Origin of the sequence: Hyphomicrobium sp., from assembly GCF_035687085.1 — a bacterium.
GTDB lineage: Bacteria > Pseudomonadota > Alphaproteobacteria > Rhizobiales > Hyphomicrobiaceae > Hyphomicrobium_B.
On the sequence record NZ_DASRYS010000017.1, the window covers coordinates 1 to 55866 of the forward strand.

Here is a 55866-nt window from a genome sequence, read left to right on the forward strand (position 1 = left end):
GGCCGGCTTGGCGACATAGGTAGACATTATGTTGAAGCTCCTTGGCGGATGGCTGCGCACGCTTCAATCGTCCACTGCGCGCTGCATTCCGAGAAGCCGCGTGCATACTCGAAATCACCGCAGCGTTGCAAGGAGAATTTACTGGCAGGAGAAAGGCCTAGCAATATCAATAGCTTACTTTAAACGGTAAAATAATACCGCAATGTGGTATTTTGTTACCGCCGGAAAGGTAGCCTTCCTCGACCCCCACGCTTGTTCATTGGCGATAAATCGAGCATGCGATAGATCGAGCAGTGAGGGGCTTCCTGAGGGCATCCGCCCGAAATTCGGAACAGCCGGGGTCTTTCTCTTCTTATTGTCGTCTTAGTCGGCGTATCAGGTTCGAACGTTAACTCACGCTCGCGGGCAGCGAGCGTAAAACCGGAGCAAGATGATGGCGGTCTCTTTGGCGCGGACGGCGGCGCGCGTTCTTATCGGCGGACTTGGGCTCTGCGCGATGATCGCGATGGCTTCGGCACAGGAAGCAGCCGCACCACCAGGGACGCCAGCCGAGCAAGGCGCACCGGACGCGACTGGCGCCGACGACGTGAAGCAGATCAAGCTGACCGACGACCAGGTCACGCGCTTCATAGCCGCCCAGAACGATCTGGCGTCCATCGCATCGAAAATTCAGGCAGCCGGCGACAAGCCCGATCCGGCTCTTCAGACCGAACTCGAAGGCATCGCCACCAAGCACGGCTTCAAGAACTTCGCTGAACTCGACGACGTGGCGGCCAACATCTCGATCGTCATGGCCGGCCTCGACGCCACGACAGGCAATTTCGTCGACCCCGTCGATGCGCTAAAGAAGGAGCGCGACGACGTTCAGAAGGACGCGAGCATTCCGGAAGCGGATAAGAAGCAGCTTCTCGACGAGCTGAACGAGGCAATCAGCACGACGCCGAAGCTCCAGTATAAAGAGAACGTTGAACTGGTGAAGGCGCACCGCGCGGAGATCGAGAAGGCGCTCCAGTAGAACGCGCAAGCCTCGCAACTGAGCGGGCGCCGGGGAGTGGCAGGTTCTTCAATGCAGGATCTTTCGCCTCTGACACAGCAATCGCTCCTGAGTGAGCCGGTCGAGGCGGGCGTTGTTCGCCTGACGTTGAACCGGCCGGAGGCGCGCAATGCGCTGTCGCGTGATCTACTCAAGCAGCTGCACGAGGAGATCGAGCGGCTTGGACAGGAAAAGAACGTCGGCGCCATCGTCCTAGGTGCCGCCGGCAATGTCTTCTCGTCGGGTCACGACCTGAAGGAATTGACGGCGCACCGCGCCGATGCCGACGGCGGCGAAGCCTTCTTCCGCGAAACGATGACGGCGTGCTCGGCCATGATGCGCGCCATCGTCGCCTGTCCGAAGCCGGTCATCGCGGCCGTGGAGGGCCGCGCGACGGCGGCAGGCTGCCAACTGGTGGCGACGTGCGACTTGGCCGTCGCAGCGGACACCGCGGATTTCGCAACGCCGGGCGTGAACATCGGGCTTTTCTGCTCAACGCCGATGGTCGCGCTGTCTCGGAACGTGGCGCGCAAGCAAGCGATGGAAATGTTGCTGCTGGGAGAGCCAATTTCGGCGGCCGATGCGCTGGCCTACGGTCTCGTCAATCGCGTGGTTTCGCGGGGCGATGTCATGGCTGAAGCGCTCGGCATGGCGCGCACCATCGCCGCCAAATCCAAATCAACTGTCGCGATTGGCAAGCAGGCCTTCTACCGGCAAGCCGAGATGCCGCTCGAAGAGGCCTACGCTTATGCCAGCGAGGTGATGGTGAAAAATATGATGGCCGCCGATGCCAACGAGGGCATCTGTGCGTTCATCGAGAAGCGCAAGCCCGAATGGAAGGACAAGTGAAGTGCAGCAGCGGCTCTCGCTCGTCACGCTCGGTGTCAAGAACGTCGCGAGGTCTCGCGCATTCTACGAGGCGCTGGGCTTTCGCGCATCGAGCGCAAGCCAAGACGAGGTTGCCTTCTTCGACCTCGGCGGGATCGTGCTCTCGCTCTTCGGACGCGAAGCCCTGGCGAAAGATGCTGGCGTTGAACCACGCGAGTCCGGCTTCTCCGGCGTTTCACTGGCGCACAACGTGAACTCGCAAGCAGAGGTCGATCAGGTCCTGAGCGAAGCCGTCTCGGCGGGCGGAAAACTTATCAAGCCGGGTCAGAAAGCCTTCTGGGGAGGCTATTCCGGTTACTTCGCCGATCCCGACGGTCACCTTTGGGAAATCGCCTACAATCCCTTCATGCCGCTCGACGCGAGTGGCCGCATAACGCTTCCCGAGGCCGTAGCATGAGCATCGACGGACTGAGCGACCACGACATTCGTGATATACTGAAGCGAGTGAAAACCTTCGCCGTCATCGGCGCGTCGCCGAAACCAGAACGCCCAAGCAATTATGTCTCGCGCTTCCTCATGGACGAGGGATATGCGGTCCGGCCCGTCAACCCCGGCATTGCAGGTCAATCCATTCACGACGAACCGGTCTATGCGGCGCTCGCCGACGTGCCTGCACCGATCGATGTTGTCGACGTCTTCCGCACCTCCGATGCGCTCCCCGAGATCGTCGAAGAGGCCATAGCGGCTAAGGAAAAGACGGGCGCTAGCATTATTTGGATGCAACTCGGCGTGATCAACGAGGAGGCCGCCGCGACCGCCCGCGCCGCCGGCTTCACCGTCGTCATGGACCGCTGCCCCAAAATCGAAATCGCCAGACTGATGCGAAGCTGAAAATCTCTGCAGGCCAAGCGCAGCCGCTCGTTAACCGCGTCCGCGTCATCCTGACCATCTAAATCTTTCGGCAAGTACGCCCAAGTAACGCTATCGGCAATAATGTTCGGTCTGGCTGTTCCCGCAGGAACAAGCTGGCGCCACGGAAAGATGTAAAGGGTACGAGACTTTGCCTTCTCACGGCAAATGAGGCATATGCCTTTTCGAGCTCCCGGGAGCCACGGTAACAATGAAGTCGGGTACCTTGACGTCTGTGAAACTGCCAGCTGACTGGTCGGTGGAAACCATTCTTCCGATAGAATTTAAAGGGCGGGAGCTGACGCTCGAAGCCCATGCGTATCGCGGCGCCACCGAACACGAACAGATCCTGGCTCTCGTCCACCGCGATCCTGCGAAGATCAACGGTTCCTTGCCCACGCCTGTCGTGCGCGTTCATTCCGGCTGCGTGACGGGGGACATTTTCCATTCACTGCGTTGCGATTGCTATCAGCAACTTCAGGAAGCTCTGCAGATCGTCACCGATTCAGCCTACGGCGCGATCGTTTATGTGCCCCATCACGAAGGCCGTGGCATCGGCCTCTTCAAGAAGATCCAGGCCTACGCGCTGCAGGATCAGGGCCTCGATACGGTCGAAGCCAACATCGAGGTCGGCGCACCCATCGACAGCCGCGATTACGCGCTGACCGCGCGCGTGTTGAATGATCTCGGCATGACTGAGATCAAGCTCCTGTCGAACAATCCGGCGAAGGAGCTGGCGCTCAAGGCTCTGGGGATCCGCGTCGTCGAGCGTTTGCCCATCGTCATCGTCCCGAACAAGTTCAACGAGCGCTATCTGGCGACCAAGCGCGCACGCATGGCGCACAAACTCTAGACTGCGGGCTCCCGTGGCTTCTCCGTCGTTTTCGGAACCGTGAAGCCGCCTTCCGCGACCAGACGCGAGAAAAGTCCGCCGCCCTCTGCGAGTTCGGCAAACTGGCCGCTCTCGACGATCCTTCCCTGCTCGAGCACGAAGATCTGATCGGCGTCAGCAACCGTCGATAGCCGGTGCGCGATGACGAACGTCGTGCGCCCGGCACGCAGCGTATCGAGCGCCCGCTTGATCTTGGCCTCCGTCTCTGAATCGAGCGCGCTTGTTGCTTCATCGAGGATGAGGATCGGCGCATCCTTCAAAATTGCGCGCGCAATTGCGATGCGCTGACGCTCGCCGCCCGACAAGGCCGCGCCGCGTTCGCCGATCACGAAGTCATAGCCGCCGGGCTTGCGCATGATGAAATCGTGCGCCTCCGCCAGCCGGCTGGCGTGCTCCACCTCGGCGTCCGTCGCATCCGGTTTGCCGATGCGAATGTTCTCACCGATCGACCGGTTGAAGAGGCCCGCATCTTGGAACACGACCGCAATCGAATTTCTGAGCGACTGCAGCGTGACGCCGGAAATATCCTGGCCGTCGATCAGGATGCGTCCAGACTTTGGCTTCAAGAACCTTTGCAGCAAGCCGATCGTTGTTGACTTGCCCGACCCGGTGGGCCCGACCAGCGCCGTTGTCTCGCCAGCCCGGGCGGAGAAGGAGACATCGCTAATGCCCTGCAATCCGCCTTCGTAACGGAATGTTACGTCATCGAAAGTAACGGCGCCCTCGACCGTGCGAAGCGGCTTGGCGCCCGGCGCATCGGCCGGCGCTCCGGCCTCGTCCATGAGCTTGAACAGTGCAGTAATCGTCGGCGCTTGCTGGTCGATCCGCACGGCAAACCCGGAAAGCGCATCGAGTTTCGAAATCAAAAGAGCCGCGAACGCCACGAAGCTGACGATCTGGCCGACGGTCAGTTCGCCCCGCCCGGCGAGCACCGCGCCTGCCATGAATATGATGACCATCGTGAGCGTTGCCGCCGAACGCTGCAACACGGTGAGAACGCCCCACCACGTCAGCACGGGATATTGGGCGGTAAGCAAGTCGTTGGCCAGTCCGCGAAGAGCATCCGCTTCGGCCTTGAGCCGCGCATAGCTTTGCACGACCGTCACGTTGCCGATGACATCGACGACGCGGCTCGAAAGCGCGCTCTCGTGCGCTTCAACAGCCGCTTGCCCGACGGCCGTGCGCCGCACCACGATGACGTGCATCAGGGTGTAGGCGGCAGCCAGCGTCAGCAGAATGGCGGCCATCCTGGCGTCCATCGCGAACGCCGTTGGCACCAGCAGAATGATGCCGAAGACGACGGCTAGCTGCTCGCGCATCACGCCGAGCCAAAGCCAGAACAGCGCGCTCGTTCCCGACAGGATCGTCCGGATGGTTGCGCCCGACCCACGCGAGGCGTGTGAACTTTGTGGCAGTGCAATCGTTTTCTCGAAGATGCTGGCCAGATGCGCGAGCTTCTGGCGATGCGCCAGACGGTCGGCGTTTATGCCGACAATGACACCTGCGAATATTCCGAAGAGCCCAAGAAGTGCCCATAGCCCGATGTAGAAGAATGCGCTCTCGCCTTTGCTCAGCGCGTCCACAACGCGTCCGAATAAAATAGGCTCCGCAAGTTGCGTAACCGCAATCACCACGCCGGCTGCCGCGAGGGCCATGGCGAGATACTTCTCGGGAGCAAGAAGAGCGAGCGCGCGCCTGTAGATTTCAATGAGGCCGAGCGGCTTCGTGTTCATGTTCGGATGCTATGAAAGGTTGAGAAACCGGATGCCTGTAAACGTAAAGCGAATCCCGAAACGGCCCCAGGTTCCATCAATCGGCGGCCCGGTCATTCGGGCGGCTTATATCATTCCGGGCTCTAATGACATCTAGCAAAATTGGTAATGAATCGTCCTTGCGATCGATTTTCGATCCCATCATTGCGGCGCCCTCCGATCGGCCGTATGTCGTCGCTCAGCTCGGCCAATCGTTAGACGGCCGAATAGCAACCGTTAGCGGGGACTCAGCCGGCATCAATGGCGCGGCCGCCCTCGATCATCTGCACAGGCTGCGGGCCAACGTCGATGCTGTCCTTGTCGGAATAGGAACGATCCTTGCTGACGATCCGCAGCTGACCGTTCGCCGCGTTGATGGACCGCAGCCCGTCCGCGTCATCGTCGATCCAAACGGCCGGCTTCCTGCCTCGGCGCGCTGCCTCGCGACAGGCACCAGCGATTGCCTCGTCCTGACGAGCCGGCAAGAGCCTATGCCCAAAGGTGCCGAAGGCATCCCGCTTGAAACATGCGCCCCACGAATTGAACCAGCCAGTATACTGGAAGCGCTCTTCAAGCGCGGCTTGAAGAAGATCCTGGTAGAGGGCGGAGGCACCACGATCTCGCACTTCATGAACGCCGGGCTCGTCGACAGACTGCACATCCTTCTTGCCCCCCTGATATTGGGCTCTGGCATTCCCGGTCTGTTGCTGAACCCGATCGGCAGTGTCAGTGAGGCGATCCGGCCTCAAACTTCCGTGCACGTTCTTGACGGCGGCGATGTGCTGATCGATTGTGATCTGAGGCATCAGCGGCGAGGCTAGTCCATGGATCAGCATGCCCAGTACGACGTCCAGGCGTACAAGCCCATAGCCCGCGGTCTGCACTGGTGGATCGCGTTGCTCGTCATCATCCAGTTGCCGCTTGGTCTGTACATGACCTATCGCGGTAACGAGATGCCGGGAGTCAACGAAAAGGGCGAGCCGGTCAAAGGCGTCTGGGACGCGGTGACCGGAAATCTCTACAGCTCGCATAAAATCATTGGACTGACGATTTTGCTGTTCGTCATCCTGCGGCTGCTCTACCGCTTCAGGCAGGGCGTGCCGCGCCCCGATCCCTCCGTGCCACCGGCGCTGACCGGTGCCAGCCATTTCGTGCACTGGACGCTCTACGTCTTGCTGATCGCCGTTCCGGTTCTGGGCTACACGGCGATTTCCTACGGCGACTATCTCGAGGTCTTCGGCATTCACTTGCCCGCCATCACGGTCAAGAACGAAGACAGGGCGAAGGAAATCTTCGAATGGCACGAGACGGGAGCAATTCTGCTCCTCGTGTTCGCGCTCATCCATATCGCGGCGGCTTTCTATCACCGGTTTGTGCGTAAGGATCGGGTCGTCGAGCGGATGATCCCCAAACGGTCGGTATGACGTAAAGAGTGCCGTGTCTTTACGACGGCACTGCGAAGACGTCCGTATGCCCGACGAAGGCGCCTGTCCGTGAGACGTTCACCCAGTTGACGATGACCTTCTCGTCAACGCCGCCGATTTCTGACACGGCCACCGCGTGGCCACGGATCAACTCGTGGATCAGCATGCGGTCGCCACGCTCGAGCCGCCATGGGCTCTCGCCGTCCAGAACCACGTTGCCGTTGATGCGGAACTGATCGATGAGTTCGGATGCCGCAAGTGGTCCAGCCGCGGGACCAAAACCTTTGTCGCGCATCTGGTGACGGTGAAAAGCCGCGGTGATCTGGTTGTCGGCCGGACGGTGCGGCGTCCACTTCTGCAGGCCGTTGTAAGTGAGCGTGGCGTAGAACGCAGCTTTAGCCTCGGTCACGGCTTTCGCCAGCATCCGGATGTAATCTTCCGACGTCAGGTCGAAGAAAGCCGATGCCGTCACAAGCTGCGGCTTCTCATCGAGAAGCGCCTGCGTTTCGCGTGCGAGATCGGCAACGCGAAAGCGGACAGTGATGCGCTGATTGCCCTTGATGAGAACAAGCACTTCGCCATCGGCCTCATGGCGATCGGCCCACTGGATGAGCTTTGCCTTGCCGGCTTCCAACAGCGTTGGGTCGCGATCGGCGAGTGTCCAAAACTGCCGCTGGGGCAGGAGAGGGGACGTGGCCCGGAGGTTGGCGCCGGTACCCGCACCGAGATCGAGCACGCTCAGTTCGGATCTCAGCGCGAACCGGGCAGCGACCGCACTGGCGATGTCGTGGTTGCGCGCGCGCGCATCTGCACTCTCGCGCAGGTCGAGCCATTCCGGGGAAAAATCGCTCACGGCCGCAGTCCTAAAATGACGGCAGCGATGCGCCGCGCCGTCTCGTGCCACGTCGGCAATGTCCGGCCCGCTTCCCAGGCGGCATCCGCGAGCCGGTCACGCAGCTTCTTGTCGGTCAACGCCTTCTGCAGTGCCGACGTGAGTTCGGCGACGTTGCCTGCTTCGACGTGCAGTGCCGCAGATTCCCCTGCCGTGTCGGCGGCCGCGCCACCGGCCGCGAGCACGATCGGCAAGCCGCGCGCCATCGCTTCGGCGAGAACCATTCCGTATCCTTCAAAGAGGGATGCGGAGACGAAGAGATCCGCGCAATCGTAAAATCGATCGAGCGTCGCCGGCACGACCTTGCCTGCAAGTGTGACGCGGTCCTCCAGCCCATGCCGCGCAATCGCAGCACGAACGGCATCGACGGCTTGCGGATGACGGTCGAGCGCCCCGGCGATCGTCAACCGCCAATCGAGATCTTTGAGCGGCGCCAGCGCCTCGACGAGCAGATCGTACCCTTTGCGCGGCAGCACGGCACCGACGGCAAGGATCTGCAAGGGGGCCCCCGTGCCCGTCGCCCGTTGCGCCGGATCGGTTCCGGGTTCTGCGATGGTGATCTTGTCAGCGGGGACGGCCAAGTGCTCCGTCAGGATGCGCTTGGTAGCGCGGCTCGTGACGATGACGTGGTTGGCACGCGCCAGGGCATGCTCTTCGCTGACTTTCAGCTCCACCTTACGTGCATGCGGCAGTCCCGTTTCCAGAAAAAGCGGATGATGGACGAGGCCGATGACGCGTCCGCGAAGCGCGCCGAGCAGCGCGTCAGGAAACGCGCCAAAGGCCAGACCATCGACGAGAAGCACGGAATTCGCATCCCGTTTCTCGAGCACGCGCCGCGTTTCCTCCACGTCTTTCATGTCCGGATTTGGAAACGAGCCGGGCAAGGGAAGAACGGACACGGGCACGCCGAATGCGGGCAACAGCTCGATGACACGCCGGTCATAGGCATAGCCGCCGGTCGTCGCTTTCAAATCTCCGGGAATTGCGAAGGCTGCTTCAGCCACCGATGGGCCCCTCGAAGCTGGCGCGCGCGAGATCGGTCTCCGACAGGGTCACGCGGATCTTCGCAAGCGTCTTTCCGTCCTCTCCAAGCGCACCCGACGTTGCCGCCTCGGCAATGGCATCGAAGACATACTTGCAGAGAAATTCCGTCGTCGTGAGCGTGCCCTTGAATTGCGGCAGAACGTCGAGGTTTTGGTAGGCGAGGGGCTTCAGCGTGGCGCTAAGCACGCTCAGTGCCGCCCCGATATCGACGACGACATTCTGCTCGGTCAGCTTTTCGCGGAAGAAGGCGACGTCGACGACGAAGGTGGCGCCGTGCATGTTTTGCGCCGGCCCGAAGAACGGATCGGGCAGCGAATGGGCAATCATGATGCGGTCGCGAACTTCGACGGAGTACATGGGGGATTCAACCTATGGATTAATAGCGAACGATGGGCGGCAGATCGGGCGATGCCCAGATCTGCGGTAGTTTGGACGGCAGATCGGCGAAGTCGACGGCATCGGCCACAAGACCATCTAGACGCTCGTCGTCGAGCATGGCAATCGCGCGCTCCATGCGATCCTTGTGCTTGAGCTGGTGACGATGACTGGGAGCCACGTGCCCAACCTGGGAAGAGATAATCTTGAGGCGCCGGCTATGGAACGCCCCGCCGAGATTTACCGTCACCGGGTTAACGCCATACCAGCTCATTTCGACGACGCTTGCTTCGAATGCGCACGCGTTGATCGCCGTCTCAAGCCCCGCGCTGGTCGCGCTCGCATGAAAGACGATGCGGTTGTCGGCCGGAACATTTGCCGGCGACACGAATTGGACGCCGAGCATCTCCGCGTACTTCGCCCGCGCCGGGTTGATGTCCGTGACGGTGACGTCGGTGCCCGCGATCCGGAGCGCCAGATGGGCGACAAGCAAACCCACGATGCCCGCGCCCACGATGAGAACACGATCTCCCAGCGTCGTGCCCGCATCCCAATGGGCGTTGAGCGCTGTTTCCATGTTTGCCGCAAGGACCGCGCGCCGCGAGGGCACGTTGTCCGGCAGAATTGTCAGCAGCGGTTCAGGCGCGTGAAAATAATCCTGATGCGGATGCAACACGAATACGCGCTTACCGATGTATTGATCGGACCCGGCGGTCACGCGCCCAGTCGCGGAATAGCCGTATTTGACGGGGAAGGAGAAATCTCCAGCTTGCAACGGCGCTCGCATGCGCGGCCATTCGCTTTGGGGGATCTGGCCGAGCGCAACCATGCGTTCTGTGCCGCGGCTGATCGCAGAATACTCCGCGGCGATGCGTGCTTCCCCGGGGGATGGCGGGGAGAGGCGTTCAGGCCTCACTTCCGCGACGCCAGGCTGGACGTACCAGAGGCCCCGAGCAACCACGATCTGGCCCTGGCTGCGCCTTAAGGGTTGGGGACTTGGGTCGAATCTGCTCTGCGGGTCACTCATTGTGAAGGACGGGTCCGTAATGACGATTGGTGCCGAGCACGAGCGGGTCTCGGACCTCAAAAGAATGATCGTCGTCGAGGCTAAAAGCCTTACGACTCCGGAAGGCGTGGACGCAATAGCCCGGCTGACGAAGCGGCGCCGCCTTGTCCTGTTTCTCAATGTTGCGACATGGGCTCTTATCGTAGCCGTCGCCGTGTCGATCTTCTCGACAGGCGGGTGGACACTTCTGAGCACCTGCATGACGCTGTGTTTAGCGCTGGGCGCACCATGGCCGGTTCTGGGCTTCTGGAATGCTGTCATTGGCCTTTGGCAGCTTCATGGGAAGAAGGGGAAGGCTCAGGCCGAGAAAGTCTTCCACGCCGCCGCGGGCGACACGTCGCCCCTGTCTGCCAAAACGGCGGTCCTGATGACGTTGCGCAATGAAGACCCCGCGCGCGCCTTGGCTCGGCTGAAGACGGTGAAAGCAAGTCTCGACCAGACGGGCCAGGGCAAGCACTTCACGTACTTCGTCTTGAGTGACAGCGAACAGCCGGACCTTCTCCTGAAGGAAGAGGAGGAGATTGCCGCCTGGCAGCAGTCCGATACCGATTCCGGTCGCATCATTTACCGGCGCCGGAAAGACAACTCCGGCTTCAAGGCCGGCAACATCCGGGAGTTCGCCCGGCGCTGGGGCGCCGATTACGAATTCATGCTGCCGCTCGACGCCGATAGCCTGATGACGGGCAAGGCGATCGTCGCGCTCGTACGCATCATGGAAAAGAATCCTAGGATCGGAATTCTGCAAAGCCTCGTTGTCGGAACGCCGTCTTCTTCGGCGTTCGCGCGCATGTTCCAGTTCGGCATGCGCCTCGGCATGCGAACGTACACGATGGGCCAGGCATGGTGGGTGGGCGATTGCGGCCCGTTCTGGGGGCACAACGCGCTCGTGCGTATCGAACCGTATCTGCGGCATTGCGCTGTCGACGGGTTGAGCAAAACCGGCCCCATTCTATCGCATGATCAAGTCGAAGCCGTTCTCATGCGCAAAGCGGGTTTCGAGGTTCGCGTGCTGCCCGTCGAGACGGGCTCCTACGAAGACAATCCTCCCGATGCGCTCGAGTTCATGCGCCGTGACGCGCGCTGGTGTCAGGGCAACATGCAGTACCTGCAATTGCTGGGGATGCGAGGCATCGAACCGGTCAGCCGGTTTCAGTTGTTCTGGTCGGTCCTGATGTTCATCGGCGCCCCCGCCTGGACCCTGCTCGCGGCACTACTTCCCCTGGCGATGTGGCAAGCGCAAGCCGAGACCGATTTCCCCTGGCACGCCGTCGAGATCATGTATGGAGCCCTTCTCCTCATGCATCTCGCCCCCAAGCTCGCCGGCATCATTGACGCCGTTCTGACGCCAGGTGAAGTCAGCCGCTTTGGGGGCGGGCTGAGGTTTGCATCGAGCGCGATCATCGAAATCGTGTTCTCGCTCATCCTGGGTGCGGTGGTGACGATCCGCACCTCGATCTTCATGCTCGGCCTCCTTTTTGGCAAAGGCGTCGTGTGGAACGGCCAGCGCCGCGACGGCGAGGGCGTAGCATGGAGCGACGCAGTGCGGTGGCTTTGGCCGCAATTCCTCTTTGGCCTATGGCTCTACGTTGCGATTGCGCTCGTTTCACCCGCAGCAGCACTTTGGAGCCTGCCGTTAACCGCAGGCTACGTGCTGGCAATCCCCTTCGTGGTTTTCACTGCAAGCCCCGCCGTCGGCCGCTTCTTCCGCCGCCATGGCATTGCAGGAATTCCGGAGGACTTCGCGCCGCCGGCTGAAATCCGGGCCATGCAGGCAAGGAACTAATGGGATGGTGTCCCCGGCGTTGCAAGGTGTTTTCCGGTCACTGCGCCTCTATCACGGACCTGCCGCCCCGCGCGCAGCCATGGACGCGCTTTACCGTCATTTCATCGAGCCGGGTGATCTCGTTTTTGACGTCGGCGCGCATGTCGGCGACCGGGTATCGTCGTTCCGCCGCCTCGGCGCACGCGTGGTCGCGATTGAACCCCAGCCCCTGCTCTTCTCTGCGCTCAACCACATCCATGGCCGCGATGCTCTGGTCGAGATCCTCGACCGGGCCGTGGGCGCGGAAGCCGGAACATGCCGGCTTTTCGTCAACACAGCGAACCCGACCGTTTCCACCCTCTCGCAAGACTTCGTTCGGCAGGCAGAAGACGCCAAAGGCTGGGAAGGCCAGGCCTGGAACGAGCAGATTGAAATCGAGGTCGTTACGCTCGATGGATTGATCGCGCGTTATGGTGTGCCGGCGTTCGTCAAAATCGACGTGGAAGGCTTCGAAGACGAGGTGCTGCGCGGTCTTTCCGCACCCTTGAAGGCGCTTTCCTTCGAGTGGACCACAATCGCACGCGACGTTGCCATGGCGTGTTTCGACCACCTCTCCTCGCTAGGTCCATATCGCTTCAACTTCGCGCTGGGAGAAGCACAGACATTGGCCTTCGACCACTGGCTGCCTGACAAAGAAATGGCGGGATACCTGAGCCAGCTGCCGCATGATGCGAACTCTGGCGACATTTACGCTGTGACCGGCCCGCGCTAGACCCGCATATCCGACCAATCGAATTGGAGTACCGAATGCCCTTGAACGTTCGTCTAATGGCCGCTGCGCTGTTGCTGCTGGGGTCCGCGATTGTGCCAGCACATGCTGCGTCGTTGGATGGTCTCGCCGTCGATGTCATGAACGAAAGCGAGCCGGTTCTCTGCGCCGAGAAGGACAATGTTGCCATCTCGCTCTCCAACAAGGCCGTCCGCGCATTCCGCATCGAGGCCGCGCACCCTGTCTATCTCTCGGCGAGCATGCGCGCGAACGTCGAAGCGGACTGGACGGCCTGCGATATGGCATCCGATCCGAGCTACGCCCCGCCGACGCCGCCCAAGAACGTGACGCTCTACGAAGACAACAAGCTGTGGATCGTCGGCTTTACCTATCCTTCGTTCTGGCGCCCCGCGACGGCGACGGTGCGGGTCGGGGACCGTGTCGAGAAGGGCCTTCACCTGCTTCAGGTTTGGGTGAAACGCGAAGATGGCGCCGAAGAAGTTCTCGTTCTCTACCCTCAGGACGGCTACTGGCGCGCGCGTCCATTGACGCCGTCGAACATGCGCAATACCGCCTACGGCTCTTCTTTCATCGTCGGTCCGATCGAGAATGACGGCCGTCCGATCGCCAAAATCAAGGAAGTTGTCTTCGAGCCCGAAACCCGCACGTTCCGTCTGGCCTTCGAGAAAGGCGGCGAGGCTTCGGTGCGCATGGTGAGCGTGGACGCCAACAAGCAGGCACTCGACGTCGTCTTCGATCAGGGAATAGCTGGCGGCCCGTTCGCGATGCTGCGGTCGATGTACATCACCGAGTTCAACAACGACGCAGCGCGCATCGCCGTCCGCGAGCACGGCGCCAAAGGCTGGCGCGAAGACAGCATCATGAAGTTCGACCATGCCCGCGCCTCCGACATCTGGATCGGCAGGCTCGTGCCGTCGCAGCACAACACGACCTCGCCCGACGTCGTGTTCAACAGCTTCTCTGACGGTCCAACGCCCAAGCGCCCGAAAAGCGAGCCGCCGCCGCCGTTGCCCTTGACCAAGACCGAAGCGAAGCCCGAAGCAGCACCGCAGGCGGACACGGCTCAAAAGGAAAACACAGCTCCGAAGGCCGACTAGAACGCAAGGAGCGCTACCACATAAGCTCCAGCATTGCGCCAACAGCCGGCGGCGAACCGGGTTTGAACAAATCGGACAGCTTCGCCGCCGACAGGTCTATGCCATCCACGGTCTCGTGCCGGTGAATGCCGGACGCGATAAATAGCGCGTCGCAGCCGTAGTTTTGGGCCCCTTTGAGGTCCGTTCTCAGCGCGTCGCCAATCACGAGCACCTTGCTGCGCTCGACGTTGGCGTTCCGCAGCGCCTCGGCCTTCTGGTGCGCGGTCTCATAAGTATTGAGGTGAGGTTTGCCCGCCCAGAAAACCGGGCCCCCCATGTGGAGGTAGAGATCCGCGATGGCGCCCGCGCAATACAGAAGCGTTCCGCCGACGTCTACGACGAGATCGGGATTAGCGCACACGAACGGCACGCGCCTTTCCAGAGCCCTCTCGAGCAGCGGCCGGTAGTGGTCCGGCTTCTCGTGCCGGTCGTCATTGAGGCCAGTGCAGACGATTGCCTCCGCCTCGTCCAGCGGAACGCTGCGGGCGGCAAGCGCGGAGAAGAACGCCTGATCGCGATCCTGCGGACCGATTGAGTGGATGGCCTGGAAACCGCGCGCCGCCACGTGCTGAAGAGCAAGATCGCCGGAAGATACGATGTCGTCCCAGGCGCTTTGCGGGACATGACGCGCAGCGAGCATATCGGCGACGCGCTGCTTGGGAACCGGCGCATTGGTGACGAGGATCACCGTGCCGCCGCGCGCGCGAAATTTCTCGAGCGCCTCACAAGCTCCTTCGAACGCTGTGTGCCCGTCGTGGACGACGCCCCAGACATCGCAAAAAATCACGTCGTAACGGGAGAGGAGCGGCCCGCCGTTCGTCAGGATCGAGGGAACGTTGGAGGCTTGGCCGGACGGAGAGTGTCGCAAGTTCTGTCTCGCACGAATGCTGGCGTGATGGGACACGCGGTTTTGATTGGGTTGACCGGAGCAGAAGGGATCGCCGTGAGTTAACGGCCATCGAGTTCGCAATCAAGTTCATTCGAGCGGACCTATTGCCGGTGATGAGCATCCGGCGGCCTTCAAATCCTTGAGCCCGAGCATAAGCATTAGGCCGCCATGTGACTGGCAAACTAGCCAGTAGCCGCTCGCGCCACGCAAACAGAACATGCGCAAAATTTTCATTCCATTTGTGTACGGATTGATGCGGCGACGCGATTTCCCTGAAAGACGACAATGAAGCCCGGCGGACGTTCTACGAAGCCTAATGCACCCAGAACTTACAGCTCTGGAAAGAAGCAAATTGCCCCGCCAAGAGCTCTTTTCGAGCGAGCACTCCACAGCACGGTTCACGGCCTTGCCATGTTCGACAAGGAGCGGCGGCTTGTGTTCTGCAATAATCTCTGCCGGCAGATCTTCGATCTCCCCGACACGTTGACGAGACCCGGAACCCCGTTTGCCGACCTCGTCGCCTACCATGCGTCGGTGGAAGGAGGGCTCGACGAGAAAGGCGATCTGGACCTCCAGCAAACATGGGTGAACGAACATCTCGGCGCGCTGGCTGAGGGGAAAGCTTTCTCCGAAACGCGATATCTGAAGAACGGCCGGATCATCCTTCTCACCACCCAGCCTCTACCGGACGGCGGATGGGTCGACATTCAGGAAGATATTACCGAGGGGCGGCAGGCGGAGCAGGAAGTCGCTTGGCTCGAACGCCATGATCAGCTGACCGAACTCTATAATCGTGCCTATTTCCGCGATGAGCTTCAAAGTGCTCTTGCAGGCGGCGCGAAGCTCTCCGTCCTATTGGTCGATCTCGATGACTTCAGGAGCGTGAACGATACCTTCGGCCAGCCGGTCGGCGATGCCTTGCTGAAGAGCGTGGCGAAGCGTTTATCCAAAGTTCTGAGAAAATCTGATGTCCTGGCCCGCGTCGGTGGTGACGAGTTCGCGCTGATAAGGTTCGGCGTGAACGAGCAAGAGCAGGTGGAGCGTTGGGCCCAGCGGGTACTCGCAGCCATCGCAGCCGAACAGCGGGTGCTCGGACGCAAGGTCTATGTAACCGGCAGCTTGAGCATAGCCTGCGCCCCCGAGCACGGCACGAACGCCGATGAAATTCTGAAGAACGCCGATTTTGCGCTCCACCGCGCCAAGACCTCCGGGCGCGGCGGCTACGAGATCTTCGACCCGCAGCGCGACTACGCGAGCGGACGGGCAACGAACCTCGAGGCCGATATGCGCGTCGCGGTGAAGAAGAAGCAGTTCGAGCTTCACTATCAGCCCATCGTCGATATCGCTTTGCATCGCGTCTGCAGCTTTGAGGCGCTGATACGCTGGCGCCATCCCGAACGCGGCTTGGTTCCGCCCGGCGATTTCATCCCCTTCGCCGAAGAAAGTGGCTGGATCGTCGAGATCGGCAGGTGGGCGCTCGAGCGGGCGTGCAAGGACGCAGCGCAATGGCCATCCGATATCAAGGTGACGGTCAATCTCTCTTCGGTGCAGTTTGAGCGGGGCGACCTGTATGGCGCGGTGGCCGGCGCAATTGCGCAGTCTGGCTTACCTTTTGGCCGGCTCGAACTCGAGATCACGGAATCCGTTTTACTGCGGGATCATCCCAAAACACACGATCTGCTCCACCGGCTACGCGCCCTCGGCGTGAAAATCCTGCTCGATGACTTCGGCACCGCCTACGGCTCGCTGAGCTATCTGCGCAGCTTCCCCTTCGACAAGCTCAAGATCGATCGCTCGTTCGTGCGCGACTTCGGCACGCGCAATGAGCGCGACGCGGCCGCGATCGTGCAATCCATCGCCGAACTCGCCAAAAGGCTGCGTATGGGGACGGTCGCCGAAGGTATCGAAACGGCCGAACAGCTCGCGATGGTCGCCAAAGCCGGCTGCGAAGAGGCCCAAGGCTTCTATTTCAGTCCGCCCGTTCCGGTGGGCGAGGTCGACGCCATTATCAGCCGCTGCCAGCAAATCTGCTCATCCGCCCTGCAGGCGAGTGCCTGAGCGAGCCGCGCACCCCTCTCTTCGAGCTCCCGCCGCTTTGCTGAAAGATTTAGCGACCGGCCGTCGTAACGGACCGGATCTCGCGCTAGCGTTGCGGGAGAATCAGTGGCGTTCGGCCGTGCCGGACGGATGAAAGGGGACTGCCATGCTCGTCGTCACAACGAACGACATTCCAGGGTATCGTATCGTTCGCCATCTCGGTCTCGTGCGCGGCCTGACGGTCCGCTCGCGCAGCGTCATCGGCAATATCGGCGCCGCAATCCAGATTTTCTTCGGCGGCAATATCTCGGTCTACACCCGGCTCGCCGAGCACACCCGGCAGGAAGCCTTCGATCTTCTCGTCGAGCACGCGCAAAGCATGGGGGCCAACGCCGTGGTCGCGATGCGCTACGATGCCAACGAGATCGCGGCAGCCGTGACCGAGGTTCTGGCCTATGGGTCTGCGGTGGTCATTGAGCCGATCGAGGAGAACGGTCTCGCATCGGCGTCGCCCGGCCCCTGGACGAATCCTGGCCCCTGACGCCCCTCCGGGCGGGCCCCCAACCGGCCGGAATCAAGAAATTTTCGGCGCTTTCGGTGCAAACCGTGCCGGTTCGGTAAAAAAAGGCACGAGCGGGGCTGACAAGGCCTCAAACTTCAGTTAAGGGTGCACGCCCCGAAAGAGGCTGCTCGATGTCGGGTTCTTACCCACATCGCGTTTAGGGGTGTAGCTCAATTGGTAGAGCGTCGGTCTCCAAAACCGAAGGTCGGGGGTTCGAGACCCTCCGCCCCTGCCAGCCTCACGAGGTTTGATTTGCCGACCGGCCCGGTAGAACTACCGACGGCCGGTGCGGCATGTTGTCGCTTATGCGCACGGAAAGCAGTTTAGATGGCGAAGTTGAATCCCATAACCTTTATGAAGGAAGTTCGGCAGGAAGTCGCCAAGGTGACCTGGCCGACCCGGAAAGAGGTGTGGATCACGACTTTGATGGTGCTCATCATGGTCGCGCTCGCCTCTGTTTTCTTTTTGCTCGTTGATCAGGCGTTGAGCCATATCGTCCGTTTCGTATTAGGGGTGGGCACCTGAAGATCGGCTCGCATCAACGGTTTTAGTGACGCGCCAGAGGGCCTTTAAGAATGGTTGTCGCGCAAGAACGCGAAGATAAAGCATCGGTTGCCGGTACGCGCTGGTACATCGTGCACGCATACACGAACTTCGAACGCAAGGTCGCTGACGCTATCCGCGAGCGCGCCAAGGCGGGCGGGCTAGAGGGTCTGTTCGAAGAGATCGTCGTCCCGACTGAAGAGGTCGTTGAAATCAAGCGTGGCCGGAAAATCCCGACCGAGCGCAAATTTCTGCCGGGCTATGTGCTCGTCAAAATGAAGATGACCGACGCCGCGTTCGTCATGATCAAGAACACGCCCAAGGTCACGGGATTCCTCGGCGCCGACAACAAGCCGATGCCGATCCCGGAAGCCGAGGCGATGCGGATTCTGAACCAGGTCAAGGAAGGCGTCGAGCGGCCGAAGCCGACGATCACCTTCGAGATTGGCGAGAACGTCAAGGTGGCCGACGGCCCGTTCGCCTCGTTCACCGGCATCGTCGAAGAGGTCGACGAAGAGCGTTCGCGCGTCAAGGTCGCGGTTTCGATTTTCGGGCGCCCGACGCCGGTCGAGCTCGAGTTTACGCAGGTTGAGAAGGTGCCTGGTTAACGTCGCCAGTTTGGCGATGCAGGCATAAGCAAGTTCTGGCGCAAAGCCGCCGGAGACCGCATCGGGATGAGAAATTCCGAAGCGGCGATGTGCGGGAGGGCGGGCCGTCCGAAGAGGAGGCCAGTCCGTTGGACCGCTAACCCTGAGCCCGGCCATCCGGCATGGGCTCTAACGCTGAAGGGGAACTATGGCGAAGAAAATAGACGGCTTCATCAATCTTCAAGTGCCGGCTGGGGCGGCCAATCCGTCGCCTCCGATCGGTCCCGCGCTTGGTCAGCGCGGCGTCAACATCATGGAATTCTGCAAGTCCTTCAACGCGAAAACGAAGGACCTCGAGCAGGGCACGCCCATTCCGGTGAAGATCACGGTCTACTCCGACCGCTCCTTCACGTTCGAGATGCGCCAGCCTCCGGCGACGTATCTGATCAAGAAGGCTGCTGGTCTGCGTCCGACGGGCAAGGGCGGTCAGGGCTCCAAGGAGCCGGGCCGTATCGTTGCCGGTCAGGTGACGATCGATCAGCTGCGCGAGATTGCCAAGGGCAAGCTCAAGGACATGAACACCGACGACCTCGAGGCCGCCGCCCGCACGCTTGCGGGTAGCGCGCGTTCGATGGGTCTCAAGGTGGTGGAGTAGTCCAATGGCAAAAGCTCAGATCAGCGCAGAAAAGATCAAGGAAACGCGCGAAGCCGGCGGCAAGCGCATGGCCGCCGTCAAGCAGGGTCTTCCGGCCGGTAAGGCCTACGGCATCGACGAAGCCGTGAAGATCATCAAGGAACGCGCCAAGGCGAAGTTCGATGAGACGATCGAGGTTGCTCTCAACCTCGGCGTTGACCCCAAGCACGCCGACCAGATGGTTCGCGGCGTCTGCAACTTGCCGAACGGCTCGGGCCGCACGGCACGCGTTGCCGTGTTCGCTCGCGGCGCTAAGGCTGAAGAAGCCAAGGCTGCCGGTGCCGACATCGTCGGGGCCGAAGACCTCGTCGAAATCGTCTCGAAGGGCCAGATCAACTTCGAGCGTTGCATCGCGACGCCGGACATGATGGGCCTCGTCGGCCGCCTAGGTAAGGTTCTGGGTCCTCGCGGCCTGATGCCGAACCCGCGCGTCGGCACGGTGACGATGGACGTCACGGGCGCCGTCAAGGGCGCGAAGGGCGGCTCGGTCGAGTTCCGTGTCGAGAAGGCGGGCATCGTCCACGCCGGCGTCGGCAAGGCGAGCTTCACCGAGGAAGCTCTGGTCCAGAACATCAAGGCATTCGTCGACGCGGTCATCAAGGCCAGGCCGGCGGGCTCGAAGGGCACGTACCTGAAGAAGGCTTCGCTGTCCTCGACCATGGGGCCGGGCCTGAAGCTCGATACGGCGACCGTCGCAACGGGACCTGTCGTCTAAGTTTTGAAGAATTCCGGGGCAACCCGGAAAACCCCGAACCGGGGCTTCGCGCTTCGGTTCGGCACTGTCCGAGATTGTGGGTGCGGCCCGGTTCGCCGGAACGTCTAAGTCTCTCTTCGGAGAGGGCCTGCATGAGACAGAAGTGGATCGAATTTGGGGCGAGAGCCTCGGGTTCGGTTTGAACCTTCTGGGTCAGCACCGTGCCGCTTATCACACGCGGTCCACGGGAACGAGGACAGACCAAGAGTTGCCCGATCCTGAACGGAGACGGCGGCAAAGGTGCAACCCGCGGGGCTTCGTCAATGGGGCTCCGCAGCAAGGAGACGAGACGTGGATAGAGCCGCGAAACGTGAGCTCATAGACTACCTCCACGCCGAGCTGAAAAGCACAGGTGTGGTCGTCGTCGCCCACAACACCGGCATGGTGGCCGCTCAATCCGCAGAACTCCGCAGGCGCGTTAAAGAAGCCGGCGGTTCTGTGAAGGTGGCCAAGAACAAGCTGGCGCAGCTCGCGCTCAAGGATACCGACGCCGAAAAGCTTTCAGATCTTTTGAAGGGCCCGACCGTTCTGGCCTTCTCGACGGATCCGATCGCTGCGGCCAAGGCAACCGTCGCCTATGCCAAGGGGAACGACAAGCTCGTCATCCTCGGCGGCGCGATGGGCAAAACCATCCTTGACGCGAAAGGCGTACAGGCTCTTGCCGATCTGCCGTCGCTTGATGAACTGCGCGCGAAGATCATCGGTCTCTTGAATGCTCCGGCGACGAAGATCGCCCGGACCGTCAAGGAGCCCGGTGCCAAGCTCGCACGCGTCATCCAGGCGAAGGCGTCGAAGGAAGAGGCTGCTGCTTAAGCCAACGCCCCGTTGTGGGCTCTTTGAGCCCTCGAAAACCACATGCGGCACGGCCCGAAAGGCGGGTGCTGCAATTCAACCTCTAGGTTCAAACCGTAAGGACCCTATATATGTCTAAGATCGAGAAAATTGTTGATGACCTTTCGAGCCTGACCGTGCTCGAAGCCGCTGAGCTTGCCAAGGCTCTGGAAGAGAAGTGGGGCGTGTCGGCAGCAGCAGCTGTCGCAGTTGCCGCACCTGCAGCCGGCGCTGCCGCTGCACCGGCCGAAGAGCAGACGGAGTTCACCGTCATCCTGAAGTCTGGCGGCGACAAGAAGATCAACGTCATCAAGGAAGTTCGCGCCATCACGGGTCTCGGCCTGAAGGAAGCCAAGGACCTCGTCGAGGCCGGTGGCAAGACCGTGAAGGAAGGCGTTTCGAAGGACGAAGCCCAGAAGCTCAAGAAGCAGCTTGAGGATCAGGGCGCAGTCGTCGAAGTGAAGTAATCGAGTATCGGCACCGGCTGGGTTCAACCCCGCCGGTGCCGATGCATGCTTCCCGCCCAGAGGCAGGGCGACACGAAAATTCCGCGCATTGTAGCCGGCTCCAGACGTGGAGCTTCAATGCGCAAACAAAACGGTTTTCCGGAGGGTCTGGGGTTCACGCGAGCCTCAAAACGGACCTTCCGGTGAACCGTTTCAAGAGGTCCCGGTTTTCCAGGGACCCTGAGCGCGTCGCATTTGGATCGCGGGTCTGCCCCGCAAACGAGAGCACGAAGGGACCGATATGGCTCAAACCCTCACCAGCCGCAAACGCCTCCGCAAGCAATTTGGTTCTCTCGGTGAAGTCGCGAAGATGCCGAACCTCATTGAGGTTCAGAAGGCTTCTTATGATGACTTCCTGATGGTCAAAGAGCCGCCGGGCGGACGGTCGGACGACTTCGGACTCCAGTCCGTTTTCCGCGGCGTGTTCCCGATCTCGGACTTTGCCGGCAAGGCCACGCTGGAATTCGTCAGCTACGAATTCGAACCGCCGAAGTTTGACACCGACGAGTGCATGCAGCGCGATATGACATACGCGGCGCCGCTCAAAGTCAAGCTGCGTCTGATCGTGTTCGACGTGAACGAAGAGACGGGTTCCAAGTCGATCAAGGACGTCAAGGAGCAGGACGTCTACATGGGCGACATGCCGCTCATGACCTTGAACGGCACCTTCATCATCAACGGCACCGAGCGCGTCATCGTCTCGCAGATGCACCGCTCCCCGGGCGTCTTCTTCGACCACGATCGCGGCAAGACGCACTCGTCCGGCAAGCTGTTGTTCGCGGCTCGCATCATTCCCTATCGCGGCTCGTGGCTCGATTTCGAGTTCGACGCGAAGGACAACGTCTATGTGCGCATCGACCGTCGCCGCAAGCTGCCGGTGACGACGATGCTGTATGCGCTCGGCCTCGATGACGAGGAGATCTTAGCGCACTTCTACAAGCACATCCCGATCAAGGAATCGAAGCGCGGCTGGAAGATGCCGTTCATTTCGGAGAAATTCCGCGGCGTAACTCCGCAGTCCGACATTGCCGACGCCAAGACCGGTGAAGTCATTGCGCACGCTGGTGAGAAGATCACGGCGCGGCGCGCACGCGAGATTGCCGAGAGCGGCGTCAAGGAAATCCTGATCTCCGCTGAAGATCTCGCTGGCCGCTTCATCGCCGAAGACATCGTCGATCTCGAGACGGGCAAGATCTTCGCCGAAGCCGGTGACGAGCTGGATGAGAACCTGCTGGCCGAGCTCAAGGAGCAGAAGGTCAAGGAATTCCACATCCTCGACATCGACTACGTCAACACCGGCGCGTTCATCCGCAACACGCTCAACATCGACAAGAACGCCAATCAGCAGGAAGCGCTGATGGACATCTACCGGGTCATGCGCCCGGGCGAGCCGCCGACAATCGAAGCGGCGACCGCGCTGTTCCACGGCCTGTTCTTCGATCCCGAGCGCTTCGACCTCTCGGCCGTCGGCCGCGTGAAGATGAACATGCGCCTCGAGCTCGACGCGCCCGACACGATGCGCGTGCTCCGCAAGGAAGACATCCTCGCGGTCGTGAAGACGCTTGTCGATCTGCGTGACGGCAAGGGCGAGATCGACGACATCGACCATCTCGGCAACCGCCGCGTTCGCTCCGTCGGCGAGCTGATGGAGAACCAGTATCGCGTCGGCCTGCTGCGCATGGAGCGCGCGATCAAGGAGCGTATGTCGTCGGTCGATATCGACACGGTGATGCCGCAGGACCTTATCAACGCCAAGCCGGCAGCCGCTGCAGTGCGCGAGTTCTTCGGATCCTCGCAGCTCTCGCAGTTCATGGACCAGACGAACCCGCTGTCCGAGATCACCCACAAGCGCCGTCTTTCGGCACTTGGACCGGGCGGCCTCACGCGTGAGCGCGCGGGCTTCGAAGTTCGCGACGTGCATCCGACGCACTACGGCCGTATCTGCCCGATTGAGACGCCGGAAGGCCCGAACATCGGTCTGATCAACTCGCTCGCGACCTTCGCGCGCGTGAACAAGTACGGCTTCATCGAGAGCCCGTATCGCAAGGTCGTCAACGGCCGTGTGACGGACGAGGTCGCCTATCTCTCGGCTATGGAAGAGATGCGTCACCACGTGGCGCAGGCAAACGCCGCCATCGATTCCAAGGGCAAGCTGACGGAAGATCTCGTCACCGTTCGCCACAACGGCGACGTCATGCTCGTACCGACGGACAAGGTCGACTACATCGACGTGTCGCCGAAGCAGCTCGTCTCCGTCGCGGCCGCGCTCATTCCGTTCCTCGAGAACGACGACGCCAACCGCGCGCTGATGGGCTCGAACATGCAGCGTCAGGCCGTTCCTCTGATCAAGGCGGAAGCGCCGCTGGTCGGAACCGGCATGGAAGAGCGTGTGGCGCAGGACTCGGGCGCCGCCATCGCGGCGCGCCGTACGGGCATCGTCGACCAGGTCGATGCAACCCGTATCGTTATCCGTGCAACCGAAGAGCAGGATCCCTCGAAGCCGGGCGTCGACATCTATCGTCTGCGCAAGTTCCAGCGTTCGAACCAGAACACCTGTATCAACCAGCGTCCGCTGATCAACGTCGGCGACTACGTGAAAGCAGGTGACATCATCGCTGACGGTCCGTCGACGGAGCTCGGCGAACTGGCGCTCGGCAAGAACGTGCTCGTCGCGTTCATGCCGTGGATGGGCTACAACTTCGAAGACTCGATCCTGATGAACGAACGCGTCGTCTCTGAGGACGTGTTCACCTCGATCCACATCGAGGAATTCGAGGTCATGGCGCGAGATACGAAGCTCGGGCCCGAGGAAATCACGCGCGATATCCCGAACGTTTCGGAAGAAGCGCTGAAGAACCTCGACGAAGCCGGCATCGTCTACATCGGCGCTGAAGTTCATCCGGGCGACATCCTCGTCGGCAAGATCACGCCGAAGGGCGAAAGCCCGATGACGCCGGAAGAGAAGCTGCTTCGCGCCATCTTCGGCGAGAAGGCGTCCGACGTGCGCGATACCTCGCTCCGTCTGCCGCCGGGCGTTGCCGGAACGATCGTCGAAGTCCGCGTCTTCAATCGTCACGGCGTCGAGAAAGACGAGCGTGCGATGGCGATCGAGCGCGAGGAGATCGAGCGTCTCGCAAAGGACCGCGACGACGAATTGCAGATCCTCGACCGCAACGTCTACGCACGTCTCAAAGACGCGCTGATGGGCAAGGAAGTCGCCAAGGGTCCGAAGAATGCGCGCAAGGGCACGGTGATCGACACCGCGATCCTCGACGACATTCCGCGCAGCCAGTGGTGGGAAATCGGTCTGGCCAACGAGAAGGCGCAGGCCGAAGTCGAAGCCATCCAGAAGCAGTACGAAGACGCCAAGAAGGGCTTGGGCCTCCGCTTCGCGGACAAGGTCGACAAGCTCCAGCGCGGTGACGAGCTGCCTCCGGGCGTGATGAAGATGGTCAAGGTCTTCGTCGCAGTGAAGCGCAAGATCCAGCCGGGCGATAAGATGGCCGGCCGTCACGGCAACAAGGGTGTCGTGTCGATGATCGTCCCGTCGGAAGACATGCCGTTCCTCGAGGACGGCACGCCGGTCGACGTCGTTCTGAACCCGCTCGGCGTGCCGAGCCGTATGAACGTCGGACAGATTCTCGAGACGCATCTTGGCTGGGCGTGCCGCGGTCTCGGCCGCATGATCGACGACGCCATCCATCAGTTCCACGAGAGTGGGCAGGCGAAGGCGTTGCGCGATCAGATGACCCGCGTCTACGGTCAGGACGAGATCCCGCCGGCGATGAAGGACGAAGAACTCGTCGGCCTCGCGGAAAACCTCAAGACGGGCGTTCCGATCGCCACGCCGGTGTTCGACGGCGCGCGCGAAAAGGACATCGTCGAGATGTTGCAGCTCGCGGGCTTCGATACGTCCGGCCAGTCGACGCTGTTCGACGGACGCACGGGCGAGCCCTTCGACCGCAAGGTCACGGTCGGCTACAAGTACGTTCTGAAGCTGCACCACCTTGTCGACGACAAGATCCACGCCCGTTCGATTGGGCCTTACTCGCTCGTCACCCAGCAGCCGCTGGGCGGCAAGGCGCAGTTCGGCGGTCAGCGCTTCGGCGAAATGGAGGTCTGGGCCCTGGAAGCTTACGGTGCCGCCTACACGCTGCAGGAAATGCTCACCATCAAGTCGGACGACGTCGCGGGCCGCACCAAGGTCTACGAGGCGATCGTCAGGGGTGACGACGCATTCGAAGCCGGCGTTCCGGAAAGCTTCAACGTGCTCGTGAAGGAAATGCGCGCCCTCGGCCTCAACGTCGAACTCGTCAACAGCGAGGCGCCGCCGATCATCGAAGCCGAAGCCGAGCCGGAAGAGGAAGCACCTCAGGCGCAACTGCCGCCAGCGGCCGAATAACCAACAACGCAGACGGCCTCCGCTCGCGCCCGGGCGGAGGCCTTCACGACACGACCACTAGATTCCACGGGCTGGGCTACCCCCGCCGAGCCCCCGAGGAGACAGCCGATGAACGAAATCACCAACATTTTTAAGTCGCAGGCTCCGGTGCCGGTCTTCGACCAGATCCGGATCTCGATCGCTTCCCCCGAGGACATCCTGTCCTGGTCCTATGGTGAGATCAAAAAGCCCGAAACGATCAACTATCGTACGTTCAAGCCGGAGCGCGACGGTCTGTTCTGCGCCCGCATCTTTGGACCGATCAAGGATTACGAATGCTTGTGCGGCAAGTACAAGCGCATGAAGTACAAGGGGCTGATCTGCGAAAAGTGCGGCGTCGAGGTGACGCTCGCAAAGGTTCGGCGCGAGCGCATGGGCCACATCGAGCTCGCCGCTCCCGTCGCGCACATCTGGTTCCTGAAGTCGCTGCCCTCGCGCATCGGCCTCTTGATGGACATGGCGCTCAAGGATCTCGAGCGCGTTCTCTATTTCGAGAACTACATCGTCATCGAGCCGGGCACGACGCCGTTTGCTGAGCGTCAGCTGTTGACGGAAGAGCAGTACAACCAGGCGATCGACGAGTACGGCGCTGACACCTTCACCGCCGGCATAGGCGCGGAGGCGATCCGCGAGCTTCTGTCCGCGATGGACCTGCAGAAGATCGCAGTCCAGCTCCGCCAGGAGATCGCCGAAGCCACGACTGAACTGAAGCCCAAGAAGCTCGGCAAGCGCCTTAAGGTCATCGAAGCCTTCATGGAAAGCGGCAACCGTCCGGAGTGGATGATCCTGACGCAGGTTCCGGTCATCCCGCCGGAACTGCGTCCGCTCGTTCCGCTCGATGGCGGCCGCTTCGCGACGTCCGACCTGAACGACCTCTATCGCCGCGTCATCAACCGTAACAACCGCCTGAAGCGGCTGATGGAGCTGCGCGCGCCCGACATCATCATCCGCAACGAAAAGCGGATGCTGCAGGAAGCCGTCGACGCGCTGTTCGACAACGGCCGCCGTGGCCGCGTCATCACCGGCGCCAACAAGCGTCCGCTGAAGTCGCTCGCCGACATGCTGAAGGGCAAGCAGGGCCGCTTCCGGCAGAACTTGCTCGGTAAGCGCGTCGACTACTCCGGACGTTCGGTCATCGTCGTCGGTCCCGAGCTGAAGCTGCATCAGTGCGGCCTGCCGAAGAAGATGGCGCTCGAGCTGTTCAAGCCGTTCATCTACGCGCGTCTCCAGACGCTCGGTCAGGCAGCAACCGTCAAGCAGGCGAAGAAGCTCGTCGAAAAAGAGAAGCCCGAGGTTTGGGACGTTCTCGACGAGGTCATTCGCGAGCATCCGGTGATGCTGAACCGCGCGCCGACGCTTCACCGCCTGGGCATTCAGGCGTTCGAGCCACAACTCATCGAGGGTAAGGCTATCCAGCTTCACCCGCTGGTCTGCGCCGCCTTCAACGCCGACTTCGACGGCGACCAGATGGCCGTGCACGTTCCGCTGTCGCTTGAAGCGCAGCTGGAAGCGCGCGTCCTGATGATGTCGACGAACAACATTCTGCATCCCGCGAACGGCCAGCCGATCATCGTGCCGTCGCAGGACATCGTGTTGGGTCTCTACTACCTGTCGATGATGCGCGACCACGAGCCGGGCGAAGGCATGCTGCTGGGCTCGATCAACGAGGTGCAGCACGCCCTCGAGTCGAAGGCCGTCACGCTGCACGCCAAGGTGAAGGGCCGTTTCACGACGAAGACGCCGGATGGCGAGACGATCGTGGAAATCCACGAGACGACGCCGGGCCGCATGCTCCTCGCTGAGCATCTGCCGAAGTCGGGCAACGTGAAGTTCGATCTCGTCAACCAGCTTCTGACGAAGAAGAACATCTCGGGGATGATCGACGCGGTCTACCGTAACTGCGGTCAGAAGGAGACGGTGATCTTCTGCGACCGCATCATGGCGCTCGGCTTCCATCACGCGTTCAAGGCCGGCATCTCGTTCGGCAAGGACGACATGTTGATACCCGAGACGAAGGAAAAGATCGTCGAGAAGACCAACGTCGAAGTCCGCGATTTCGAGCAGCAGTATCAGGACGGTCTGATCACGCAGCTCGAGAAGTACAACAAGGTCGTCGACGCCTGGTCGCGCTGCACGGACTTGATCGCCAAGGAAATGATGGACCGCATTTCGTCGGTCCATAAGGACGAGGCGACGGGCCGCGATAAGCCGATCAACTCGGTCTACATGATGAGCCACTCGGGTGCGCGCGGTTCGCCGGCGCAGATGAAGCAGCTCGCCGGTATGCGCGGCCTCATGACGAAGCCTTCGGGCGAAATCATCGAGACGCCGATCATCTCGAACTTCAAGGAAGGCTTGTCCGTTCTCGAGTACTTCAACTCGACGCACGGCGCCCGTAAGGGTCTGGCCGACACCGCTTTGAAGACGGCGAACTCGGGCTACCTCACGCGCCGTCTCGTCGACGTCGCGCAGGACGCCATCATCTCCGAGATCGATTGCGGAACCGACGCCGGCATCAACGTGCAGGCTGTCGTCGACGCCGGTCAGGTCATCGTGTCGCTTGCGGCACGTGTGCTTGGCCGTACGGCTCAGGAAGACATCAAGCATCCGGTCACGGGCGAAGTCATCGTTCCGAACGGCGAGCTGATCGAGGAGAAGCAGGCCGAAGCCATCGGCAAGTCCGAACTGCAGGAAGTTCGTATCCGCTCGGTGCTGACCTGCGAAACGGTCAACGGCGTGTGCGCGAAGTGCTACGGCCGCGACCTTGCTCGCGGTACGCCGGTCAACATCGGTGAAGCTGTCGGCGTCATCGCCGCGCAGTCGATCGGTGAGCCGGGCACCCAGCTGACGATGCGTACGTTCCACATCGGCGGCACGGCCAACCTCGTCGATAGCTCGTTCATCGAGTCGAACTTCAACGGTACGGTGAAGCTTAAGAACCGCGCCATCGCGAAGGACTCGAAGGGCCAGAACGTTGCGATGACCCGGATCATGTCCGTCGTCATCGTCGATCAGTCGGGCAAGGAACTCGCGACGCATAAGATCAGCTACGGTTCGCGGATGTTCGTCGACGAAGGCGATACCGTGAAGCGCGGCACTAAGATCGCATCGTGGGATCCCTATACCCGTCCGATCCTTTCGGAAGCCAACGGTACAGTCGATTTCGAAGACTTGATCGAAGGTGCATCGGTCCGCGAACAGACGGACGAGATGAAGGGCACGTCGAACCGCGTTATCGTCGATTGGCGTACGTCGCCGCGCGGCAACGAGCTGAAGCCTGCCATTGTGATCAAGGACTCGAAAGGCAAGCCGATCAAGGTCGCGCGTGGCGGCGACGCCCGCTACCTGCTCTCGGTCGAGGCTGTCCTCTCGGTCGATCGCGGCGCGGAAGTGAAGGCGGGCGACGTTCTTGCTCGTATTCCGACGGCGTCGGCGAAGTCGGGCGACATCACCGGTGGTCTGCCGCGCGTTGCGGAACTCTTCGAGGCCCGGCGTCCGAAGGATCACGCGATCCTCGCGGAAATCTCTGGCACCGTCGAGTTCGGCAAGGATTACAAGAACAAGCAGCGCATCACGATCAAGCCTGATGACGAGACGCAAGAGGCGGTCGAATACCTGATCCCGCGTGGCAAGAGCCTCGCGGTCCAGTCGGGCGATCGCGTCGAGCGTGGCGACTTCGTGTACGACGGCAATCCGGCGCCGCACGACATCTTGGCCATCAAGGGCGTCGAGGAACTCGCCAACTTCTTGATCAACGAGATCCAGGACGTCTACCGGCTGCAGGGCGTGACGATCAACGACAAGCATATCGAAGTGATCGTTCGTCAAATGCTGCAGAAGGTCGAAGTGACCGATGCGGGCGAGACCGAGCTCATCAAGGGCGAGCAGCTCGATCGTATCGAGTTCGACGAGGTCAACGCTGCGGCTCAGAAGGCCGGCAAGCGTGCGGCAGTCGCGACCCCGGTTCTGCTTGGCATCACCAAGGCATCGCTGCAGACGCGCTCGTTCATCTCGGCGGCGTCCTTCCAGGAAACCACGCGCGTGCTCACCGACGCGGCCGTCAACGGCAAGTCGGATACGCTCGAGGGTCTCAAGGAGAACGTCATCGTCGGCCGCCTCATTCCGGCGGGTACGGGTGGCATGCTGCGCCAGCTCCGCAAGGTTGCGGTGCAGCGTGATGATCTGATTGCCAAGGAGAAGGCCAAGGCGACCAACCTGCCGTCCCCTGACGCTGCTGGTGGGCCGGCTGCACGCCGCCGCCGGCGCCCGACGGAGGAGGCTGCGGAGTAATCCTCCGCGCCTTCCGAATGGCTGAGACCTATCGAAACGGCCGCTTCGCCATGAAGCGGCCGTTTCGCTTTTTTAGATTGCGAAGAACGCCGCTTTCTGATTCTTGGGGAAATTGCCCATCGGCCGGATTTCTGCGGCCGGAAAACGCGCTAAGTCTGCGAACCGACAACGGGTCGCAGCTCAACTTTGCCCCACAGCACCGGATTCCGCGAAAATAATTTCGCAACGTCTTCGAGTGCCTGTTGACCAATATGGCGGGTGTGTATATAGCTCCGCCCACTCTCACGGGTTGGTGGTAGGTCACCGGCGCTTTCAGCGCCTATTTTGGACCTAAACGCTCCCGTAATAAAGCAGAGCACATCGACGGGCCAAGATCTGCCACCTCCAAGGCGGCATGATCCTCTGGTTTTTTCCTTGCTAGGGGCGGACTTCGCGCACCTGGCAGGTTTGTTTGGCGCATTCCGCATCGGAGTGCGTCCCGAAGTCAGGATTGGGCGAATGCCGACGATACAGCAGTTGATCCGGAAGCCCCGGGTAAAGCCAGTCTACCGCGAGAAATCGCGCCACATGGAAGCTTGCCCGCAGAAGCGTGGCGTCTGCACGCGCGTCTACACGACGACGCCGAAGAAGCCGAACTCCGCTTTGCGTAAGGTCGCCAAGATCCGGCTGACCAACGGTTACGAAGTTATCGGCTACATCCCGGGCGAGGGTCACAACCTTCAGGAACACTCCGTGGTCCTGATCCGTGGCGGCCGCGTCAAGGACTTGCCGGGCGTTCGCTACCACATCATCCGTGGTGTGCTCGATACGCAGGGCGTCTCGGCTCGCCGTCAGCGCCGCTCGAAGTACGGCGCGAAGCGTCCGAAGTAATAAGTGGTCTCAGGTGGGCCGGTTCGTCCGGCCCGTAAGATTTAAGAAGAATTCGAAGCGAAGGATCAGTCAGGATGTCTCGTCGTCACGCGGCGCAAAAGCGGGAAGTGATCCCCGATCCGAAGTTCAACGATGTCGTGGTCACCAAGTTCATGAACGCGGTGATGGAGCATGGTAAGAAGTCGGTCGCTGAGCGCATGGTCTATGGTGCGTTCGAGAAGATGGAGCAGCGGGGCAAGGCAAACCCGATCGATCTCTTCCGTCAGGCACTCGATAACGTGATGCCGTCGGTAGAGGTTCGCTCGCGTCGCGTCGGCGGCGCCACCTACCAGGTGCCCGTCGAAGTTCGTAACGAGCGCCGTCAGGCACTCGCCATTCGCTGGTTGATCTCGGCCGCTCGCGCGCGCAATGAATCGACGCTGATTGACAAGCTCTCGGGCGAATTGCTCGACGCCGCCAATAATCGCGGCACGGCCGTCAAGAAGCGTGAAGACACGCATAAGATGGCGGAAGCCAACCGCGCCTTCTCGCACTACCGCTGGTAGGCTGGCGCGCTAGTTTTTTTACAAGGATTTCGAGGCAGCTATGGCCCGGCAATACCCAATCGAGGACTACCGCAATTTCGGCATCATGGCCCACATTGATGCCGGGAAGACGACGACGACTGAGCGCGTCCTCTATTTTACCGGTAAGTCCTACAAGATCGGCGAAGTCCACGACGGCGCCGCGACCATGGACTTCATGGATCAGGAAGCTGAGCGCGGCATCACGATTACGTCCGCCGCGACGACCTGCTTCTGGCCGGGCCGCGACGGCAGAAAGCGCCGCCTGAACATCATCGACACCCCAGGCCACGTCGACTTCACGATCGAAGTCGAGCGTTCGCTGCGCGTGCTCGACGGCGCTGTTTGCGTTCTCGACTCCAACCAGGGCGTCGAGCCGCAGACGGAAACCGTCTGGCGTCAGGGCGACAAGTACAACGTTCCGCGCATCATCTTCTCCAACAAGATGGATAAGACCGGCGCCGACTTCTACATGTGCCTTGCCGACATCAAGGATAAGCTTGGTGCGCGCGCTGTTCCGCTGCAGATCCCGATTGGCGCGGAAGCCGACTTCCGTGGCGTCGTAGACCTCATCCGCATGGTCGCGATCACGTGGGACGGCGACGGCAAAGACGCCGTGATGAAGGAAGGCCCGATTCCGGCCGAGCTCGCCGACAAGGCTGCCGAATATCGCGCTGCTATGATCGAAGCCGCCGTCGAAATGGACGACGCGGCCATGGAAGCCTACCTCGAAGGCAAGGAGCCGGACGAGGACACGCTGCGCAAGCTCATCCGTAAGGCGACCGTGACCCGCGCATTTTATCCGATGATGTGCGGCTCGGCGTTCAAGAACAAGGGCGTGCAGCCGTTGCTCGACGCTGTTGTCGACTTCCTGCCGTCGCCTGTTGATCGTGAAGCCTACGCCGGCATCGATCCGAAGACGGAAGCTGAAGTTCTGCGCAAGCCGTCCGACAGCGAGCCGCTGTCGATGATCGCCTTCAAGATCATGAGCTTCGAGCACGTAGGCTCGATCACGTTCTGCCGCATCTACTCGGGCAAGCTCGAGCAGGGCATGGCGCTTGCGAACACGACGCGCGACAAGAAAGAGCGCGCCGGCCGCATGTATCTGATGCATGCTGCTGACCGCGAAGAAATCAAGGAAGCCTTTGCTGGCGACATCGTCGCTCTGCAGGGCCTGAAGGATACGCGCACGGGCGAAACGCTCTGCGATCCGTCGAAGCCTGTCATTCTCGAGAAGATGGAGTTCCCGAACCCCGTCATCGAAATGAAGGTCGAGCCGAAGACGAAGGCCGACCAGGAAAAGATGGCGATCGCGCTGCACACGCTCGCGCTCGAAGATCCTTCGTTCCGCGTTTCAGTCGATCCGGAATCGGGCGAGACGATCCTGAAGGGCATGGGCGAGCTCCATCTCGACATTAAGGTCGACATCCTGAAGCGCACCTACGGCGTCGAAGCCAACACGGGCGCTCCGCAGGTTGCCTACCGTGAGACACTCGCACGCGCTGCCGATGTCGATTACACGCACAAGAAGCAGACGGGCGGTACGGGTCAATTTGCTCGCGTTAAGCTGAAGCTTGAGCCCAACGAGACGGGTAAGGGCAACGAGTTCACGACGACGATCGTCGGCGGCTCGGTGCCGAAGGAATACATCCCGGGCGTCGAAAAGGGCGTCAACTCGGTTTGGGATAGCGGCATGCTCATCGGCTTCCCGATGGTCGACATGAAGGTCAACCTTTATGACGGCGCCTTCCACGAAGTTGACTCGTCTGCCATCGCCTTCGAAATCGCCACCCGCGCGGCTATGAAGGAAGGTTGCGAGAAGGCTGGCGTGAAGCTGCTCGAGCCGATCATGGACGTTGAAGTCGTCTCGCCGCAGGACTTCGTCGGCGGCGTCATTGGCGACATCAACTCCCGGCGTGGTCAGATCCGCAGCCAGGAAATGCGTGGCAACGCCGTCGTCATTCGTGCCTACGTGCCGCTCGCAAACATGTTCGGCTACATCAACACGCTGCGCTCGATGTCGACTGGTCGCGCTCAGTACACGATGCAGTTCGCGCACTATGCGGACGTACCGCGCAACGTGGCGGACGAGGTCAAGGCCAAGTACGCCTGATAAGAAGTTGGGCTTGGCCGGCGTGGATATCCCGCCATCGAGCTCGAAGACAACGAAGCCTGAATGCCCTGATCGTATGATCATGGGACCTGATAGTAGGACTAAGGAGAGCCAACGATGGCGAAGGCAAAATTCGAGCGGACAAAGCCGCATTGCAACGTCGGTACGATCGGACACGTCGACCACGGCAAGACCACGCTGACTGCAGCTTTGACGAAGGTTTCAGCTGACCGCGGCTGGACGTCGACCTCGATTGCTTACGACGAAGTCGCCAAGGCTTCCGAAAGCCAGGGCCGCCGCGACCCGACGAAGATTCTGACGATCGCAACCTCGCACGTCGAATACGCGACGCCGAACCGTCACTACGCTCACGTCGACTGCCCCGGCCACGCCGACTACGTCAAGAACATGATCACCGGCGCGGCTCAGATGGACGGCGCGATCCTCGTCGTGTCGGCTGTTGACGGCCCGATGCCCCAGACGCGTGAGCACATCCTGCTCGCTCGCCAGGTCGGCGTGCCGAAGATCGTCGTCTTCTTGAACAAGTGCGACATCGTCGAAGACGAAGAACTCCTCGACCTCGTCGAAATGGAAGTCCGTGAACTTCTCTCGAAGTACAACTTTCCCGGCGACGACACCCCCGTCATCCGTGGCGCAGCCGTCAAGGCGCTCAACGGTGAGAAGGGCCCGCTGGCTGACGAAGCCATCATCAAGCTCTACGAGGCGATGGACACGTTCATCCCGATCCCTGAGCGTCCGAAGGATCAGCCCTTCTTGATGCCGATCGAAGACGTGTTCTCGATCTCGGGCCGCGGCACGGTCGTCACCGGCCGTATCGAGCGCGGCGTGATCAAGGTCGGCGAAGAAGTCGAGATCGTTGGTCTCCGCGACACGCAGAAGTCGGTCGTGACCGGCGTCGAAATGTTCCGCAAGCTGCTCGACTCGGGTGAAGCTGGCGACAACGTCGGCTGCCTCCTGCGCGGCATCGACAAGGAATCGGTCGAGCGTGGCCAGGTTCTCTGCAAGCCGGGCTCCGTTAAGCCGCACAAGAAGTTCGCTGCCGAAGCCTACATCCTGAACAAGGAAGAGGGTGGCCGTCACACGCCGTTCTTCACGAACTATCGTCCGCAGTTCTACTTCCGCACGACCGACGTCACGGGCACCGTTAAGCTCGCCGAAGGTACGGAAATGGTTATGCCGGGCGACAACGTTTCGGTCACCGTCGAGCTCGTCTCGCCGATCGCGATGGAAGAGAAGGTTCGCTTCGCCATCCGTGAAGGCGGCCGTACGGTCGGCGCTGGCGTGGTAACGAAGATCATCGAGTAGCAGGCATTTCAGGGGAAGCGTCCCTCAGGAAGCTTCCCCAAATCTTTTTCTGCGAGAAGTGAAAGCAAAACGCCATGCACGGCCAAAACATCCGCATCCGGCTCAAAGCCTTCGACCATCGAATACTCGATGCGTCGACCCGCGAGATCGTGAATACGGCGAAGCGTACCGGTGCTGAGGTTCGCGGTCCCATCCCGCTGCCGACGCGCATCGAGCGCTTCACGGTGAACCGTTCGCCGCACATCGACAAGAAGAGCCGCGAGCAGTTCGAGATGCGGACCCACAAGCGTTTGCTCGACATTGTCGATCCCACGCCTCAGACGGTCGATGCCCTGATGAAGCTCGATCTCGCAGCCGGCGTCGACGTCGAGATCAAACTCTAAAACCAGAACTTACGGGCCCTCTGGCGGTAACGCGAATGGCCCCAACGATAGGAAGGAATGCAGATGCGTTCCGGAGTAATAGCACAGAAGATCGGTATGACCCGGATCTTCACCGACGCGGGCGAACATGTTCCCGTAACGGTGCTGCGTCTCGAGAACCTGCAGGTTCTCGCGCACCGCACCGAGGAGAAGAACGGATATACCGCGATCCAGGTCGGTGGCGGCACGAGGAAGCCCTCGCGTCTCACGAAGTCCGAACGTGGCACTTTCGCGAAGGCTGAAGTCGAGCCGAAGCGGAAGCTGGCTGAGTTTCGTGTCAGCCCTGAGAACCTCATCGATGTTGGCGCGGAGATCACCGCAGACCACTTCGTCCCCGGCCAGTTCGTCGACGTGACGGGCACCACGCAGGGTAAGGGCTTCCAGGGCGCCATGAAGCGCTGGAACTTCGGCGGTCTGCGCGCAACCCACGGCGTTTCGGTCACGCACCGCGCCCACGGTTCGACGGGTCAGCGTCAGGATCCGGGCAAGGTGTTCAAGGGCAAGAAAATGGCCGGACACCTGGGCGACGAGCGCGTCACGACGCAGAATCTCGTCGTTGCCAAGATCGATAAGGAACGCGGTCTCGTGATGGTTCGCGGCGCTGTTCCAGGTTCCAAGGGCGGTTGGGTTGTTGTTCGCGACGCCGTCAAGAAGGCCGCGCACGCTGATGCTCCGAAACCCGGCGCATTCAAGCCGCGTGGCGAAGCTAAGAAGGAAGGCGCGTGATGAAAGCCGAAGTCACCAGCCTCGAGTCCGGCAGCGCCGGCGATATTGAGCTTGTCGACGATATCTTCGGGCTCGAGGTCCGCAAGGATCTTATTCACCGTATGGTGCGCTATCAGACCCTGAAGCGCATGGCCGGTACGCATCATGCCCAGGACCGCTCGGAAGTCGCGGTTACGGGTAAGAAGATGTACAAGCAGAAGGGCACGGGCGGCGCCCGTCACGGCGACAAGTCGGCTCCGCAGTTCCGCGGCGGCGGCAAGGCGTTTGGCCCCAAGCCCCGTTCGCATGCGATCGACCTGCCCAAGAAGGTTCGCGCGCTCGCTCTGCGTCACGCTCTGTCCTCGAAGGCCAAGGCCGGCGAGATCGTCGTGATCGACAAGGCGACGTCTGCCGAAGGGAAGACAGCTGCGCTTAAGGCTCAGTTCGCTAAGCTCTCGCTCTCCAACGCCCTCATCATCGATGGCGCCGAGCTCGAGCCGGCATTCGCACGCGCCGCTCGCAACATTCCGAACATCGACGTTCTCCCGGTTCAGGGCATCAACGTCTACGACATCCTCCGTCGTAAGAAGCTGGTTCTGACACGGGCTGCCGTCGCAGCGCTGGAGGCGCGCTTCAAATGACGAGCAAACGTTCCGCATACGACGTCATCGTCGCGCCGGTCATCACCGAGAAGGCGACGTTCGCCTCCGAGGCGAACCAGGTGATCTTCAAGGTCAAGCGCGACGCGACGAAGCCCGAGATCAAGTCCGCTATCGAGGGCTTGTTCAAGGTCAAGGTGAAGGCGGTCAATACGATCGTCCGTAAGGGCAAGCAGAGAACGTTCAAGGGCGTCAAGGCGCTGTTGAGCGATACGAAGAGGGCCATCGTGACGCTCGAGGAAGGCCATTCCATCGACGTGACGACTGGGCTCTGAGGATAACGCATCATGGCGCTTAAGACATACAACCCGACTTCGCCCGGACGCCGCCACCTGATCCAGGTCGATCGTTCGATGCTCTGGAAGGGCGGTCCGCTCAAGACGCTCGTCGAGGGCAAGACGAAGACCGGCGGTCGCAACAACGATGGCCGCATCACGTCACGCCACATCGGCGGCGGCGCGAAGCAGTCGTATCGCCGGATCGACTTCCGCCGCCGGAAGTTCGATTCGCCCGCAAGCGTTGAGCGCCTTGAGTACGATCCGAACCGGACCGCGTTCATCGCTCTCATCAAGTACGAAGACGGCACGCAGTCCTACATCCTGGCGCCGCAGCGCTTGGCCGTTGGCGACAGCGTCGTCTCCGGACCCAAGGTCGACGTGAAACCTGGCAATGCCATGCCGCTGTCGGCGATGCCGATCGGCACGATCGTGCACAACGTCGAAATGAAGCCGGGCAAGGGCGGACAGGTCGCACGTTCGGCAGGTTCGTTTGTTCAGCTCGTTGGCCGCGACTCCGGTTATGCCGTGTTGCGCCTGAACTCGGGCGAGACGCGCAAGGTCAGCGCCGAATGCATGGCGACTGTGGGCGCGGTTTCGAACCCCGATCACATGAACACCGTGACTGGCAAGGCCGGCCGTACCCGCTGGAAGGGTCGCCGTCCGACGGTTCGCTCGATCGCGATGAACCCGGTCGATCACCCGAACGGTGGTCGTACGAAGGGCGGTAAGCACTGGGCGACGCCTTGGGGCAAGCCGACCAAGGGCTTCAAGACTCGCAAGAACAAGACGACGACGAAATACATCGTGCGCTCGCGCCAAAAGGCGAAGAAGTAGCGGCGAACTGAAGGAGATCGACTTTGACACGTTCAGTCTGGAAAGGTCCGTTCGTTGACGGCTACCTCCTTAAGAAGGCGGACAAGTCGCGCGCATCGGGGCGCAATGAAGTAATCAAGATCTGGAGCCGTCGCTCCACGATCCTGCCCCAGTTCGTCGGACTGACCTTCGGCGTGCACAACGGCCAGAAGCATATCCCCGTCAACGTGACGGAAGACATGATTGGCCACAAGTTCGGTGAATTCGCACCGACCCGTATTTTCCACGGGCACGGCGGCGACAAGAAAGCGGTGAAGAGATAATGGGCAAGCCTAGCCACGAGCGGCGCCTCCCCGACACCGAGGCCCAAGCAGTCCTCAAATCGCTGCGCGTTTCACCGCAGAAGCTCAATCTCGTCGCGGGCCTGATCCGTGGCAAGAAGGTCGACCAGGCTTTGGCCGTGCTCGAGTTCAGCGAGAAGCGCATCGCCGGCGATGTCCGCAAGTGCGTGATGAGCGCTGTCGCGAACGCCGAGAACAACCATTCGCTCGACGTCAACGATCTGATCGTTGCCGAGGCGTTTGTCGGCAAGAACATGGTGATGAAGCGCTTCCACGCTCGCGGCCGCGGCCGCGGCGCTTCGATCCTGAAGCCTTTCTCGCAGTTGACCGTCATCGTCCGTCAGGTCGAAGAGGACAAGGCCGAGAAGAAGAAAGCCGGTAAGAAGTCCGCCACGAAGTCCGCCGCGGCGGCCAAGGAGGCCAAGTAATATGGGTCAAAAAGTCAATCCCGTCGGCCTCCGTCTCGGTATCAACCGGACCTGGGACAGCCGCTGGTTCGCTGCTCGCGGCGAATACGGCAAGCTGCTCCACGAGGATCGTGCGATCCGCGCTCACATCATGAAAGAGCAGCGCGAAGCCGGCATCTCGAAGGTTGTCATCGAGCGCCCGCACAAGAAGTGCCGCGTCACCGTCATGACCGCCCGCCCGGGCATCCTGATCGGTAAGAAGGGTGAGAAGATCGAGCGCCTGCGCGCTGATCTCGCAAAGCTGACGAGCTCGGAAGTTCACCTGAACATCCTCGAGATCCGCAAGCCCGAGATCGACGCCACGCTGATCGCCGAAGGCATCGCCCAGCAGCTCGAGCGCCGCGTTGCGTTCCGCCGCGCCATGAAGCGGGCGGTTCAGTCGGCTCTCCGCCTCGGCGCAGTCGGCATCCGTATCAACGTTGCAGGCCGTCTCGGCGGCGCTGAGATCGCCCGTACGGAATGGTATCGCGAAGGCCGCGTGCCGCTGCACACGCTCCGCGCCGACATCGACTTCGGCTACGGCGTTGCACGTACGGCGTACGGCATCATCGGCATCAAGGTTTGGGTCTTCAAGGGCGAGATCATCGAGCACGATCCGATGGCTTCCGACCGGAAGCTCACGGAAATGCAGGAAAGCGGCGCACCGCGCCCGCGTCGTGACGATGACCGTGGCGATCGCCGTGATCGCCGTCCGGGACGTGGCGGCCGTGGTGGACGTGGCGGTGGCGGCGGCAACGCGCCTGCGGCCTCGGACGCCGGCTCATCGACGCCAGAAGCGTAAGGATCCTAGAGGCAACTCATCATGCTGCAACCGAAACGGACGAAGTTCCGCAAACAGTTTAAGGGCCGGATCCACGGCGTCGCCAAGTCGGGCACCACGCTCGCTTACGGCGAAGTGGGCCTGAAGGCCATGGAGCCGGAGCGCCTGTCGGCGCGCCAGATCGAAGCCGCGCGTCGCGCCATCGCTCGTCACACGAAGCGTGCAGGCCGCATGTGGCTGCGCATCTTCCCGGACGTGCCGGTGTCGAAGAAGCCGGCCGAAGTCCGCATGGGCTCCGGTAAGGGTTCGCCCGAGCTTTGGGTGGCACGCGTCAAGCCGGGCCGCATCATTTTCGAGCTCGGCGGTCTCAATCAGCAGGTGGCGAAGGAAGCGCTCATTCTCGGCGCCGCCAAGCTGCCCATCAAATGCCGCGTCGTTACGCGGATCGAATAGGCGAGGTGATAGTCATGGCCGAAGATTTAAAGGGCATGTCGCTCGATCAGCTCGACGACCAGCTGGTGAAGCTCAAGAAAGAGCAGTTCAACCTGCGCTTTCAGCGGGCCTCGGGCCAACTTGAAAACACGGCGCGCATCCGGCTCGTCCGTCGAGATATCGCGCGCATCAAGACCGCAGCCGTTGCCCGGCGCGGTGGCAGCGTCAAAAAAGGCGCGTAAGGGAGAACGAGATTATGCCGAAGCGCGTGCTGCAGGGTGTCGTGGTATCCGACAAGAACGATAAAACCATTGTCGTTCAGGTCGAGCGTCGCTACACCCATCCGCTGCTGAAGAAGACCGTGCGCCGTACGAAGAAGTACCATGCGCACGACGAACAGAATTCGTTCAAGGTTGGCGATCAGGTCTCGATTGAAGAGACCAGTCCGATTTCCAAGAACAAACGTTGGATTGCAATAGCGTCTTGAGGTTATAAGCCTCGATTCGCGAAACGCGATCGAACGCCGGGAGCCGCCTTTCGAGCCGTCGGAGAGTTGGGAGTTATCTCAAGACCCCGCGAGCCAGATGGGCAAATGTAGAGATGGGCCTCGTGAGCACGACTCTTGAGGCCGTGAAAGAAGGAACGACGCGATGATCCAGATGGAGAGCAATCTCGACGTCGCCGACAACTCGGGCGCGCGCCGCGTTCAGTGCATCAAGGTGCTGGGCGGCTCGAAGCGCAAGTACGCGACAGTGGGTGACACCATCGTCGTCTCCGTGAAGGAGGCGATCCCGAAGGGGCGCGTCAAGAAGGGTCAGGTGATGAAGGCGGTCATCGTCCGCGTCGCGAAGGGTATCCGCCGGGCCGATGGCTCGCTGATCCGCTTCGATCGTAACGCTGCGGTGTTGATCAACGCCAACGGCGAACCGGTCGGCACGCGTATTTTCGGACCCGTGACGCGCGAACTGCGCGCCAAGAACCACATGAAGATCGTATCGCTCGCGCCGGAGGTTCTCTGATGTCGGCATTTAAAATCAAGAAGGGCGACAAGGTCTTCGTTCTCGCCGGCCGTGACAAGGGCAAGCGGGGCGAAGTGATCGAAATCCGTCCGAAGGAACACCGCGCTCTCGTTCGCGGCGTCAACATGGTGCGCCGTCACCAGCGCCAGTCGGCGTCGCAGGAAGGCGGCATCATTTCCAAGGAAGGTCCGATCGACCTCTCGAACCTCGCGATCGAGGACCCCAAGGACGGCAAGCCGTCTCGCGTCGGCTTCAAGATCCTTGAAGACGGCAAGAAGGTCCGCATCGCAAAGCGCTCGGGCGAGCAGATCCCGGAGAAGAACTAGGCCATGGCAAAGAATACCACAAAGGGCGCCAAGCCTCAGGGCGGCTCGCCGCAAGGTGCTGGCGAAGCCAAGAAGGCACGCGCCGACAAGAAGGCAGCAGCTCCGTCTGAGCCGCGCGAGCCCGCAGCTCCGCGTCCGGCCGATTACAAGCCGCGCCTCAAGTCGCACTACGAGAAGGTCGTTCGCGGCGCTCTCAAGGAGAAGTTCGGCTACTCGAACGTCATGCAGATCCCGCGTCTCGAGAAGATCGTGATCAACATGGGCGTCGGCGAAGCTGTCAACGATCGCAAGAAAGTTGAAGTCGCTGCAGCTGATCTCGCTCTGATCGCCGGCCAGAAGCCGGTCATCACGCGCGCCCGCAAGGCCCTCGCAACGTACAAGCTGCGCGAAGGTATGGCGATCGGGGCCAAGGTGACCCTCCGTGGCGACCGCATGTACGAATTCCTCGACCGGTTCGTCACCATCGCGCTGCCGCGCGTAAAGGACTTCCGCGGTCTCAACGCGAAGAGCTTCGATGGCCGCGGCAACTATGCCACGGGCCTGAAAGAGCACCTCGTGTTCCCCGAGATCGACTACGACAAGGTCGACAACGTGTTGGGCCTCGACGTGATCGTTTGCACGTCGGCCAAAACTGATGAAGAAGCTCGTGAATTGCTCAAGGGCTTCAACTTCCCGTTCCGCAGCTAGAGGACCTCGGCAGAAGCCGAAAGGCCTTTGGAGGAGATGAAATGGCTAAGACCAGTTCGATTGAAAAAAATAACCGCCGGCGCAAGATGACGGCAGAGCAGGCGCCCAAGCGCAAGCGCCTGAAGCTGCTCGCTAAGGACCGGACGAAGACGCCGGAAGAGCGTTTCGCGGCTCGCTTGAAGCTTGCCGAGATGCCCCGTAACGGCTCTAAGGTCCGCATCCGCAACCGTTGCGAGATCACCGGCCGTCCGCGCGGCAACTACCGGAAGCTCCGGATGTGCCGCAACCAGCTCCGCGAGCTGGCGAGCCAGGGCCGTATCCCCGGCATGGTCAAGGCGAGCTGGTAAGAGGAAGCATCAATGTCCGTTAATGATCCGTTGGGCGATATGCTGACCCGTATCCGGAACGCTCAGATGCGTCGCCGGCCGAAGGTCGCCACCCCCGCTTCTAACCTCCGCGCCCGCGTCCTCGACGTGCTCGCCGAGGAAGGCTATATCCGCGGCTACAGCCGCGTCGAATTGAAGGGCGAACTGCCTCAGTTCGAGATCGAGCTCAAGTATTACAATGGTCAGCCGGCCATCCGTGAGATCGAGCGCATCTCGAAGCCTGGCCGTCGCGTCTATTCGGCGGCAAAGGGAATTCCGATCGTGGCCAACGGCCTCGGCGTTGCTATCCTGTCTACGCCCAAGGGCGTCATGTCGGACTCGAAGGCGCGCGAAGCCAACGTCGGCGGCGAAGTCATCTGCAACATATTCTAAGGCTGAGGCCCAGGCCTCGGCGAAACAAGGTTTGAAGAAGCCATGTCGCGCATCGGTAAGAAACCCGTTCCCGTCCCGTCGAACGTGACGGCGACGATCGCCGGTCAGACCGTCAAGATGAAGGGTCCCAAGGGCGAGCTCGCCTTTACGGTTCCCGACGCATTGAAGGTCCAGCGGACGGACGAAGGCATCGACGTCAGCCTTCTCGAAGACACGAAGCTTGCACGTTCCAAGTGGGGCATGTCGCGGACTCAGATCGCGAACCTCATCAAGGGCGTGACTGATGGTTACACGCAGGATCTCGAGATCCACGGCGTCGGCTTCAAGGCCACGATGAAGGGCAAAGACACGCTGACGCTTTCCGTCGGCTACAGCCACGACGTCGTGCTGAAGATTCCGGCCGGTGTGGACGTCAAGGTCGGCGGCGCTAAGAGCGAATTGGTGTCGGTCTCCGGCATCGACAAGCAAGCGGTCGGCCACGTGGCATCCGTCATCCGCGCTTCTCGCAAGCCAGAGCCCTACCAGGGCAAGGGCGTGCGCTATAAGGGCGAATACATCCTCCGCAAGGAAGGCAAGAAGAAGTAGGACCGGCAACCGATGGCCAACAGCAATCAGAAATTTACGAACCGCAAGGCGCGCGTTCGTCGGAGCATCCGGGCCGCCGCAAACGGTCGTCCCCGGCTTTCCATTCACCGCTCGTCGCAGAACATCTACGCGCAGGTGATCGACGACGTGAAGGGCGTAACGCTCGCTTCGGCTTCGACGCTTGAGAAGGACCTCAAGGGCTCGTTGAAGACGGGCGCCGACAAGGCAGCTGCTGCTGCCATCGGCAAGCTCGTCGCCGAGCGCGCCGTCAAAGCCGGCGTCACCGAGGTCGTGTTCGACCGCGGCGGCTTTCTGTTTCATGGGCGCGTCAAGGCGCTCGCCGATGCCGCCCGCGACGGCGGTCTGAAGTTTTAAGAGATACCCGAGAGGAACCGAAACGTGGCACGTGGACCCCAGAGAGACCGTGGCAGAGATCGCGAGGAGCGCGACAGCGAGTTTACCGATAAGCTCGTTCACATCAATCGCGTCGCCAAGGTCGTCAAGGGCGGTAAGCGCTTCGGCTTTGCTGCGCTCGTCGTCGTCGGCGACCTGAAGGGCCGCGTCGGCTTCGGCCACGGTAAGGCTCGTGAAGTTCCTGAGGCGATCCGCAAGGCGACCGAAGGCGCAAAGCGCAACCTTCTTCGCGTGCCGCTTCGCGACGCTCGTACGCTTCATCACGACAGCGTCGGCCGTCACGGCGCCGGCAAGGTGATCCTGCGCTCGGCTCCGGCCGGTACCGGCATCATCGCAGGCGGTGCAATGCGCGCCGTTTTCGAGATGGTCGGCGTGCATGACATCGTCGCCAAGTCGATGGGCTCGACGAACCCCTACAACGTCGTCCGCGCGACGTTCGATGCGCTCAAGGCGCAGGAAAATCCGCGCGGCGTCGCAGCTCGCCGCAATAAGAAGGTTTCCGACATCGTGTCGCGTCGTCGCGACGGCTCGGCCGCGGCCGAAGCTGGTGCGGACGTCTGAAGAAATAACGGAAGCGCCGATATTTCTGGCGCTTCACAAAGGGACCTGAGGTTACGACATGGCGACGAATAAAACGATCACGCTCAAGCAGGTGCGGAGTGCCAACCGGCGCCCCGAGCGGCAGACCGAAACGTTGATCGGCCTCGGGCTGAACAAGATCGGTCGCATCTCCAAGGTTGAAGACACGCCGGCCATCCGCGGTATGCTGAAGAAAGTTCAGCATCTCGTTCAGGTCGAAGAAGGGAAATAACGCCAATGCGGCTTAACGGCATTAAGGACAACCCCGGCGCCAAGAAGACGCGCGTCCGCATCGGTCGCGGTATCGGCTCGGGCCTGGGCAAGATGGGTGGCCGCGGTGGCAAGGGCCAGACGGCCCGTACCGGCGTCGCCATCGGCGGCTTCGAAGGCGGTCAGATGCCCTTGCATCGCCGTCTACCGAAGCGTGGCTTCAACAAGTGGCGTCCGGAGCACTTCAACGAGATCAACGTCGGAACGCTGCAGCAGGCGATCGACGACAAGCGTCTCGACGGCTCCAAGCCGGTTGATCTGGCATCTCTGATCGAAGCTGGTATCGTACGCCGTGCGAAGGACGGTCTTCGTCTTCTCGCTGACGGCGAGATCAAGGCCAAGGTCTCGATCACGGTCAACCATGCCTCTGCGAAGGCTAAGGAAGCGATTGAGAAGGCTGGCGGCACCGTCAGCGTGATTGAGCGCAAGATCCTCGCCGCAGACGAAGAGAAGCGGGCTAAGTCGGCCGCCAAGAAAGCTGCCAAGGGCAAGAAGCCCGGCGCTGGCAAGTCGGAAGAATAAAATACGAGCGTGCAATGAGGCGGGGAAACCCGCCTGATCGCGTTCGAGGCTGGAGGGCGCTGGAAACGGCGCTATCCGGGCCCAAGTTGCGACAGCGCCCTTGGCGTCATCGCAACGGTTAGGAGAAGAGACCAATGGTTTCCGCTGCCGAGCAGCTTGCTTCCAATCTGAACTTCAGCGCCTTCGCGAAGGCGGAGGATTTGAAGCGGCGCCTGTGGTTCACGCTTGGCGCACTGATCGTTTTCCGCCTGGGTACGTTCATTCCGCTGCCAGGCATCAATCCCGCTGCCTTCGCTGAAACGTTCAAATCGCAGGCCGGCGGCATCCTGGGCATGTTCAACATGTTCTCGGGCGGCGCCCTCGAGCGTCTCGCGATCTTTGCCCTCAACATCATGCCTTACATTTCGGCGTCGATCATCATGCAGTTGATGAGTTCGATTTCGCCGAAGCTCGAGGCACTGAAGAAGGAAGGCGAGGCGGGCCGCAAGCAGATCAACCAGTACACCCGCTACCTGACGGTCGTTCTCGCAGCGCTGCAGGCCTACGGCATTGCCGTTGGTCTCGAAGGCTCGCGGAATGCGGCTGGCGCGGTCGTTCTGGAACCCGGCATGTTCTTCCGCCTGACGACGGTCATCACGCTCGTTGGCGGTACGGTCTTCCTGATGTGGCTCGGTGAGCAGATCACGCAGCGCGGCGTCGGCAACGGCACGTCTCTGATCATCTTCGCCGGCATCGTCGCAGGCCTCCCCGGCGCGCTCCTACAACTCTTTGAGCTGTCGCGTACCGGCTCGATCTCGCCCGGCATTCTGATTTTCTTCCTGGCTCTGGCTCTGGCCGTCGTCGCTGCCATCGTGTTCTTCGAACGCGCGCAACGCCGTCTGCTCGTGCAGTATCCAAAGCGCCAGGTCGGCAACAAGATGTTCCAGGGCGAAGCCTCGCATCTGCCGCTGAAGCTCAACTCTTCGGGTGTCATTCCGCCGATCTTTGCCTCTTCGCTCCTGCTTCTGCCGATCACGGCTGCGCAGTTCTCTGCGGGGCAGGGACCCGAGTGGCTGAACAATGCCGTCGCCGCGCTCGGATCGGGCCAGCCGCTGCACATGCTCGTCTATGCGCTGCTGATCCTGTTCTTCGCGTTCTTCTACACGGCGGTCGTGATCAACCCGAAGGAAACGGCTGACAACCTCCGCAAGTACGGCGGCTTCCTGCCCGGTATCCGCCCCGGCGAGAAGACGGCCCAGTACATCGACTACGTCCTGACCCGCATCACTGTCGTCGGTGCAATTTATCTGGCCGCAGTCTGCGTACTTCCTGAGATCCTGACGTCGTATGCCGGCATTCCGCTCTACTTCGGCGGTACCTCGCTCCTCATCGCCGTCAGCGTCACGATGGATACCGTTGCCCAGGTCCAAAGCCACCTCATCGCTCAGCAGTATGAGGGCTTGATCAAGAAGGCCAAACTGCGCGGGGCACGGCGATGATCCTGATACTGCTTGGGCCGCCGGGGGCGGGTAAGGGCACGCAGTCTCAGCTGATTGCCGAGCGTCTTGGAATTCCGCAGCTCTCGACCGGAGATATGCTGCGGGCCGCGGTCAAGGCTGGTACGCCGGTCGGCCTCAAGGCCAAGAAGATCATGGAAGCGGGCAGCCTCGTCAGCGACGAGGTCGTCATCGGCATCATCGCCGACCGCATCTCCGAGCCGGACTGCGCCAAAGGGTTCATCCTCGACGGATTTCCCCGGACGCTGCCCCAGGCTGACGCGCTGGACGAACTACTGAAGTCGAAGGGCCGCCATCTCGATTGCGTGATCGAGCTGAAGGTCGACGACACCAAGCTCGTGGAGCGGATTGAGTGCCGCGCCCGCGAGACCCTGGCTGCCGGCGGCACGGTACGCGCCGACGACAACGCCGAAGCCCTGAAGACGCGCCTGATCGCCTACTACCGCGAGACGGCGCCGTTGATCGGCTACTACTACGCCCACAAGTTGCTGAAAACCGTTGACGGCATGCAGCCCATTCCCGAGGTCAATCGCCGGATCGGCGAGCTTCTGGATCAATTCCAGCATGCGTGACACATGGAAGCATGGATTGACGGCAGGGGTGACCCGGGGTAGAAAGGCAAACTTTCTTTAGGGCTCAACTTGATCCGGACCAGGGCACGTAACCCCGGTACTGCGGTCGTTGCGCCTATTTGCACTTGAGAATCAACGAGACAGCATCCTAATTCGGTTCGAGATTTAAAGGCAGGAGACTGAAGTGGCCCGCATCGCAGGCGTCAACATTCCAACAGGTAAGCGCGTCGAGATCGCGCTTCGCTATATCCACGGCATCGGGCCCAAGTTCTCGAAGGAGATCTGCGAGAAGTGCAGCATCCCCGCCGAGCGTCGCGTCAATCAGCTGACGGATGCCGAAGTCTTGCAGATCCGTGAAACGATCGACCGCGACTACACGGTCGAGGGCGACCTGCGCCGCGAAGTTCAGACCAACATCAAGCGTCTGATGGACCTCGGTTGCTACCGCGGTCTGCGCCACCGCAAGGGTCTGCCCGTCCGCGGTCAGCGCACGCACACGAACGCCCGCACCCGCAAGGGCAAGGCGGTTCCGATCGCAGGTAAGAAGAAGGCGACGAAGTAGTTCGTCACGCAAGGGTTCATGCACGCCATGTCATGTGGCGTGCTCAACGATTTTACGCCTCCGCTTGAACGAGGCATGGAGCAACGACGGTAATGGCCAAGGAAGCAGCGGCAGCGCGCGGTAAAGTTAAGAAGCGCGAGAAGAAGAACATCACGTCGGGCGTCGCGCACGTCAACGCGTCGTTCAACAACACGATGATCACGATCACGGATGCCCAGGGCAACGCGATCGCCTGGTCGTCTTCGGGCACCAAGGGCTTCAAGGGCTCGCGCAAGTCGACGCCGTACGCCGCTCAGATGGCAGCTGAAGATGCCGGCCGCAAGGCTCAGGAGCACGGCATGAAGGTGCTCGAGGTTGAAGTCTGCGGTCCGGGTTCGGGCCGTGAATCGGCTCTCCGCGCTCTCCAGGCTGTCGGCTTCCAGATCACCTCGATCCGCGACGTGACGCCGATCCCGCACAACGGCTGCCGCCCGCGCAAGCGCCGCCGCGTTTAAACGAAATTTTTCGCGCGCCGGGACCGCTCGGCGCGCCTCCATGTGTTGATTACGGCCAAGAGATTACGCGGCCCGCTCCCCCGTCCGCGCAAAACTAGACGAGGTTTCTCGTGAACGTCCTCCAGAAGAACTGGCAAGACCTGATCAAGCCGTCGAAGCTTGAAATTCAGTCCGGCCGCGACCGCTCGCGTATCGCGACCGTTGTTGCAGAACCCCTTGAGCGCGGCTTTGGCATGACGCTCGGCAACGCCCTGCGCCGCGTGCTTCTGTCCTCGCTTCAGGGCGCCGCCATCAAGACCGTGCAGATCGACGGCGTTCTGCATGAGTTTTCGTCCGTTCCGGGCGTCCGCGAGGACGTGACGAACATCATCCTCAACATCAAGGAAATCGCGCTGCGCATCCACTCGGAAGGCGTGAAGCGCATGGTGTTGAAGAAGGAAGGCGCCGGCCCCGTCACCGCTGGCGACATCGAAGCTTCCTCCGAAGTCGAAGTTCTGAACCCCGACCACGTGATCTGCCACCTCGACCAGGGTGCAGCGATCCGCATGGAGTTCACGGCCGACATCGGCAAGGGCTACGTTCCTTCCGACCGCAACCGTCCTGAGGATGCGCCGATCGGCCTGATCCCGGTCGACAGCCTCTATTCGCCGGTGAAGAAGGTCTCCTACAAGGTCGAGAATACGCGCGAAGGCCAGATCCTCGACTACGACAAGCTGACGATGGTTGTCGAAACCGACGGCTCGATCCGCCCGGAAGATGCGGTCGCTCTCGCGGCTCGTATTCTCCAGGACCAGCTCGCCGTCTTCATCAACTTCGAAGAGCCCAAGAAGGCCCAGGAAGAGCAGCGTCATCCGGAGCTCGCGTTCAACGCCGCGCTCCTCAAGAAGGTCGACGAGCTCGAGCTGTCGGTCCGTTCTGCGAACTGCCTCAAGAACGATAACATCGTCTACATCGGCGACCTCATTCAGAAGACCGAAGCCGAGATGCTTCGCACGCCGAACTTCGGCCGTAAGTCGCTGAACGAGATCAAGGAAGTTCTGGCGACGATGGGTCTTCACCTCGGCATGGAAGTGCCCAACTGGCCGCCGGACAACATCGACGAGCTGGCGAAGCGCTTCGAAGACCAGTACTAAGAATTCCAGCCGGCCTGCTCGCGCGGGCCGGCTGCAATAATCCGGATAGCTCAACAGCACCGGGATACGACGGCGAAGGTGAGGCCATAGAAACTCCCGCGCCGGCCGGATGGCAAAGCCAACGGTCAATCAAAGCCCTTAGCATCCGCCGCGGGCCAACAATGTAAGGATGAAGACACTATGCGTCATAAGAAGCTTGGCCGCCGCTTTGGCCGTCACGTCGGTCACCGTCAGGCAATGTTCTCGAACATGGCCGCTGCTCTCATCAAGCACGAGCAGATCGTCACGACTCTGCCGAAGGCGAAGGACCTGAAGCGCGTCGTCGACAAGTACATCACGCTCGCAAAGCGCGGCGACCTGAACTCGCGCCGTTTGGCGATTGCCCGCCTCCGCGACGAAGACATGGTCAAGAAGCTCTTCGACGTTCTCGGACCGCGTTACAAGGACCGCAACGGCGGCTACACGCGCGTTCTGAAGGCCGGCTTCCGTTATGGCGATAACTCGCCGCGCGCCGTCATCGAACTCGTCGATCGCGACGAGAGCGTGAAGGGCGCCGAGGACAAGGCCCGCCACGAAGCAAATCTCGCTGCACAGCAGGAAGCTTCGGCCTAATCCCATTCGCCGCGCGATCGCGCTGGCATCATCGAAATCGAAAACCCCGGCGCTGAAAGGCACCGGGGTTTTTGCTTTGAGGGCCATGACGCGCATCGGGGAGCAGGCGCGGGAATTGTGCTGCAGGCGAAGCGCGCGGATTAGGTCCTCTTCAGCCGCAGGCAGACTAAATCGGCGGTTGTTACAACCGTATGACGGCATCCTGAACCCTGCCTCAGTCTCGCCCAGAGCCGCTATCTGTGGCTGCGCATATTGCCAGATGCGGGCGTTCCACGGACACTTCAGGTGACCGGAGCGCACGGGGCGCCTCGGCGGCAGGGAAGGGGCCTAACGAAATGGCGTCAAATCCACCGGTCGTCGTCACCGGAGCATCCGGGCTCATTGCGAAATACACGATTGCCGAATTCCTGCGCCGTGGCTTTGCCGTTCGCGGAACGGTGCGCAGCATGGAGAAGGCTGAGGCCGTCCGGCGCGCTGTCGCCAAGCTCGGCTGCGATGCCGGAAAAGTCTCGTTCGTCGTCGCGGATCTCGGAAGGGACGATGGCTGGAAGGAAGCCGTCGCTGGCAGCGAGATCGTCGTCCACACGGCTTCGCCGTTCCCCGTCAGCCAGCCCGATGATCCGGAAGAGGTGATCGCTCCGGCACGAGACGGAACCCTGCGCGTGCTCCGCGCTGCGACGGCCGGCGCTGTGGCCCGCGTCGTGCTGACGTCGTCCACGGTTGCGATCTTCTATCCGAGCGGCGTTCCCAAGGGGCACATCTACTCGGAAGACGACGTGACTGACGAGACGCGCCGCGATCTCACGCCCTACATCAGATCGAAGACGATCGCGGAAAGAGCGGCGTGGGACTTCACCGAGTCGACGCCCGGCGCACCTCAGCTCGCGGTTATCAATCCGAGCTTCGTCCAGGGCCCCGCGCTCGACGGCGATCTTTCGACGTCGCACGAACTCTATCGCATCATGGCGCGTGGCACCTATCCGGCGGTTCCGAAAATCAGCTTTCCCGTCGCCGATGTTCGCGACGTCGCCGCTGCTCACGTCGAAGCCGCGCTGAGGCCACAGGCGGCAGGCAACCGCTACCTCATCGGAGAAGGTCAAATGAGCCTTTATGCTCTCGGCCAGATCGTGGTGCGCGAGCTCCCCGACCTACGCGCAAAGGTGCCAAAGTTCGAGCTTCCGGATTTCGCCGTGAGAGCCATGGCACTCTTCGACAAGAAAATGCTGACCATTTTGCCCGAGCTTGGCGAGCGCAAAGATTACACGAATGTAAGAGCAAAAAAGGATTTGGGCCTCGAGCCGCGCTCTGCCGATGAGGCCGCGACTGCCGCCACGCGTTCATTACGAGAGCTTAGGTTGATCTAGCCGCCGCGCAGAACATATTTCTTCCGTCCGATTCGACTTCACTGTGCCCGATCGCTATTCGAACGGACGCAACCGGCCCCACCTGCCCACCTGGAAGAATTCACCGATGAAAATGAAAAATTTCGTCCTCGTTTGTGCTGCCGTAGCTGCCGGCATCAGCGTTGCGCCGAAGTTCTTCAGTCCGGCGGAGGTCTCCTTCGCGCAGGAGAAAGTGCCGCCGCCTTCGCGCGAGGCCGCTCAGTATTCCTTCGCGCCTATCGTGAAGAAGGCCGCGCCCGCCGTCGTCAACGTCTACGTCCGCTCGCGCGTGCAGACTTTCGACTCGCCGTTCGCCAACGATCCGTTCTTCCGTCAGTTCTTCGGGCGCGCGCTCGGCCGCCCATCGGAACGGGTGATGAGTTCGCTGGGCTCCGGCGTCATCGTCAGCCCCGACGGCTTGATCGTCACGAACACCCACGTGATCAAAGGCGGCGGCGATACGGCTATTCGCGTCGCACTTTCCGATAAGCGCGAATTCGACGCCAAGGTCATCGCGCAGGACGAGAAGGCCGACATCGCCGTGCTGAAGATCGACGGCGGCAGCGAGAAAAGTTTCCCGTATTTGCGCTTCGACGATTCTGACAGCCTTGAAGTCGGCGATCTGGTGCTCGCCATCGGCAACCCGTTCGGCGTCGGCCAGACGGTGACGAGCGGCATCGTCTCGGCGTTGTCACGTTCAGAGATCGGACAGTCCGACAGCCAAGTCTTCATCCAGACCGACGCCGCGATCAATCCCGGCAACTCGGGCGGCGCGCTGGTCGACATGGGCGGCCGCCTCGTTGGCATCAACACGATGATCTATTCGCAGTCCGGCGGTTCCGTCGGCATCGGCTTTGCGATCCCATCGAACTTGGTCCGCATCTACGCCGAAAGCGCCGCCAACGGCCGGAAGGTGGAAAAGCCCTGGATTGGCGCCAAGCTCGAAGCCATGTCGCACGACATAGCCGAGGGACTGGGCCTCAATCGCGTGTCCGGCGCCGTCGTCACGCGCCTTTACGACAAGGGACCGGCAGCCGCCGCGGGCCTGCAGGCGGGCGATGTGATCACTCAGGTTGACGGCGTCGAGGTGATCGATGCGCGTGCTGTCTATTATCGCCTGACGACGAAAGGCATCGGCCAGACGGCGCGGCTGACGGTTCTCCGCAGCAATCGCCCGGTCGACGTCAATCTGCCTCTCGTCGGCGCGCCAAAGCCCGGCAAGGACGATGCGAAGAACCTGTCGGGTAATCATCCGCTCGATGGCGCGCGGATTTCCAACATCCTGCCGTCCGTCGCCGACGAAATGGGCCTGGATCAGACCGATGGGGTCGTCGTCCTGTCCGTGCGGGATGGATCGACTGCCCAAGCCTTCGGCTTCCAGCCGGGCGACGTGATCGCCGCCATCGGCAAGGATCGCATCGCCAATGTCACCGAGGCCGAAGCGGCGCTCGCGACCCGCAAGCGGCTCTGGCAGATCTCGGTCCGGCGGGGCGAGCGCGTTCTCCAGCTCCAGGTGCCCGGCTGATCCGTCAGCCTTCCCCGTTAACCGTGATGATGCGGGATGATGCGAAGCTGCCGATAAGCTGACAAATTCCTGGCCGAGGGTCCTGACCAGGCGGCATCGCCGCCGATCCAGGTGCGTTTGCGTAACGGAGTTCGCCGATGTCCGATAATCGTGGTGTGCTGATCATCGGCGAAGGGGCCGTCCTGAAGGGCGAGGTCAAGGACGCCCAAAAGGTTGAAGTCTGGGGCTACGTCGAAGGCAAGGTTGCGGCGGGCGAGGTGCTGGTTCAGGAGGGCGGCCAGCTGTTCGGCACCGTCAATTCCAGCACCGCTGAGATTCGCGGCACCCTGCAAGGCGATGTGCGCGTGGAGCAATTGATCCACATCAAGAGCACGGGCCAAGCCGCCGGCAAGATCAAATACGGCCGCCTGTCGATGGAGGAGGGCGGCGAACTTTCAGCCCACGTCCGCAACATACCCCCGGCAATCGGTGGCGACCTGGATCTGACCGTCGGAAAAGGCCGTTCGGTCCGCATCACCACGGCCGACCTCAACGCGCTCGATCCCGACGACAAGCCCGAGGATCTGAGCTTCCAGGTCTCGAACGCCGCCGGCGGCTACGTCGCGCTCGCGAGCGACCCGAAGCGTCCCGTCGCCTCGTTCTCGCAAGCAGACCTCGAAAAGGGTGCTGTCTATTTCGCGCACGACGGCTCGGACGCGCAGAAGGCCCGCTTCGACGTTCAGGTGACGGACCTCTCCGGCGCAAGCTCCGGCCCCCCGAAAACCGTCAACGTCGCCGTGCGTTTCTAGTGTTCGCGGCAGGCCGAACCTGACGGCCTAACGAGCGGATGTGATGAGCGCACGTTTTGTGGTGCTGTCGGGGTGCTCAGGCGGGGGTAAGTCGACGCTTCTCGCCGAACTGGCGCGGCGTGGTTTCGCCATTGTCGAAGAGCCGGGCAGGCGGGTGATCAGGGCCGAGGTCGAAAGCGGAGGCCAAGCGCTGCCGTGGGTGGATCTCGCAGCGTTCGCGCGGCGCGCCATCGAGATTTCTTTGGAAGATCGCAGCGCTGCCGCGGGAGCTCCCAATGGCTGGGTCTTCTTCGATCGCGGTCTCGTCGATGCCGCAGCGGCTTTGACCCATGCAACCGGTGAGCCCGCGCTGGAGCGGCTGGGCCGAGAGCATCGCTATAACGAGATGGTCTTCCTCACCCCGCCCTGGCCCGAAATCTTCGCGGCTGACGCCGAGCGCCAACTCGGTTTCGAAGATGCAGCAGGCGAATACGACCGGCTTCTGGTCGCTTACCGATCGCTCGGTTACCGCCCGGTCGTGCTTCCCAAGGCCAGCGTCGAGAGGCGGGCTGACCTCGTCCTGGCTGAGCTGGGAAGATGAGGGAAGAAGCGCCAAAGCGCGCCTTTGCCATTTGGATTGGGCCCGTCAGGCTTATATAAGTCCCCCATGACGAACCTCTTCGAAGCTGCCGGACTGGAAAAAAGCGCACCGCGCCCGCTTGCGGACCGTTTGCGCCCGAAAACGCTCGCCGAGGTCGTCGGCCAGGAGCACATCGTCGGACCGGACGGCACGCTGACGCGCATGCTGAACAGCGGCCGCGTCCCGAGCCTCATCTTTTGGGGGCCGCCGGGCTCCGGCAAGACGACGATCGCCCGGCTTCTCGCCAACGAAACGAAGCTGGCGTTCGAGCAGCTCTCCGCGATTTTCTCCGGCGTCGCCGACCTGCGCAAAGCCTTCGAGCGCGCCAAGATGCTGCGCGAACAGGGCAAGGGCACGCTGCTCTTCATCGACGAGATCCATCGCTTCAACCGGTCCCAGCAAGACAGCTTCCTGCCGTACATGGAAGACGGCACGATCACGCTCGTCGGTGCGACGACCGAGAACCCGAGCTTCGAGCTCAACGCCGCTATTCTTTCGCGCGCCAGCGTCCTGGTACTGAACCGCCTCGATGACGCGAACCTGGAAAAGATCCTCTCGCGAGCCGAAGCGGAAGTCGGCCGCCCGCTGCCCCTGAACGATGACGCCCGCGACGCGCTCAAAGGCATGGCCGACGGCGACGGCCGCGCCATCCTCAATCTCGTCGAAGACGTGTTCGCGGCCGTGCCGGCCAAGGCAAAGCCGCTCGACCGCGAAGCGCTCGTCAAACTCGTGCAGCGCCGCGCGCCGCTCTACGACAAGTCGCGTGAAGGTCACTACAATCTGATCTCCGCGCTACATAAGGCCGTGCGCGGATCAGATCCCGATGCTGCGCTCTATTACTTCTGCCGCATGCTCGACGGCGGCGAAGACCGTCTCTTCCTTGCGCGGCGGTTGGTGCGCATGGCGGTGGAGGACATCGGCCTCGCAGATCCCCAAGCGCTCGTCGTCTGCAACTCGGCGAAAGATGCTTTCGATTTTCTCGGCAGTCCCGAAGGCGAGTTGGCCCTGGCCGAAGCCGTGATCTACGTCGCGACCGCGCCGAAGTCGAACGCCAACTACGTCGCCTTCAAAGCCGCGATGCGCGCCGCCAAAGAGCACGGGTCACTGGCTCCGCCAAAGACGATCCTCAATGCGCCGACGAAGCTGATGGAGGAGGAGGGCTACGGCTCGGACTATCTCTACGACCACGATCAGCCGGACGCATTTTCCGGCCAAAACTATTTTCCAGACGAGTTCCGCAAGCGCCCGCAGTACTACGATCCACCCGAGCGCGGCTTCGAACGCGAAATCAGGAAGCGTCTTGATTATTGGGCCAAACTTCGCGCTGAACGGAATAGATAATCGAAGGACACGTTGCCCTTAGAAGGATAGTTCTCAAGCTTCGTTAGCTTTGAAAGGCTATAGAGGCCGTCGTGAGCGACATATAACTTTCCGTAAAGCGCGCAATTTCTCAGAACACGTCACTGCCCGTTCGATACGTTAGGCCTTGGTTCCGGTACATTTTCGGGAGGGTCAAAATGGCTGAGGCAGATACACAGCACCATTCTCAGGTGCCGTCGCAGTCGCCGTCACTTCATTCCGTCGCAATCGCCGATCTCCGCCCGACACAGATGACCGTCGGCATGCGAGAAGTGGAACAAAAGCGCTCCGACTGGCGCGGCCTTGCCCCGACGAGAACCGGTCAGTTCCTCGGACGTCACATGATCCCCGTCGTCCGGGGACCAAAAAATCGCTATTA

At 61.5% G+C, this 55866-nt stretch carries 63 protein-coding genes and 1 tRNA gene (1 of these 64 only partly in view); 58 read left to right on the forward strand and 6 right to left on the reverse strand.

Translation table 11 applies throughout. The features are described 5' to 3' along the window. Positions 1-433: 433 nt before the first annotated feature. From VFG26_RS14425 to VFG26_RS14445, 5 genes are all read left to right on the forward strand, one after another. The gene (locus VFG26_RS14425; protein WP_325026517.1) at positions 434-1015 is read left to right on the forward strand and encodes a hypothetical protein; all 582 of its coding nucleotides are present in this window, start codon (positions 434-436) and stop codon (positions 1013-1015) included. A gap of 51 nt (positions 1016-1066) precedes the next feature. Beyond that, a complete protein-coding gene (locus VFG26_RS14430) occupies positions 1067-1882 on the forward strand; it encodes an enoyl-CoA hydratase (protein ID WP_325026519.1) in 816 nt (271 codons plus the stop codon). A 1-nt stretch (position 1883) separates the two neighbouring features. Next, positions 1884-2318 (forward strand): VOC family protein, encoded by a 435-nt coding sequence (locus VFG26_RS14435; RefSeq protein WP_325026521.1) that lies wholly within the window; start codon positions 1884-1886, stop codon positions 2316-2318. Then, positions 2315-2752, forward strand: coding sequence for a CoA-binding protein (locus VFG26_RS14440; RefSeq protein ID WP_325026522.1), 438 nt, complete (start codon positions 2315-2317; stop codon positions 2750-2752). Before VFG26_RS14435 ends, VFG26_RS14440 begins: the two co-directional genes overlap by 4 nt. A gap of 229 nt (positions 2753-2981) precedes the next feature. Then, positions 2982-3623: a GTP cyclohydrolase II gene (locus VFG26_RS14445; RefSeq protein ID WP_325026524.1), complete on the forward strand. Its 642-nt coding sequence runs from the start codon at positions 2982-2984 to the stop codon at positions 3621-3623. On the opposite strand, the gene VFG26_RS14450 is transcribed toward VFG26_RS14445, so the two are convergent. Further along, complete coding sequence (locus VFG26_RS14450; protein WP_325026526.1) at positions 3620-5395, reverse strand: glucan ABC transporter ATP-binding protein/ permease; 1776 nt, start codon at positions 5393-5395, stop codon at positions 3620-3622. The two genes, VFG26_RS14445 and VFG26_RS14450, sit on opposite strands and share 4 nt — an antisense overlap. A gap of 125 nt (positions 5396-5520) precedes the next feature. Here VFG26_RS14450 and VFG26_RS14455 point away from each other — a divergent pair, with 125 nt between their 5' ends. Beyond that, entirely contained in the window at positions 5521-6234 is a 714-nt protein-coding gene (locus VFG26_RS14455; RefSeq protein ID WP_325026528.1) for a RibD family protein, read from the forward strand. A gap of 3 nt (positions 6235-6237) precedes the next feature. After that, the gene (locus tag VFG26_RS14460; RefSeq protein WP_325026531.1) at positions 6238-6837 is read left to right on the forward strand and encodes a cytochrome b; all 600 of its coding nucleotides are present in this window, start codon (positions 6238-6240) and stop codon (positions 6835-6837) included. A 19-nt stretch (positions 6838-6856) separates the two neighbouring features. On the opposite strand, the gene VFG26_RS14465 is transcribed toward VFG26_RS14460, so the two are convergent. From VFG26_RS14465 to VFG26_RS14480, 4 genes are read right to left on the reverse strand one after another with little or no spacing between them, the layout of a single operon-like run. Next, positions 6857-7690 (reverse strand): class I SAM-dependent methyltransferase, encoded by an 834-nt coding sequence (locus VFG26_RS14465; protein ID WP_325026533.1) that lies wholly within the window; start codon positions 7688-7690, stop codon positions 6857-6859. Next, positions 7687-8733: a glycosyltransferase family 4 protein gene (locus VFG26_RS14470; RefSeq protein ID WP_325026535.1), complete on the reverse strand. Its 1047-nt coding sequence runs from the start codon at positions 8731-8733 to the stop codon at positions 7687-7689. The genes VFG26_RS14465 and VFG26_RS14470 overlap by 4 nt, the downstream gene beginning before the upstream one ends. Continuing rightward, positions 8726-9130 carry a 6-carboxytetrahydropterin synthase gene (locus tag VFG26_RS14475; RefSeq protein ID WP_325026537.1) on the reverse strand — a complete coding sequence of 135 codons (405 nt, stop codon included), beginning with the start codon at positions 9128-9130 and terminating at the stop codon, positions 8726-8728. Before VFG26_RS14475 ends, VFG26_RS14470 begins: the two co-directional genes overlap by 8 nt. Before the next feature lie 19 nt (positions 9131-9149). Further along, positions 9150-10109 (reverse strand): zinc-binding alcohol dehydrogenase, encoded by a 960-nt coding sequence (locus VFG26_RS14480; RefSeq protein WP_325026539.1) that lies wholly within the window; start codon positions 10107-10109, stop codon positions 9150-9152. Between the two features lie 85 nt (positions 10110-10194). Between VFG26_RS14480 and mdoH the strand changes: the two genes are divergently transcribed. Genes mdoH through VFG26_RS14495 form a run of 3 tightly spaced genes read left to right on the forward strand, consistent with a single transcriptional unit; the run spans position 10195 to position 13863 of the window. Further along, positions 10195-11997: a glucans biosynthesis glucosyltransferase MdoH gene (gene mdoH / locus VFG26_RS14485; RefSeq protein WP_325026541.1), complete on the forward strand. Its 1803-nt coding sequence runs from the start codon at positions 10195-10197 to the stop codon at positions 11995-11997. A gap of 4 nt (positions 11998-12001) precedes the next feature. After that, on the forward strand, positions 12002-12748 hold the full coding sequence (locus VFG26_RS14490) for an FkbM family methyltransferase (protein WP_325026543.1): 747 nt from the start codon (positions 12002-12004) through the stop codon (positions 12746-12748). Positions 12749-12783: 35 nt separating this feature from the next. Then, positions 12784-13863 carry a hypothetical protein gene (locus VFG26_RS14495; protein ID WP_325026545.1) on the forward strand — a complete coding sequence of 360 codons (1080 nt, stop codon included), beginning with the start codon at positions 12784-12786 and terminating at the stop codon, positions 13861-13863. A 13-nt stretch (positions 13864-13876) separates the two neighbouring features. Here VFG26_RS14495 and VFG26_RS14500 read toward each other — a convergent pair whose 3' ends face one another. Beyond that, positions 13877-14770, reverse strand: coding sequence for a TIGR01459 family HAD-type hydrolase (locus VFG26_RS14500; protein ID WP_325026547.1), 894 nt, complete (start codon positions 14768-14770; stop codon positions 13877-13879). A 306-nt stretch (positions 14771-15076) separates the two neighbouring features. Here VFG26_RS14500 and VFG26_RS14505 point away from each other — a divergent pair, with 306 nt between their 5' ends. The 48 genes from VFG26_RS14505 to VFG26_RS14740 form a co-directional block, all read left to right on the forward strand. Then, a complete protein-coding gene (locus VFG26_RS14505; RefSeq protein ID WP_325026549.1) occupies positions 15077-16849 on the forward strand; it encodes a sensor domain-containing protein in 1773 nt (590 codons plus the stop codon). A gap of 145 nt (positions 16850-16994) precedes the next feature. Beyond that, positions 16995-17369 (forward strand): YbjQ family protein, encoded by a 375-nt coding sequence (locus VFG26_RS14510; RefSeq protein WP_325026550.1) that lies wholly within the window; start codon positions 16995-16997, stop codon positions 17367-17369. A gap of 180 nt (positions 17370-17549) precedes the next feature. After that, positions 17550-17625 (forward strand) — tRNA-Trp (locus tag VFG26_RS14515). 92 nt (positions 17626-17717) lie between these two features. Further along, positions 17718-17915 (forward strand): preprotein translocase subunit SecE, encoded by a 198-nt coding sequence (secE, locus tag VFG26_RS14520; RefSeq protein ID WP_325026552.1) that lies wholly within the window; start codon positions 17718-17720, stop codon positions 17913-17915. A 50-nt stretch (positions 17916-17965) separates the two neighbouring features. Next, positions 17966-18541 carry a transcription termination/antitermination protein NusG gene (nusG, locus tag VFG26_RS14525; RefSeq protein WP_325026554.1) on the forward strand — a complete coding sequence of 192 codons (576 nt, stop codon included), beginning with the start codon at positions 17966-17968 and terminating at the stop codon, positions 18539-18541. Between the two features lie 187 nt (positions 18542-18728). Beyond that, entirely contained in the window at positions 18729-19175 is a 447-nt protein-coding gene (rplK, locus tag VFG26_RS14530) for a 50S ribosomal protein L11 (RefSeq protein WP_325026556.1), read from the forward strand. A 4-nt stretch (positions 19176-19179) separates the two neighbouring features. Continuing rightward, the gene (gene rplA, locus VFG26_RS14535; protein ID WP_325026558.1) at positions 19180-19929 is read left to right on the forward strand and encodes a 50S ribosomal protein L1; all 750 of its coding nucleotides are present in this window, start codon (positions 19180-19182) and stop codon (positions 19927-19929) included. A gap of 330 nt (positions 19930-20259) precedes the next feature. Then, positions 20260-20781, forward strand: coding sequence for a 50S ribosomal protein L10 (gene rplJ, locus VFG26_RS14540; protein ID WP_325026559.1), 522 nt, complete (start codon positions 20260-20262; stop codon positions 20779-20781). 110 nt (positions 20782-20891) lie between these two features. Next, positions 20892-21266, forward strand: coding sequence for a 50S ribosomal protein L7/L12 (gene rplL / locus VFG26_RS14545; protein WP_045835870.1), 375 nt, complete (start codon positions 20892-20894; stop codon positions 21264-21266). Positions 21267-21546: 280 nt separating this feature from the next. Then, complete coding sequence (rpoB, locus tag VFG26_RS14550; protein WP_325026564.1) at positions 21547-25707, forward strand: DNA-directed RNA polymerase subunit beta; 4161 nt, start codon at positions 21547-21549, stop codon at positions 25705-25707. Positions 25708-25815: 108 nt separating this feature from the next. Continuing rightward, positions 25816-30036 carry a DNA-directed RNA polymerase subunit beta' gene (gene rpoC, locus VFG26_RS14555; protein WP_325026566.1) on the forward strand — a complete coding sequence of 1407 codons (4221 nt, stop codon included), beginning with the start codon at positions 25816-25818 and terminating at the stop codon, positions 30034-30036. A 498-nt stretch (positions 30037-30534) separates the two neighbouring features. Further along, on the forward strand, positions 30535-30906 hold the full coding sequence (gene rpsL / locus VFG26_RS14560; RefSeq protein ID WP_013948196.1) for a 30S ribosomal protein S12: 372 nt from the start codon (positions 30535-30537) through the stop codon (positions 30904-30906). A gap of 74 nt (positions 30907-30980) precedes the next feature. Then, on the forward strand, positions 30981-31451 hold the full coding sequence (rpsG, locus tag VFG26_RS14565; protein ID WP_013948195.1) for a 30S ribosomal protein S7: 471 nt from the start codon (positions 30981-30983) through the stop codon (positions 31449-31451). A 40-nt stretch (positions 31452-31491) separates the two neighbouring features. After that, complete coding sequence (fusA, locus tag VFG26_RS14570; protein ID WP_325026573.1) at positions 31492-33582, forward strand: elongation factor G; 2091 nt, start codon at positions 31492-31494, stop codon at positions 33580-33582. A 117-nt stretch (positions 33583-33699) separates the two neighbouring features. Then, a complete protein-coding gene (tuf, locus tag VFG26_RS14575) occupies positions 33700-34908 on the forward strand; it encodes an elongation factor Tu (RefSeq protein ID WP_325026575.1) in 1209 nt (402 codons plus the stop codon). 74 nt (positions 34909-34982) lie between these two features. After that, on the forward strand, positions 34983-35291 hold the full coding sequence (rpsJ, locus tag VFG26_RS14580) for a 30S ribosomal protein S10 (RefSeq protein ID WP_013215045.1): 309 nt from the start codon (positions 34983-34985) through the stop codon (positions 35289-35291). Positions 35292-35354: 63 nt separating this feature from the next. Continuing rightward, a complete protein-coding gene (gene rplC / locus VFG26_RS14585; RefSeq protein ID WP_325026579.1) occupies positions 35355-36056 on the forward strand; it encodes a 50S ribosomal protein L3 in 702 nt (233 codons plus the stop codon). Then, positions 36056-36676, forward strand: coding sequence for a 50S ribosomal protein L4 (gene rplD / locus VFG26_RS14590; RefSeq protein ID WP_325026581.1), 621 nt, complete (start codon positions 36056-36058; stop codon positions 36674-36676). The genes rplC and rplD overlap by 1 nt, the downstream gene beginning before the upstream one ends. Then, entirely contained in the window at positions 36673-36969 is a 297-nt protein-coding gene (locus VFG26_RS14595; RefSeq protein WP_045835878.1) for a 50S ribosomal protein L23, read from the forward strand. The genes rplD and VFG26_RS14595 overlap by 4 nt, the downstream gene beginning before the upstream one ends. A 12-nt stretch (positions 36970-36981) precedes the next feature. Further along, the gene (gene rplB / locus VFG26_RS14600) at positions 36982-37806 is read left to right on the forward strand and encodes a 50S ribosomal protein L2 (protein ID WP_325026583.1); all 825 of its coding nucleotides are present in this window, start codon (positions 36982-36984) and stop codon (positions 37804-37806) included. A gap of 23 nt (positions 37807-37829) precedes the next feature. Further along, positions 37830-38108, forward strand: a complete 279-nt coding sequence (rpsS, locus tag VFG26_RS14605; protein WP_045835880.1) for a 30S ribosomal protein S19 — start codon at positions 37830-37832, stop codon at positions 38106-38108. After that, positions 38108-38554 (forward strand): 50S ribosomal protein L22, encoded by a 447-nt coding sequence (gene rplV, locus VFG26_RS14610; protein WP_325026586.1) that lies wholly within the window; start codon positions 38108-38110, stop codon positions 38552-38554. Before rpsS ends, rplV begins: the two co-directional genes overlap by 1 nt. A 1-nt stretch (position 38555) precedes the next feature. Then, on the forward strand, positions 38556-39374 hold the full coding sequence (gene rpsC / locus VFG26_RS14615) for a 30S ribosomal protein S3 (RefSeq protein ID WP_325026588.1): 819 nt from the start codon (positions 38556-38558) through the stop codon (positions 39372-39374). A gap of 21 nt (positions 39375-39395) precedes the next feature. Next, on the forward strand, positions 39396-39806 hold the full coding sequence (gene rplP, locus VFG26_RS14620) for a 50S ribosomal protein L16 (protein ID WP_325026590.1): 411 nt from the start codon (positions 39396-39398) through the stop codon (positions 39804-39806). 14 nt (positions 39807-39820) lie between these two features. Continuing rightward, complete coding sequence (rpmC, locus tag VFG26_RS14625; RefSeq protein ID WP_325026592.1) at positions 39821-40027, forward strand: 50S ribosomal protein L29; 207 nt, start codon at positions 39821-39823, stop codon at positions 40025-40027. Between the two features lie 14 nt (positions 40028-40041). Then, positions 40042-40272 (forward strand): 30S ribosomal protein S17, encoded by a 231-nt coding sequence (gene rpsQ, locus VFG26_RS14630; RefSeq protein WP_325026594.1) that lies wholly within the window; start codon positions 40042-40044, stop codon positions 40270-40272. A 163-nt stretch (positions 40273-40435) separates the two neighbouring features. Beyond that, positions 40436-40804, forward strand: coding sequence for a 50S ribosomal protein L14 (rplN, locus tag VFG26_RS14635; RefSeq protein ID WP_013215056.1), 369 nt, complete (start codon positions 40436-40438; stop codon positions 40802-40804). Then, complete coding sequence (gene rplX, locus VFG26_RS14640; RefSeq protein WP_325026597.1) at positions 40804-41130, forward strand: 50S ribosomal protein L24; 327 nt, start codon at positions 40804-40806, stop codon at positions 41128-41130. The genes rplN and rplX overlap by 1 nt, the downstream gene beginning before the upstream one ends. Before the next feature lie 3 nt (positions 41131-41133). Continuing rightward, a complete protein-coding gene (rplE, locus tag VFG26_RS14645) occupies positions 41134-41817 on the forward strand; it encodes a 50S ribosomal protein L5 (RefSeq protein ID WP_325026599.1) in 684 nt (227 codons plus the stop codon). A gap of 41 nt (positions 41818-41858) precedes the next feature. After that, a complete protein-coding gene (rpsN, locus tag VFG26_RS14650) occupies positions 41859-42164 on the forward strand; it encodes a 30S ribosomal protein S14 (RefSeq protein WP_045835888.1) in 306 nt (101 codons plus the stop codon). Between the two features lie 12 nt (positions 42165-42176). Then, complete coding sequence (gene rpsH / locus VFG26_RS14655; RefSeq protein WP_325026603.1) at positions 42177-42575, forward strand: 30S ribosomal protein S8; 399 nt, start codon at positions 42177-42179, stop codon at positions 42573-42575. A 42-nt stretch (positions 42576-42617) separates the two neighbouring features. Continuing rightward, entirely contained in the window at positions 42618-43160 is a 543-nt protein-coding gene (gene rplF, locus VFG26_RS14660; protein ID WP_325026605.1) for a 50S ribosomal protein L6, read from the forward strand. Between the two features lie 12 nt (positions 43161-43172). Next, entirely contained in the window at positions 43173-43535 is a 363-nt protein-coding gene (gene rplR / locus VFG26_RS14665; RefSeq protein ID WP_325026607.1) for a 50S ribosomal protein L18, read from the forward strand. A 24-nt stretch (positions 43536-43559) separates the two neighbouring features. Continuing rightward, a complete protein-coding gene (rpsE, locus tag VFG26_RS14670) occupies positions 43560-44135 on the forward strand; it encodes a 30S ribosomal protein S5 (protein ID WP_325026609.1) in 576 nt (191 codons plus the stop codon). A gap of 58 nt (positions 44136-44193) precedes the next feature. Continuing rightward, on the forward strand, positions 44194-44385 hold the full coding sequence (gene rpmD / locus VFG26_RS14675; RefSeq protein WP_325026611.1) for a 50S ribosomal protein L30: 192 nt from the start codon (positions 44194-44196) through the stop codon (positions 44383-44385). A 5-nt stretch (positions 44386-44390) separates the two neighbouring features. Beyond that, a complete protein-coding gene (rplO, locus tag VFG26_RS14680) occupies positions 44391-44945 on the forward strand; it encodes a 50S ribosomal protein L15 (protein ID WP_325026613.1) in 555 nt (184 codons plus the stop codon). A 134-nt stretch (positions 44946-45079) separates the two neighbouring features. Beyond that, the gene (gene secY, locus VFG26_RS14685; RefSeq protein WP_325026615.1) at positions 45080-46423 is read left to right on the forward strand and encodes a preprotein translocase subunit SecY; all 1344 of its coding nucleotides are present in this window, start codon (positions 45080-45082) and stop codon (positions 46421-46423) included. Further along, the gene (locus VFG26_RS14690) at positions 46420-47013 is read left to right on the forward strand and encodes an adenylate kinase (RefSeq protein WP_325026617.1); all 594 of its coding nucleotides are present in this window, start codon (positions 46420-46422) and stop codon (positions 47011-47013) included. Before secY ends, VFG26_RS14690 begins: the two co-directional genes overlap by 4 nt. Positions 47014-47197: 184 nt before the next feature. Beyond that, entirely contained in the window at positions 47198-47575 is a 378-nt protein-coding gene (gene rpsM / locus VFG26_RS14695; RefSeq protein ID WP_325026620.1) for a 30S ribosomal protein S13, read from the forward strand. A 92-nt stretch (positions 47576-47667) separates the two neighbouring features. Then, the gene (rpsK, locus tag VFG26_RS14700) at positions 47668-48069 is read left to right on the forward strand and encodes a 30S ribosomal protein S11 (RefSeq protein ID WP_325026622.1); all 402 of its coding nucleotides are present in this window, start codon (positions 47668-47670) and stop codon (positions 48067-48069) included. A gap of 110 nt (positions 48070-48179) precedes the next feature. Beyond that, entirely contained in the window at positions 48180-49202 is a 1023-nt protein-coding gene (locus VFG26_RS14705; protein WP_325026624.1) for a DNA-directed RNA polymerase subunit alpha, read from the forward strand. A gap of 180 nt (positions 49203-49382) precedes the next feature. Further along, positions 49383-49814: a 50S ribosomal protein L17 gene (gene rplQ / locus VFG26_RS14710; RefSeq protein ID WP_325026626.1), complete on the forward strand. Its 432-nt coding sequence runs from the start codon at positions 49383-49385 to the stop codon at positions 49812-49814. Positions 49815-50149: 335 nt separating this feature from the next. Next, positions 50150-51178: an NAD-dependent epimerase/dehydratase family protein gene (locus VFG26_RS14715; RefSeq protein ID WP_325026628.1), complete on the forward strand. Its 1029-nt coding sequence runs from the start codon at positions 50150-50152 to the stop codon at positions 51176-51178. Between the two features lie 106 nt (positions 51179-51284). Beyond that, positions 51285-52721, forward strand: a complete 1437-nt coding sequence (locus tag VFG26_RS14720) for a Do family serine endopeptidase (protein ID WP_325026630.1) — start codon at positions 51285-51287, stop codon at positions 52719-52721. A 137-nt stretch (positions 52722-52858) separates the two neighbouring features. Then, positions 52859-53509, forward strand: a complete 651-nt coding sequence (locus VFG26_RS14725; protein WP_325026632.1) for a cadherin-like domain-containing protein — start codon at positions 52859-52861, stop codon at positions 53507-53509. 43 nt (positions 53510-53552) lie between these two features. Next, entirely contained in the window at positions 53553-54089 is a 537-nt protein-coding gene (locus tag VFG26_RS14730) for an AAA family ATPase (RefSeq protein ID WP_325026634.1), read from the forward strand. A 66-nt stretch (positions 54090-54155) separates the two neighbouring features. Continuing rightward, the gene (locus VFG26_RS14735) at positions 54156-55469 is read left to right on the forward strand and encodes a replication-associated recombination protein A (RefSeq protein ID WP_325026636.1); all 1314 of its coding nucleotides are present in this window, start codon (positions 54156-54158) and stop codon (positions 55467-55469) included. A 176-nt stretch (positions 55470-55645) separates the two neighbouring features. Next, positions 55646-55866, forward strand: the 5' end (the start) of a protein-coding gene (locus tag VFG26_RS14740; protein ID WP_325026638.1) for a ParB-like protein. 445 nt of this gene lie beyond the right edge of the window; the window shows 221 of its 666 coding nt (coding positions 1-221); its start codon is at positions 55646-55648; its stop codon lies beyond the right edge, outside the window.

Coding starts and splice junctions, on each gene's coding strand:
- rpoB (WP_325026564.1), top strand. CDS start 21,547: ATGGCTCAAACCCTCACCAGCCGCAAACGCCTCCGCAAGCAATTTGGT.
- rpsQ (WP_325026594.1), top strand. CDS start 40,042: ATGCCGAAGCGCGTGCTGCAGGGTGTCGTGGTATCCGACAAGAACGAT.
- VFG26_RS14720 (WP_325026630.1), top strand. CDS start 51,285: ATGAAAATGAAAAATTTCGTCCTCGTTTGTGCTGCCGTAGCTGCCGGC.
- rplC (WP_325026579.1), top strand. CDS start 35,355: ATGCGTTCCGGAGTAATAGCACAGAAGATCGGTATGACCCGGATCTTC.
- VFG26_RS14445 (WP_325026524.1), top strand. CDS start 2,982: ATGAAGTCGGGTACCTTGACGTCTGTGAAACTGCCAGCTGACTGGTCG.
- rplD (WP_325026581.1), top strand. CDS start 36,056: ATGAAAGCCGAAGTCACCAGCCTCGAGTCCGGCAGCGCCGGCGATATT.
- VFG26_RS14595 (WP_045835878.1), top strand. CDS start 36,673: ATGACGAGCAAACGTTCCGCATACGACGTCATCGTCGCGCCGGTCATC.
- rplN (WP_013215056.1), top strand. CDS start 40,436: ATGATCCAGATGGAGAGCAATCTCGACGTCGCCGACAACTCGGGCGCG.
- rpsN (WP_045835888.1), top strand. CDS start 41,859: ATGGCTAAGACCAGTTCGATTGAAAAAAATAACCGCCGGCGCAAGATG.
- rpsC (WP_325026588.1), top strand. CDS start 38,556: ATGGGTCAAAAAGTCAATCCCGTCGGCCTCCGTCTCGGTATCAACCGG.
- secY (WP_325026615.1), top strand. CDS start 45,080: ATGGTTTCCGCTGCCGAGCAGCTTGCTTCCAATCTGAACTTCAGCGCC.
- VFG26_RS14715 (WP_325026628.1), top strand. CDS start 50,150: ATGGCGTCAAATCCACCGGTCGTCGTCACCGGAGCATCCGGGCTCATT.
- VFG26_RS14450 (WP_325026526.1), bottom strand. CDS start 5,395: ATGAACACGAAGCCGCTCGGCCTCATTGAAATCTACAGGCGCGCGCTC.
- VFG26_RS14460 (WP_325026531.1), top strand. CDS start 6,238: ATGGATCAGCATGCCCAGTACGACGTCCAGGCGTACAAGCCCATAGCC.
- VFG26_RS14495 (WP_325026545.1), top strand. CDS start 12,784: ATGCCCTTGAACGTTCGTCTAATGGCCGCTGCGCTGTTGCTGCTGGGG.
- nusG (WP_325026554.1), top strand. CDS start 17,966: ATGGTTGTCGCGCAAGAACGCGAAGATAAAGCATCGGTTGCCGGTACG.
- rplL (WP_045835870.1), top strand. CDS start 20,892: ATGTCTAAGATCGAGAAAATTGTTGATGACCTTTCGAGCCTGACCGTG.
- secE (WP_325026552.1), top strand. CDS start 17,718: ATGGCGAAGTTGAATCCCATAACCTTTATGAAGGAAGTTCGGCAGGAA.
- VFG26_RS14425 (WP_325026517.1), top strand. CDS start 434: ATGGCGGTCTCTTTGGCGCGGACGGCGGCGCGCGTTCTTATCGGCGGA.
- rplP (WP_325026590.1), top strand. CDS start 39,396: ATGCTGCAACCGAAACGGACGAAGTTCCGCAAACAGTTTAAGGGCCGG.
- rplR (WP_325026607.1), top strand. CDS start 43,173: ATGGCCAACAGCAATCAGAAATTTACGAACCGCAAGGCGCGCGTTCGT.
- rplV (WP_325026586.1), top strand. CDS start 38,108: ATGGGCAAGCCTAGCCACGAGCGGCGCCTCCCCGACACCGAGGCCCAA.
- VFG26_RS14725 (WP_325026632.1), top strand. CDS start 52,859: ATGTCCGATAATCGTGGTGTGCTGATCATCGGCGAAGGGGCCGTCCTG.
- rplB (WP_325026583.1), top strand. CDS start 36,982: ATGGCGCTTAAGACATACAACCCGACTTCGCCCGGACGCCGCCACCTG.
- VFG26_RS14730 (WP_325026634.1), top strand. CDS start 53,553: ATGAGCGCACGTTTTGTGGTGCTGTCGGGGTGCTCAGGCGGGGGTAAG.
- rpsJ (WP_013215045.1), top strand. CDS start 34,983: ATGCACGGCCAAAACATCCGCATCCGGCTCAAAGCCTTCGACCATCGA.
- rplO (WP_325026613.1), top strand. CDS start 44,391: ATGCGGCTTAACGGCATTAAGGACAACCCCGGCGCCAAGAAGACGCGC.
- rplF (WP_325026605.1), top strand. CDS start 42,618: ATGTCGCGCATCGGTAAGAAACCCGTTCCCGTCCCGTCGAACGTGACG.
- rplX (WP_325026597.1), top strand. CDS start 40,804: ATGTCGGCATTTAAAATCAAGAAGGGCGACAAGGTCTTCGTTCTCGCC.
- rpmD (WP_325026611.1), top strand. CDS start 44,194: ATGGCGACGAATAAAACGATCACGCTCAAGCAGGTGCGGAGTGCCAAC.
- rpsH (WP_325026603.1), top strand. CDS start 42,177: ATGTCCGTTAATGATCCGTTGGGCGATATGCTGACCCGTATCCGGAAC.
- fusA (WP_325026573.1), top strand. CDS start 31,492: ATGGCCCGGCAATACCCAATCGAGGACTACCGCAATTTCGGCATCATG.
- VFG26_RS14430 (WP_325026519.1), top strand. CDS start 1,067: ATGCAGGATCTTTCGCCTCTGACACAGCAATCGCTCCTGAGTGAGCCG.
- rpsG (WP_013948195.1), top strand. CDS start 30,981: ATGTCTCGTCGTCACGCGGCGCAAAAGCGGGAAGTGATCCCCGATCCG.
- rpsL (WP_013948196.1), top strand. CDS start 30,535: ATGCCGACGATACAGCAGTTGATCCGGAAGCCCCGGGTAAAGCCAGTC.
- rpmC (WP_325026592.1), top strand. CDS start 39,821: ATGGCCGAAGATTTAAAGGGCATGTCGCTCGATCAGCTCGACGACCAG.
- rplA (WP_325026558.1), top strand. CDS start 19,180: ATGGCAAAAGCTCAGATCAGCGCAGAAAAGATCAAGGAAACGCGCGAA.
- VFG26_RS14510 (WP_325026550.1), top strand. CDS start 16,995: ATGCTCGTCGTCACAACGAACGACATTCCAGGGTATCGTATCGTTCGC.
- VFG26_RS14735 (WP_325026636.1), top strand. CDS start 54,156: ATGACGAACCTCTTCGAAGCTGCCGGACTGGAAAAAAGCGCACCGCGC.
- VFG26_RS14490 (WP_325026543.1), top strand. CDS start 12,002: ATGGTGTCCCCGGCGTTGCAAGGTGTTTTCCGGTCACTGCGCCTCTAT.
- rplE (WP_325026599.1), top strand. CDS start 41,134: ATGGCAAAGAATACCACAAAGGGCGCCAAGCCTCAGGGCGGCTCGCCG.
- rpsK (WP_325026622.1), top strand. CDS start 47,668: ATGGCCAAGGAAGCAGCGGCAGCGCGCGGTAAAGTTAAGAAGCGCGAG.
- VFG26_RS14440 (WP_325026522.1), top strand. CDS start 2,315: ATGAGCATCGACGGACTGAGCGACCACGACATTCGTGATATACTGAAG.
- mdoH (WP_325026541.1), top strand. CDS start 10,195: ATGACGATTGGTGCCGAGCACGAGCGGGTCTCGGACCTCAAAAGAATG.
- VFG26_RS14505 (WP_325026549.1), top strand. CDS start 15,077: ATGAAGCCCGGCGGACGTTCTACGAAGCCTAATGCACCCAGAACTTAC.
- VFG26_RS14690 (WP_325026617.1), top strand. CDS start 46,420: ATGATCCTGATACTGCTTGGGCCGCCGGGGGCGGGTAAGGGCACGCAG.
- VFG26_RS14475 (WP_325026537.1), bottom strand. CDS start 9,130: ATGTACTCCGTCGAAGTTCGCGACCGCATCATGATTGCCCATTCGCTG.
- VFG26_RS14455 (WP_325026528.1), top strand. CDS start 5,521: ATGACATCTAGCAAAATTGGTAATGAATCGTCCTTGCGATCGATTTTC.
- tuf (WP_325026575.1), top strand. CDS start 33,700: ATGGCGAAGGCAAAATTCGAGCGGACAAAGCCGCATTGCAACGTCGGT.
- rpoC (WP_325026566.1), top strand. CDS start 25,816: ATGAACGAAATCACCAACATTTTTAAGTCGCAGGCTCCGGTGCCGGTC.
- rplK (WP_325026556.1), top strand. CDS start 18,729: ATGGCGAAGAAAATAGACGGCTTCATCAATCTTCAAGTGCCGGCTGGG.
- rplQ (WP_325026626.1), top strand. CDS start 49,383: ATGCGTCATAAGAAGCTTGGCCGCCGCTTTGGCCGTCACGTCGGTCAC.